The following is a 57,671-nucleotide window of genomic DNA, read 5'->3' on the forward strand; positions in this document are numbered from 1 at the left end:
AAGCCATAAGCATTCATCGTTTTTTGTTTAAAATTCAAATAATCAGGATGTGTTGCAAAATCGTTGGCCTGAGCGAAATGACTTGTACTGATTAAGCCAGTACACAAAGCGAGCATTTTTAAAGTTTTATTTAAGTGTTGAGACAACATATCGTTTTAAAATTCCAGATTATCGATGTGTATGAATGGACATGACTAAACCAAAGGTGGCCATTAAAGTAATAATAGCTGTTCCGCCATAACTCATAAAAGGTAAAGGAACACCTACTACAGGTAAAATACCACTGACCATTCCCGCATTTACAAATACATAAACAAAAAAAGACAAACCAAAGGCGCCAGCAACTAAACGTCCATAGTTATGGAAGCTTTGTAAACCGATCTGGAATGTTCTAAAAATAATGGCAAAATAAAGGATTACTAAAATAAGTACACCGATGAGTCCAAATTCTTCGGAATATGCAGCAATAATAAAGTCAGTATGTCCTTCGGGTAAAAAGTGTAAGTGAGATTGGGTTCCTTCAAGGAAACCTTTACCTGAAAAACCACCAGAACCAATTGCAGTTTTAGATTGAATAATATTCCAACCCGTACCGAGTGCGTCTGCCTCGGGGTCAAGTAGAGTTAAAACCCTTTGGCGTTGATAGTCGTGTAAAAGAAATTCCCACGCAATTGGAATTACGATTGCTGCACATGCGGCAGCTGCACCAATCATCCGCCATGATAGTCCACTTAAAAATAAGACAAATATACCGCTTGCTAATACTAAAAGTGATGTCCCTAAATCAGGTTGTTCTGCAATCAGTAAAAAGGGAATACCAATTAACATTAAAGATAAAATAACTTGTGAAAAACTAGGGGGAAGAGGTTTTCTTGCTAAAAACCATGCAATCATCATCGGCATGCCGATTTTCATGAACTCACTGGGTTGGACACTTCCGAAACCGGGAATATCAATCCAGCGCTGAGCACCCATTCGGACTTCACCGAATACCATAACTGCCACAAGCGAAAATAGGCCAAACAAATAAAAGTAGGGGGAAAACGCTTGATAGACCTTAGGCGGAATTTGGGCTAGACCAAACATCACTAAAAAGCCAATACCAAAACTCATGGCTTGTTTACTGACCAGACCTACATCCTGCGCCGAAGCACTATATAGTACAGTTAAACCTAATAGCGCATTTAATAGCAAAAATAGACATAACCATGGGTCAATGTGGAGTTGTTGCCACCTTGATGGTTGCATAGCGGTGCTAAGACCATCTCGAGGAGCTTGGCGTAAAAACTTATATTGTGGGCTAGGAGACATGCGGCGTTAACTAGGTCAATCAGTGCTTGGCGCATGCTAACATAAACCTGATTAATGGCAATGTATATCAATATTTTGCAATAAAAAAACCTAGCTCTCGCTAGGTTTCCGATAGGCTATTTTTTATTAGTTAAAGAATAGACTTTCGTGATATTCAGCCATCGCTTTTAGTTCAGTGCGATTTAAGCTAGGGATGAGTTTGTCGATCGCAATATGAACTGCTTTTGTTACAGCTGCCGCACCAATATCAGCTGCTTTACGCTTGATCATGCCAAGGTCTAATGTCTTATTAAAATCAGACATAAAATGTTTAACCATAGCATCTCCAAACTGTTTATACAGTTCAGCCAATGCAGCTTTATTGATATCGTTACCCGCTTTAAGCTCAGTGAAGTTATGCTGAAGATTAGTCACTAAACTAGGATCTAGAGTTAAACCTACTTTATATTGACCTTGTGGATCTTTAAATAAGCTTTGTTCAGAGAACTCTACCGACTGTTTAACAACATCGTTTGGCGCTTTGCTTAACAATTGTTTTAAAAGAACAGCGACTGTTGATTTGACATAGCCTGCTAGTTTTTCGGCAGTATCGCGCTTTTCACTTGCAGGGAAGTGCTGAACTAACTGAATTAAGACATTATCAATAATCTCTTCATTAAGTTGTAAAGCAATCTTATCGCGAAGTGGATATAAAGGCTCACTAGAATTTTTGTTCGCAATTCCAGTTTGTATATCGTTCAATAAGCCTTCAGAAGGGGTAAAACCAAAAAACGGCATGGTGTATCCTCAAATTATTCGTTTTATTGTCGTGCCAATCGAATCGGTTTTGGCATCCATGAAAGATCCGATACTCGGCAAGGGTTAATATCAAGTCCGCCGCGACGAGTATAAGTTGCATAAACCATCAGCTTTTCAGGCTGCAAATTTTGCCAAATATCAGCAAAAATCTGCTCGACACACTGTTCGTGAAAGCCGTTATGCTGACGGTACGAGATAATATAAGCTAAAACACTACGATAACAAGGTTTTTTGCCCTTAAAACGGATAAAAACTGTACCCCAATCAGGTTGTCCCGTGACTGGGCAGTTACTTCTTAAAAGATGAGAATACAGTTCAATTTCGACTTCTTCATCAGACGCATCTCGTTTTAAAAGAGTCGCATCTGGATGTTGCTCTAAACGCTCTGGATCTAAGTCATCAATACAAATGCCTTGAGGTTTAGAAATGTCTAAATCATCTACTTGAAATAACGTTAACTCAACTTTTGCACCTGCCGCAGCAGATAGATCTTTTTCAACCGTTTCAATAAATGACTGTTTAGAGTCAAACTGAGTGAAGTTAAGGCTATTGAAGTAAAGTTTTAATGACTTTGATTCAATCAAATTTGGTGAAGAAGCTGGCAGTGTAATTCTGCCAATAGCAACTTGCGGGATGGCATGAGCGTTTAACCATGAAATTTCAAAAACATGCCACCAATCTTTACCTTGCGTAATACCTTCAATATGCGAGTAGGCTTCACGAGACTGAGCACGAGCAATTGGAAATAAAACATCAGGTTGATAGTTAGTTGGATATTGAGTTTCTTTACCCAATAAAGACTGTTCGACACTCATTCACGCATTCCTGAACCACGAGCAAGTAAATAGTAAGCAATTCCGTAAAGTACAGCACAGCATAATGTCACAATGATTAAAGAGAACGTAACGTTCACGTCACTATGACCTAAAATGCCGAAACGGAAAGCGTTAACCATATACACAATAGGATTAATTAAAGAAAGTTTTTGCCAAAAAGGGCCAAGTGCACTAATGGCATAGAACACACCACCTAAATAGGTTAAAGGTGTAAGGACAAAGGTTGGAATAATAGAAATATCATCAAATGATTTTGCATAGACTGCATTAATGAAGCCGCCTAAGGAAAATAAAACAGATGTAATTAAGACTGTATATATAGTTACGAACCAGTTATGTATAAAAAGGTCTGTAAAGAACATACTCATTGTCGTCACAATTGCTCCGACCAATACACCACGGCAAATACCACCAATGACATAGCCCCACAAAATAATATGTAGTGGTACGGGACTCATAATCAGTTCTTCAATGCTCTTTTGGAATTTCACACTAAAGAAACTTGAAGATACGTTAGCATAACTGTTGGTAATAACTGCCATCATGATGAGGCCGGGCACAATAAACTGCATATAGCTCACGCCGCCCATTTGTCCAATGCGCGAACCAACCAAATTACCAAAAATAACAAAGTACAAACTCATCGTGATCGCAGGTGGTAATAAGGTTTGTGGCCAAATACGTAGAAATCGGCGTACTTCTTTACGAACTAGAGTCCAGAGGGCAATTTGCAGTTGGCTAAAATTCATTTTGCCTCTCCTTCAAGATTTTTCTCGACCATTTTGACGAATAGCTCTTCTAGACGGTTCGATTTGTTTCGCATACTACGAACACGAATACCTTGTGATTCTAAAAGTTGGAATAAGTCATTTAATGTATGTGCCTTATCCATCGTCACTTCTAAAGTGCTGCTATCAATTAAGTTGAACTTCACACCAATAATATTTAACTGGAGTGGGGCAATAGGTTCTGCCAAATCGAAAATAAAAGACTCTTCACTCAGCTGGTTTAAGAAACTTTTCATGCTGGTGTCTTCTTTAATGACACCGCGGTCAATGATAGCAATTTGACGACACAACATTTCTGCTTCTTCGAGATAATGTGTAGTCAAAATAATAGAAGTACCGCTTTCGTTCATTTCGGTTAGAAAATCCCACATAGAGCGGCGTAATTCAATATCAACACCCGCAGTGGGCTCATCTAAAATAAGAAGTTTAGGTTCATGCATCATGGCACGTGCAATCATGAGTCGGCGCTTCATACCACCTGATAGCATACGTGCTTGTATATTGCGTTTTTCCCAGAGGCCTAGCTTTTCTAAATAATATTCGGCACGTTTTTCTGCAATCTTTTTATGAATGCCGTAATAGCCAGCTTGGGTGACTAAAATATCGAACGCTTTTTCAAACTGTCCAAAGTTAAATTCTTGAGGGACAACGCCAAGTTGTTGTTTTGCCAAGGATGGATGAGTGTCGAGATTATGTCCAAAAATCTCAACTGTTCCTTCGGTTTTTTTCGTGAGGGAACTGATAATACCAATGGTTGTTGATTTGCCGGCACCATTTGGGCCTAACAACGCATAAAATTCACCTTCAGGCACAGTGAGGTTAATACCTTTTAACGCCTGAAAACCATTACGATATGTTTTGGACAAATCTCTTAAAACCAAAGCATCAGTCATGAAATTCTCACATTATGAAAGAGGGGTATATTTTGAGCGATAATGATTAATAAACCAAGTAAAATAGTCGGAATTTTATAAAATTGAGATAAATTTATGAAGTTATTATATATAAACTGGTGCGCCCGGCGGGGATCGAACCCACGACCCCAGGCTTCGGAAACCTGTACTCTATCCAACTGAGCTACGAGCGCACATGTGTGGGCCACATCATAGGAAAAAAACACCCATAGGTAAAGCACGAAATAGGTAACAAGTGAGTTTAATGCTTAATTAAACAGCAGCTTGTTGTTTTTTTAGATGCGTTGTTGAATAAGTTGAATTGAATAATTAATAGAATGAAGCGTATGTGCTAGTTCATTAGGGGGAATACGCGACTCCTGTAAGCTGGTAATCCATTGCATTTGGCACATTTTAAGCTCTTGAAGCGTTTTTATTTGCTCTATTTTCTGAATAAGTGGTTTTGCCATAAGCCCACAATATTGACTCAAGGTTTGCTTCATCAACTGTTGTATCTCTTCAAAAGAGAGCTGTTGAACTTGAATTGGTGGCTGAGTAATTTCAGTAGGTGAAAGTTGAAAAGATGATGATTGAGTAACCTGAATTTCACTAACTATATCGTTACTTTTACTATCATCTATATTATTTTTTTGATGAGCTTCTATTGTAGTTACGGATGATTGTGGGAAAGATATTTGTTCATTTAATTCTGAATAATTTTCGCCAGAAGGAGCAATGAGTTTTAAGTCGATAAGCTGTTGAATAAGCTCTGGAGATGCAATACGTTTTTTAAATTCGCTATTTAAATTTTGAAAATCCTCGTGATCTATTAATAGTAGTAAACGTCTTTGTTTTGCATTTAAAGTAATGTTGCGTTGTTGAAGCGCGACTCTTCCTAAATTGGTTCGATAAAAACCAGCCATCATTTTTCCCCAAATAAAAAATAAATCAGACTGTCCAATTTTCTCGGTTGAACAGTACTGTTTTTAATAAAATATAAATGGGGTTAACGATAAAACTCAAAAATGACAATATGATGAAGAATTGATGAATATCATCTATTTAAGACTTTAAAATGCGCCTTCTAATGCTTTACGTAAATAGACATCCAGTTCATCTTGGCGTAATAACCATTGAATATAGTCTTTAGGAAGTTCAGCAATTGCTGTGCCTTTATGCTTACCAAAATTAATAGTCGTAGGGATACGTGCTTCTTCAGAAACTCGGTAAAGCTCTTCAATGTCTTGAATATTTAAATGATAGACAATATGCATCAAAATATTAGCAGTCAAAATAATATCCGCATCGGCTCGGTGCGCGCCTTTGAGCAATTCTCGCGCTTTAACGCTGCCTTGAGAAATCATATAGATGAGTGCAGAAATATTATGCGCTTCTGCTTCAGGCCAAGTTTTACGCGCTAAAGCTAGAGTACAAATCGGTTTGATATGAGAGACATCCACGCCACAACGAGCAATCGCGGCAATATCGTAATCAATATTGTGACCAATAATATAAGTGGTAGTCTCTGGCAATTTAAAAGTTTTATAGTGGGGCTGGTTTTCTAAATCTGACTCTAATATATGGTGTACTGCCATAGCTGCGTAAGAGATAGGTGCACTAACCTGATAAAGTTGATCAAACAATTTGCTCTTATCTAAAGTCAATTTGCCTTCATTAATTTCAATCGGGGCATACGCAATTTCAATAGGCAAACCATTTAGTGTATGTGTTTCTGTATCTAAAATAATGGTTTGCATAACTGGCCCTTTAATCAATCACGAGTAATCAAGAATGTTAACAGTTGGCTACCCACTTTAAAACATGAAGTGAGGCCTGAGATTAGCGAGAACGTTAATTTATATTAAAAATAGAGTTTTCTGAGATTCATTTCATCCAATAGAACTTGCGGAAAATAAAGATTAGGCGTAAATATTTTAAGACATTAGGAAATGTTGATTAAAAAACTAAAGCAAAACAAAAATGGAATTTAAGGGAAGATATACCAATGAAAATGAACCTATTAATGACGAGCGTTCTTAGCACGAGTTTATTTTTAGTCGCTTGTGGAGGAGGGAGTAGTGATGATGGCCCAGCTCCTACTAATCCATCAGGGACACCAACCAATAATATTCAAAATCCAGTCGTTAAGGTCGAGGCTTACACAAGCACCAACTTAGGATCAGTTGCCGCAGAAAGTAGTATTTTGACTTATAAAATGTTGGGTCAAAGTGGTCAAGAAGTGCAAGCAACCAGTTTGGTATTTACACCAAACACTCCACCACCAGTAGGCGGTTGGCCAATTGTAGTCTGGGCGCATGGTACTACGGGTGTGGCAGATGCTTGCGCACCAAGTAAAGCAGCTTTAACAGAAAGTACAAAAGATTTAATTAGTAAATTACTAGCCGCAGGTTATGTTGTGGTCGCACCTGACTATGAGGGTTTAGGTACTCCAGGCATACATCCATTTTTAAATGTTAAAAGTGAGGCCTTTTCAATTACAGATGCAGTGGTTGCAACACGTAACTATTTATCACAACGTAATTTATTAACTTCGAAAAAATGGTTAACAGTAGGACATTCTCAGGGTGGGCATGCTGCATTAGGTGCTGCACAATATGCGAGCCGTGCACAACTAGACTATAAAGGTACAGTAGCGGTAGCACCAGCTTCTAATTTAGGCTTTATTCTAGTGGCGGGAGAGCAATCTGTTGCTAATGCAACTCTAGATAAAAAAATATCAATGTATGCTCAACTTGATACTTATACAGCTTTAGTTAGTGCGGGTATCCGCAACACACAACCCACTTTTGATTATCCACAAGTCTTTACTTCGCAAATCTCTGGTATTGCAGCGCAAGCAGAAACAATTTGTTCCGGACCATTGGGCCAAGCTTTTGGCGCAGGTATGACTAAGTATGCTACAGATCACAATGGAACATTGGATGGATATACACGTACACAACCTAACTTTATGGCTGTGCCGCTAGTTAAAACATTTTTAGATAAAGATTCGCAGCCGTTACAAGTGAAAGTCAAGACACCAATCATTATTTATCAGGGCTTAGCAGATTCAACAGTTCCTAAAGTAGCAACGGATATCTTGATATCTAATGCCACTGTTGTAGGCACTAAAATTAATAGTTATGTGACGGGTAACTGGGATCATGGCACGGCGATGAGTAGTAATGTAGACAACATTGTTGGAAATGTTCAGACTTTACTATCAGCTCAATAGAGTTATTGATATTTAAAACTTTTTTAATATTTTTCTAAGCTAAAATTAACGATGAAGACATTTAAAATATAAGCTTTAAACGAGCTTTTTATTTGATTTATAAACAATGGCTCATTTTTTATAAAACTTGAGCCATTTTTATTTAAAACTGAGCTAACTTCATTCTGTTTAATTATAAAGTTCATGCTACAATATGCCGCAATCTTAGCACGGCTTAAAAGCCCTAATTTATAGGACCCCCGCTAATGTTTGCCAATATTTCCATTTCTGAATTTGATCCAGAATTAGCTCAAGCAATTGCTTCTGAAGGTGAGCGTCAAGAAGCACATATCGAGTTAATTGCATCTGAAAACTATTGCTCTCCTGCTGTGATGGAAGCGCAAGGATCAAAACTTACGAACAAATATGCAGAAGGTTATCCAGGCAAACGCTATTATGGCGGTTGCGAGTATGTGGATATCATCGAGCAAATGGCGATTGATCGTGCTAAAGAACTTTTTGGTGCAGATTACGCAAACGTTCAACCACACGCAGGTTCACAAGCTAACTCTGCTGTTTATTTAGCGCTTTTGAACCCGGGCGATACAGTTTTAGGTATGAGCTTGGCTCACGGTGGTCACTTGACTCACGGTGCAAAAGTAAGTTTCTCTGGTAAAACTTATAATGCAGTTCAATACGGTCTAAACGCTGAAACTGGCGAGATCGATTATGAAGAAGTTGAACGTTTAGCGTTAGAGCACAAACCACGTATGATCGTTGCTGGTTTCTCTGCTTATAGCCGTGTTGTAGATTGGCAACGTTTCCGTGACATCGCGGACAAAGTTGGCGCTTACCTTTTTGTTGATATGGCTCACGTTGCAGGTCTTGTTGCTGCTGGCGTATATCCAAACCCAGTTCAAATTGCTGACGTAACTACAACTACAACTCACAAAACACTTCGTGGTCCACGTTCTGGTTTAATCCTTGCGAAAGCGAATGAAGAAATTGAGAAAAAACTTCAATCTGCTGTATTCCCTGGTAACCAAGGTGGTCCATTAATGCATGCGATTGCTGCTAAAGCAATCTGCTTCAAAGAAGCTATGTCTGATGACTTCAAAGCTTACCAACAACAAGTTGTGAAAAATGCTCAAGCTATGGCTGAAGTATTCATCGCTCGTGGTTATGATGTTGTTTCTGGCGGTACAGACAACCACTTGTTCTTGTTATCTTTAATCAAGCAAGATGTAACTGGTAAAGATGCAGATGCTTGGTTAGGTGCTGCTCACATTACTGTGAACAAAAACTCAGTTCCAAATGACCCACGTTCTCCATTTGTGACTTCTGGTATCCGTATCGGTACTCCAGCGGTAACAACTCGTGGTTTCGGTGAAGCTGAAGTTCGTGAACTTGCTGGTTGGATCGCTGACGTGATTGACAGCAAAGGTGACGAAAAAGTTATTGCTGACGTAAAAGCGAAAGTTGAAACTGTTTGTGCAAAATTCCCTGTATACGCACAATAAGTTGTAAATATAAAAAAAGCGCCGTATGGCGCTTTTTTTATATCAAGTTAATTAGGGAAGAATTAACTTTCAGATTTTACCGATGACTCGGCATTATGCCAGCCACCACCTAATGCACGGATTAAATTTACACTAGCCATCATTCTAGTGCCGTTAAGCTGTGCAGAAAGTTGTTCTTGTTGCAAAATAGTCCGATCTGAGTCAATCACATCAAGATAACTGATAGCACCTTCTCGATAACGTAAATGGGACAATTGATTTGCATGACGAGAAGAGGAGAGTGCTTGATTTTGGGCTTGAATTTGCTGATCAAGTATTCTTTGATCTGATAAACCATTTTCAACTTCGCGAAATGCATTCAATACAGTTTGGCGATAGTTTGCAACGCTTTCTTCATAGGCAGTTCGTGCTTGAGCAACTCCAGCCTTACGTTGTCCACCGTCAAATAATGGCAAAGATAAAATAGTACCTGCCACTGGACCAAGTAAGAATGTACGGCTCGACCATTTACCCAACTCACCTAAACTTGATGATTCATAACCGAGTGCACCTGTTAGGTCCAGTTTTGGGAAGAAAGCAGCACGTGCAATTCCAATACGCGCATTATCTGCTGCCATAGCACGCTCGGCAGCCGCAATGTCAGGTCGTCTTTCGAGTAAAGCCGAAGGTAAACCTACTGGAAGACGAATGCTGTTTGCAGTTAAAGGTTGAACTGCCAAGCTAAACTCAGCAGGTGTTTTGCCTAACAATACTGCAAGTGCATGTTCTGCATTGGCTCGGTTACGAGCAATGTTCAGTGCATTGGTCTGGGCGGTAGCCAGTTCAGTCTGTGCGCGAGAAACATCTAATTCACTGACTAAACCATTTCTAAAACGTGTTTGGACTAAGTCTCTTGTCTCACCAAGCAGTTTAATAGTGCGATTATAAATTGCTTGTTCAGCATCTAACTGACGGATCAGGAAATAACCTTGGGCAACATCTGCTTGTAAAGCTAAAAGCGCCGATTGATATAGAGCTTCTTGTTGCTGTACATCAGCTGTTGCTGCATTGACACTACTGGCAATCCGGCCAAATAAATCGAGCTCATATGAAACATTCGCTTGAGCACGCCATAAGGTTTGTGCAGATGTATGAGCGTTGTCATCTAAACCCAATGAAGCCGGAGAGGGTTTTTGACGAGTTGGGCCAAAGCCAGCACCAATATTTGGCAAACGTTCAGCTTGTGCTGCGGAACGTAACGCACGTGAAGCCTGAATATTAGCCGCTGCCGCTTTAAGGCTCTGGTTTCCAGAAATGGCTTGTTGTTCGAGCTCATTTAATTGAGCATCATTAAAAACACGCCACCATTCACCTCGAACCTGCTGATCGGCAGGTTGAGCAATTTTCCAGTTATTGTCTTCAAGTTTAGGGTCAGACTCTTTAAATTTGACGGGAACTATGACCTTTGCAGGTTGATATTCTGGTGCCAAAGAGCAGCCTGCAAGCAGCAGGCTTCCCATGAGTGAGGACAATAATAAGCTTTGTTTTGCTGTAGCCATTAAATGTCCTCCTTAATGATCATGTGGGGTAGATAAAGGTGCTTCATGAACTGCTGCCGAATGCAATTTATGTTTGCTGTTCAATGTGCGAATCAGGACATAAAAGGCAGGGGTCAGGAACAAACCAAACAGCGTTACACCGATCATGCCGAAGAACACTGCAATACCCATCGCATGACGCATTTCAGAACCTGCACCAGTTGAAGTAACCAGTGGTACGACACCCATAATGAATGCAATAGAAGTCATTAAAATTGGGCGTAAACGTAGACGACTTGCTTCAACTGCCGCTTTGAATGCAGTCGCACCTTGCATTTCGAGTTCCCGTGCAAATTCGACAATTAATATGGCATTTTTACAAGCCAGCCCGACAAGCACCATCAGACCAATTTGGGTAAAGATGTTGTTATCTCCGCCTGTTAGCCAAACACCTGTTAGAGCCGCCAAGATTCCCATCGGTACAATTAAAATGACTGCTAAAGGCAAAGTTAGACTTTCATATTGAGCAGCTAAAACCAAGAACACCAGTAATACGCTAATTGGGAATACCCAGAGTCCTGCATTACCAGCCAAGATTTTTTGGTAAGTTAAATCTGTCCATTCAAACTTGATACCACGCGGTAGAGTTTGAGCAGCAATACGTTCAACCGCAGCTTCAGCTTGGCTAGATGAATAACCTGGGGCAGGGCCACCGTTAATATCTGCTGAGGTATAGCCGTTATAACGTACCACCATTTCTGGACCATAAGTTTGAGTCACATTTACCAATGAAGATAACGGCACCATTTGTCCGGCACTGTTACGGGTTTTAAGCTGTAAAATATCTTCAGGATTTGCACGGAAAGGCGCATCGGCTTGTGCACGAACCTGATAAACACGTCCAAAGCGGTTAAAGTCGTTAACGTACTGAGAACCTAAATAAATTTGCATGGTGTTGAAAACATCTGTTACAGCAACACCTTGTTGCTTGGCTTTCACGCGGTCCAAATCTACATTGAGTTGAGGTACGTTAATTTGATAACTTGAGAACATTGGACCCAGTTCAGGAGCTGATTGTGCTGCTTTCATAAAGTTTTGTGCAGCATCATTTAAGGCTGAATAGCCTAAGGCAACTCGGTCTTCAAGTTGGAGCTTAAAGCCACCCATGGTGCCTAAGCCCATCACTGGTGGTGGTGGGAAAACCGCGATATAGGCATCTTGAATAGCTGAATATTTTTGGTTGAGAGCACCAGCAATTGCATTGGCAGATAAGTCTTTAGCCTTACGTTCATCGAATGGCTTTAAGGTCACAAAGACAATACCAGCACTCGAACTGTTGGTAAAACCGTTAATTGATAGACCAGGGAAGGCAACTGCACTTTCTACACCAGGCTGTTTAAGTGCAGTGTCACTCATTTTACGAATCACTGCTTCGGTACGATCTAAAGACGCGCCGTTCGGTAATTGAGCAAAGCTAATTAAATATTGTTTGTCTTGAGCTGGAACAAAGCCACCCGGAACAATATAAGAAATACCAACGGTTAAGCCTAGAAGTGCAGCATAGACACCCATTGCCGATGCTTTATGGGAGATAACACGACTTACCCCTTTACCATAGTTGTCTGACGCACGGGTAAACACACGGTTAAACAGCGCAAAGAAACGTCCGAATACACGGTTCATAAGGCGTGTTAATGCATCAGGTTTAGCATCATGTCCTTTTAGTAACATGGCAGCCAAAGCAGGAGATAGGGTAAGGGAGTTAAATGCCGAAATAACCGTTGAAATGGCAATGGTCATGGCAAATTGTTTATAAAACTGCCCTGTTAAGCCTGTCATAAATGCAAGTGGTACGAACACGGCAACGAGCGTTAAGGCAATGGCAATAATCGGTCCACTCACTTCTCGCATGGCACGATAAGTTGCATCTCTTGGACTTAAGCCTGCTTCAATATTCCTCTCGACATTTTCGACGACCACAATGGCGTCATCGACCACAATGCCGATGGCAAGTACCATCCCGAACAGTGATAGCGCATTGATTGAGTAACCAAAAGCGAGCATGAGCGCGAATGTACCAATAATTGAAACCGGTACAGCAAGCAATGGAATGATTGAGGCACGCCATGTTTGTAAGAATAAAATAACAACCACAACAACCAGTGCAATTGCTTCAAGTAGGGTATGAACGACCGCTTTAATACTTGCACGTACGAATTGAGTCGGGTCGTATACAATGTCGTATTTAATTGAAGATGGGAAATCTTTTGAAAGCTCCTTCATCGTGCTACGCACTTGATCGGAAACTTGTAAAGCGTTGGCACCCGGTGCTTGGAAAATTGGAATGGCAACCGCTTGTTTATTATCGAGTAACGAACGTAAGCCATATTGAGAGGCTGCAAGTTCAACACGAGCAACATCACCCAATCGGGTAACCGCGCCATCTGGTGCCGTTTTTAAAATGATATCTGCAAATTCTTGTTCAGTGGTTAAACGACCTTGAGCATTGACTGAAAGCTGTAAAGGTGAATTACTTGGTGATGCACCGATTGTACCCGCTGCAACCTGAATATTTTGTTCACGGATGGCGGTTACAATTTCGGTCGCGGTGAGGTTACGCTGTGCTACCTTTTGCGGGTCGAGCCACACGCGCATCGCATAGTCACCAGAACCAAATAATCCGACTTCACCGACACCTTGTAAACGTGCCAAACGGTCTTTTACGTTGAGTACCGCATAGTTACGTAAGTAGGTCATGTCATGGCGATTATCTGGTGAAGTCAGATGCACAACCATGGTTAAAGTAGGTGAGCTTTTTAAGGTAGTGACACCTAAACGCTGTACGTCTTCAGGTAAGCGAGGCATGGCCTGAGACACGCGGTTTTGAACCAGCTGTTGCGCTTTGTCTGGATCAATACCGAGCTTAAAGTTCACTGTAATGGTTAAATTACCGTCGCTGTTTGCTTGAGATTGCATGTACAGCATGTCTTCGACGCCGTTGATTGATTCTTCAAGCGGAGAAGCAACAGTTTCAGCAATCACTTTCGGGTTTGCACCCGGATATTGAGCACGTACTACCACAGATGGCGGAACAACTTCCGGATATTCAGAAATCGGTAACTGGAATACCGAAAGCAGACCGGCGAGTAAAATCAGTACTGATAACACACCAGCAAAGATCGGCCGATCAATAAAAAATTTAGAAATATTCATATGTGATTAACCTTTTGCCGGAGTTGATGTTTTATCTGGTGGCTGAGGTTGAGGAGGAGTAGCGTTAGCAGTGATTTGTGAATTTGGCATCGGAACGAGGTGTGGGGTCACAGGGTCACCCGGGCGAATTCGCTGTAACCCGTTCACTACAATACGATCACCCGCTTGTAGTCCGCTATTCACGATTTGCAAGCCATCTTGTTGTGCACCGAGTTTTACTTCGCGGTAAGCTGTTTGATTTTTCGCATCAACTACTACAACAAAACGTTTATCTTGGTCGACACCAACCGCGGTTGGACTAATCAGAATCGCTGGGCGAGGTTGGCCTCCACCTAAACGAATTCGTGCATATAGGCCCGGTAATAAAACACCGTTTGGATTGTCAAAAGTCGCGCGGACACGAATCGTACCTGAGGTTGCATCTAGGTTATTGTCAATTGAGTTGATCGTACCTTCACGAGTAAAGCCTGTTTCATTAGCAAGTCCCATATAGACAGGAACTTTTGCTGAGTTACGCTGATTACTGATGTATTTGAGGTAAGTTTGTTCATCAACATCAAAAGATGCGTATAGACGTGATACTGACACTAAACTTGTTAAAACCTGTGCGCCGTTACCCGCGGAGACGACATTGCCCACGGTCACTTCAGCTCGTGAAATTCGGCCGCTGACTGGTGCTGTAATACGCGTGTATTCCAGATTTAAACGTGCAGATTGAACGGCTGCTCTAGCGGCTTGCAGGTTAGCATTGGCTGAGCGTGCATCATTTTCAGCTAGATCTAACTCTTGGCGAGAAACAGCATTACTCTGAATTAAACGTTGAATACGAGAAAGGTTAGAAGCCGTATATGTTACTTGAGCCTCAGCCGAAGCGAGTTGAGCTTGGGCACGATTCAGTTCTGCTTCAAAAGGACGAGGGTCGATTGTGAAAAGTAAATCGCCTTTTTTTACGAGACTTCCATCTTTGAAGTGAACGGCAATGAGTTTGCCGGAAACTTGGGGTCGAATATCGACTTGATCAATTGCTTCTAAACGACCGGAGTATTCTTGCCAGTCGGTAATGGTTTTGCTGATGACATTAGAAATATCAACAGTTGCAGCTTGTTGGGCAGAGGTCGGTGCAGCTTTTGCATCGGCATTTTCATGTAAAAACATAAAACTGCCTCCTGTTGCTAAAAGGGCAACAAAGATGGCAGACAGTGCGAACTGTTTGCGGGAAAATGACATGAGGTGCTCCTAGTTATTTGGATACCTGTTTTCAGACTTTTAGTTTTGGTCCGTATGGGAGAAACAGGGTTTATGGGATGGACGGAGCATAAAAGTTTGTCAATCACGAATAAATATATTAAATTCGATAACACTATTCGTATTTTTATAACAATTGATGTGTTTGATTAAAAAATGTATTGATTGATAGGAGTGTGCGTGTGGATCTATTTCATGCGATGAAAGTATTTAACAAAGTTGTCGAAACAAATAGTTTCAGTTTAGCTGCTGACAGTTTAGGCCTACCGCGTGCTTCTGTGACGACAACCATTCAGGCTTTAGAGAAACATTTACAAGTTCGTCTGTTGAATCGTACGACACGAAAAATCAGTCTCACACCAGATGGTGCCGTATATTATGATCGGACAGCCCGCATTTTAGCGGATGTTTCCGATATTGAATCTTCCTTTCATGATGCAGAGCGGGGACCAAGAGGTCAGCTTCGTATTGATGTGCCTGTATCGATTGGGCGTTTAATCTTAATTCCAAGGCTGCGCGATTTCCATGCACGCTATCCGGATATTGATTTAGTAATTGGCCTTAACGACCGACCTGTAGATTTGGTGGGAGAGGCCGTCGATTGTGCAATTCGGGTCGGTGAATTAAAAGATTCAAGCTTAATTGCGCGTCGTATTGGAACTTTCCAGTGTGCAACAGCTGCTTCACCGATTTATTTAGAAAAATATGGCGAGCCCACTTCAATTGAAGATTTACAGAAAAATCATAAAGCGATTCACTTCTTTTCAAGCCGTACCGGACGCAACTTTGATTGGGACTTTGTGGTTGATGATTTAATTAAAAGTGTGTCAGTACGTGGACGTGTTTCTGTAAATGACGGTGATGCTTATATCGACTTAGCTTTGCAGGGTTTCGGTATAATTCAAGGCCCACGTTATATGCTCACCAACCATTTAGAATCGGGTTTGTTAAAAGAGGTATTGCCTCAGTGGACGCCGGCGCCAATGCCGATTTCAGCAGTTTATCTTCAAAATCGTCATTTATCGCTTAAAGTAAAAGTGTTTGTAGATTGGGTCGCCGAATTATTTGCAGGTTGTCCATTGCTGAGTGGTTGTTCAATGTCATTAGATCAAAAATGTGAATTTGCCTGTGATAAAGAAACTGGTCATGAATATACAATTCGTACTTTGGTCGAGCAGCATAATATTGCTGAAGCTTATACACTCAAAAACTAACTTAAAATTTGAGTGATTTTTCAACATTTAAACAGTTAATACAATCCATTATTCAGACACCTTCATAAATCCTTAATTTACTGGTATAGAAATTGCAATTCTTTCGGCAGAAGAGTAATTTAGAAATTGCTCAAATTTTTATCACCTTATTAGGATTTTAAGGAGAAGCTTCAAGATGGCAAGCTTTATGAAAAAAATGTTCGTTTCAACAACCTTAGTTTTGGCTGCTGTTGCAACGAATGTTCAAGCAAAGGATTGGAAGGTGATTCGTTTTGGTACTGAGTCGTCTTATGCGCCGTTTGAATATAAAACACCAGATGGCAAGTTAACTGGTTTTGATGTTGATTTGGGTAATGCGATTTGTGCAAAACTCAAAGCCAAATGTGTTTGGGTTGAAAACTCTTTTGATGGGATGATTCCAGCACTTAAAGCGAAAAAATTTGATGGCATTCTTTCATCAATGACAGTCACTGATGAGCGTGCAAAACAAATTGCATTTAGTAGCAAAATCTACAATACACCAACCCGTATGGTTGCAAAAAAAGGCTCGCCTTTATTACCTACCGCTGCCTCTTTGAAAGGTAAACGTGTCGGTGTACAACAGGGCACAATTCAAGAAACTTATGCCAAAACCTATTGGGCACCAAAAGGTGTAACGGTTGTACCTTATCCAGTCCAAGATTTGATTTATCAAGACATGATGTCAGGTCGTCTGGATGCGACTTTACAAGATGCAATTATGGTTGATGGCGCTTTCTTAAAACAAGCAAAAGGCAAAAACTTCAGTTTTGCTGGTGGCAATGTGGTTGATGCAAAAACACTAGGTGTAGGCGCAGCGATTGGATTACGCAAAGAAGATGCAGATTTAAAAGCCAATATTAATAAAGCACTCGCTGCAATCATTGCAGATGGCACATACAAAAAACTCGAGAAAAAATATTTCTCCTTTAGCATTTACTAATGATGTGAAAAATGTCGGCTTTGCGCCGACATTTTTAAATCTATTCTCATCTCATCAATATTAGATATTGTTTTTAAGGAGAAGATGAGTCATGTTTTTTTCTGGCTTTGGGCCACTCCTGCTCAGCGGGACATGGATGACCATACAGCTTGCGTTGTTGTCACTTTTACTTTCTGTGATTATTGGCTTAATTGGTGCGAGCTCAAAACTCTCTAGTATTAAAATTTTACGTTATATAGCAACCGCTTACACTACGCTCATTCGAAGTGTACCTGACTTGGTCATTATGCTGCTGTTATTTTATAGCTTGCAGTTGGGGCTTAACCAAATTACTGAAGCACTGCAAATGGACCAAATTGATATCAACCCATTTGTGGCGGGTGTGATTACTTTAGCGTTCATTTATGGTGCATATTTTACCGAGACCTTTCGTGGTGCATTTCAATCGGTTCCAAAAGGCCAAATTGAAGCAGCAATGGCTTATGGTATGTCGTCTTGGCAGGTTTTTCACCGTGTATTATTCCCTCAAATGATGCGTTTCGCTTTGCCTGGTATTGGTAATAACTGGCAAGTTTTGATTAAGGCGACCGCACTAGTTTCTATTATTGGCCTGACTGATATTGTAAAAATTACGCAAGATGCGGGTAGAAGTACCATGCAACTGTTCTTTTTTAGCATCGTGGCTGCTGCGATCTATTTGGCAATTACCACCGTGTCGAATCTGATTTTAATGTGGCTTGAACGTCGTTATTCTGCTGGTGTAAGGAAGGGACAATTATGATTGAAATCCTTCAACAATATTGGCAGGCATACCTTTGGACCGATGGTTTACAAATGACCGGAGTGGCGATGACTGCTTGGTTATTGGTGCTTTCTATTGGCATTGGTTTTGTTCTCGCTGTGCCCTTATCACTTGCACGAGTATCGGAAAACCTTTGGTTGCGTGGCCCAGTTTGGTTATATACCTATGTTTTCCGTGGCACACCACTTTACATCCAACTGCTGATTATTTATTCAGGTATTTACAGCTTTGATTACATCCATGAACACCAGACTCTTGATGCTTTTTTTCGAGAGGGCATAAATTGCACCATTTTGGCATTCGCGCTCAATACTGGTGCATATACCACTGAAATCTTCGCTGGGGCGATTCGTTCTATTCCACATGGCGAGATTGAGGCTGCACAAGCTTTCGGTATGTCAAAATGGAAACGATACACTCGTATTATCATTCCGTCGATGTTACGCCGTGCTTTACCATTTTACGGCAATGAAGTCATTTTAATGTTGCATGCTACAACCATTGCATTTACAGCAACAGTTCCTGACATTTTAAAAATTGCGCGTGATGTGAATGCGGCAACCTATGACACCTTCAATGCTTTTGGAATTGCCGCGGTGTTGTATGCATTGCTGGCATTTATTTTGATTTGGATATTTCGTAAGTTGGAAAAACGTTGGTTGGCATTTTTAAAGCCATCGAATCATTAGGAGACATAAATGGAACAAGTTGCAAAACTAGTGATTCGCGATTTACATAAGAAATTCGGCGATCATGAAGTGCTTAAAGGAATATCACTTGATGCAAATGCCGGTGATGTAATTAGTATCATTGGTTCATCGGGTTCAGGTAAAAGTACCTTACTGCGTTGCATTAACTTTTTAGAACAACCGAGCAATGGCACGATTAAGCTTAATGGTGAAAAACTACGCACAGTCTTTGATAAGAAAGGCAATTTAAAAGTAGTTGAACCAAAGCAACTACAAAAAATGCGTACGCAGCTCATGATGGTATTTCAGCATTTTAATTTGTGGTCTCACATGACAGTGCTAGAAAATGTCATTGAAGGGCCGATTCACGTACTTGGGGTAAAACGTGCTGAAGCTGAAGAGCGTGCACGCAAATATCTACGCAAAGTTGGATTACCTGAAAGTGTTGAAAGTAAATATCCGGCATTTTTATCTGGTGGTCAGCAGCAACGTGTAGCGATTGCTCGTGCTTTGGCTATGGAACCAGAAGTTATGTTGTTCGATGAACCAACCAGTGCGCTTGATCCAGAGCTGGTGGGTGAAGTACTAAAAGTAATGCAGGGCTTGGCTGAAGAAGGACGTACTATGATTGTGGTGACACATGAAATGGGCTTCGCGCGTCATGTATCTAATCAAGTGATTTTCTTGCATCAAGGGAAAATTGAGGAACAGGGCCATCCTGATGAAGTACTCAATAACCCGAAAAGTGAGCGTCTAAAACAATTTTTGACGGGCAGTTTGAAATAAGCTGTTCATACCGAGTAAGGTGAAATTTTTTATAAAAAGAGTTTCATCGTACTCGGTTTCTTTTTATTTATATTTTATAAATGGGTATTTTTAGAAAACACATTAATAATCACAATACCTGCAATCATTAAAGTAAGACCAATACAGGCCGCCAAGTCTAAATGCTGTTTGTAAAATATCCAGCCAATTGCAGAAATTAAAATAATACCCGCACCCGACCAAATGGCATATGCAATCCCGATCGGAATTGTTTTTAGCGTCAGGGATAATAAATAAAAAGCAATTGCATAGCCCACAACAGTAACGATGGACGGAATGGGAACAGTAAAACCTTGAGATGCTTTTAAGGCTGAAGTTGCAACGACTTCACAAGCAATCGCAATTGCTAAATAAAGATAAGACATGGGGAGCTACGCCAGAAAGAGTTTTAATCAATCTATATGAAATGTTGAAATGGTTAGACCAGTTTTAACGATTGTGCAATTTTTGGGGTACAAAAATACCAGTAAAACAAACTGAACTGATCATTTGATTTTATCATTAGCAAAGTGGCTTAAGCTATTTATTCATTTATTTAATCATTGATCTGTATAGTCATTTAAGAGGATCAGCCACCTTAGCCTGATCCTCGATAGACTTTTTAAGAGATAGATTCGCCGAGTATATTTAAATCCTTAAATTTCTCTAGCAGTTGCTCTTTATTTTCAATATGGGCAGGGTCTGGTTTTATGCAATCGATAGGGCAAACCGCCTTACATGTGGGTGCATCATAAAAGCCTACACATTCTGTACAACGAAGTGGATCAATTTCATAAACTTTGTTGCCTTCAAAAATAGCTGTATTGGGGCATTCCGGTAAGCACATATCACAATTGATACAGTCATTCGTAATCAAAAGTGCCATGTTTAACTCGCTGAATAAGCTAATGTTGAGGCAGTAATGTTTTCCTTAGCATGCGGTAAATTTCGTATGAGTAGGGCATATCTAATATCAACAGCTTGTGAAAGTGGAATCTCAACAAAATCCCCCGAACCTTTAGCATCTGTAATTAGGTTACCTTTTAAATCGCGCATTTCGGTTAAGGTAAAGGTGATATTGCCTTGAGGCGTCATCAGCTCAAGTGAGTCGCCCACCACAAAACGGTTTTTAACTTCAATGCGAATATAATCGCCGTGACGTTCTAAAACCTCTCCACAAAATTGTTGGTAGTCGAAATGCGATGAACCATCAGCATAGTTTTGATATTCGCTATGCACATGACGTCTCAAAAAGCCTTCGGTATAACCACGATTTGCCAAACCTTCAAGCTGGCTCATTAAGCTTGGGTCAAATGGTTTGCCTGCTAAAGTATCATCAATAGCTTTTCGATAAATTTGAGCAGTACGGGCACAGTAAAAATAGGATTTAGTACGGCCTTCAATTTTCAGTGAGGCAATCCCCATTTTGGTTAAACGATCTACATGTTGTACCGCACGTAAATCTTTAGAATTCATAAAATAGGTGCCGTGTTCATCTTCTTCGGCAGCAAACATTTCTTCATCATTGCGTTGTACCAACAGCGTTTGAGTCGAGGTTGTTTCTAATTGTACTGATGAGCAGCAAGACTTTTCTGACTCATTGAGCTGAGTAACTGGAATCACATCACCGTTTGGATCTTCTTGGGCTTCATGCAACTTATAGTCCCAACGGCAAGCATTGGTACAAGCACCTTGGTTGGCATCACGCTTGTTCATATATCCGGAAAGTAAGCAGCGGCCTGAGTAGGCCATGCATAGAGCACCATGTACAAAAACTTCAAGTTCAATATCGGGTACGTATTGCTGGATTTCTTCTATTTCTTCTAAAGATAACTCACGCGATAAAATCACACGGCTTAGACCGTAGTCTTTCCAAAACTTAACAGTGGCCCAATTAATAGCGTTGGCTTGAACCGATAGATGAATTTGCATTTCTGGAAAATGCTCACGCACCATCATGATTAAGCCCGGATCAGACATAATGAGTGCATCTGGTTGCATCGCTACAATTGGTTCAAGATCACGAATAAAGTTTTTTAATTTGCTGTTATGCGGTTGAATGTTCACCACAACATAAAACTTTTTGCCCAAAGCGTGGGCTTCATCAATTCCGATTTTTAGGTTGTCATGATCAAAAGCATTATTACGCACACGTAAACTGTAACGTGGTTGGCCTGCATATACGGCATCTGCACCATAGGCAAAAGCATAGCGCATGTTTTTAAGTGAACCTGCGGGAGAGAGAAGCTCAGTTTTCATAAAATAAAAGGCATAAAAAGTATATGGTTTTATTTTATTAACTCCGCATTTGGGATTCAACCTACTGAATTAGTAGGGATTTGACCACTATCCTTTTGTACGGGCAGCATATTTTTTGCTAGTTCTCCTAAGCGCATCAAAGCATTTAACATTTTGGGGTTTAACTCAAAACAAGCTGCAATACGTAAACAATGACTAAATCGTTTATCAGCCGAACACAAAATTCCCGGCATACATAAGATTTTTTCATCCATGGCCTGATGAAACAGTTCTAGGGTGTCAATTGATTCGGGGAGCTCTAACCATAAAATAAATCCCGCTTGCGGACGACTGACTCGGGTACCGAGTGGGAAATAGCGGCAAATATAAGATTTGATGGTGTCAATTTGTTGTTGATAGCGTTTTTTGAGTTGACGTAAATGCAGGTCATAACCACCATTTTCTAAGAAAAGGCCTAACGTTTCTGTGAGTAAAGCTGGCTCGGCAACAGTGGTTGTAAATTTAAGCTGCTGCACAATATTACGAAAGCGCCCAGCTTCTAACCAACCAATCCGATAATCAGGTGCTACAGTCTTGGTATAGCTACCACACACCAAAACCCATCCGTTCTGGTCAAACGTTTTGATGTTGGGTAAGAGAGGTTCGGTGAGTTGCAATTCAGCATACATCGCATCTTCAATAACAGGAACTTGAAACTGATTAGCTAACTCTGCCAAGCGACGGCGGCTGCTCTCAGGCATGCTAAAACCGAGAGGATTGTGTCCTGTCGGAATGGTTAAAATGGCTTGTACACTTTGAGATTTTAAGAGTTCTTCAAGTGCATCCAGACACATACCTGTATGTGGCGAGGTCGGTACTTCTACAATTTTTCGACCTAAATTATGAAGGAGTGGGTACAGGTTGTGAAATGTAGGAATCTCAAGAGCTATGCTGTCGCCCGCTTGAGTTGTTGCCATAATCGCGAGACTTAAAGCCTCCATCGTGCCATGAGTCAGCACAATATCATCTGCTGAAAGAAACATACCTAACTGTAAGCTTCGTCTAGCAATTTGAGTACGTAAACGTATAGAACCGGGCGGCAAGGTATAGCTTTTAAAAATATCTGATTGAGAGCGCAACACCTGAGCAGTTAAGCGTTTTAAGCGTTCAATTGGATAAAAATTTTCCCCAGAAGGGCAAGCTAGGGCCAAATTGACATAGTCGGGGTCCATTTGTTTTTTAACAATTTGTGCGAGAAAACAGCTAATTCCTGAAAGAGATACTTTTTCTTCACTGACATAACGCTCTTCGAGTTCTAATAAGTTTGAAGGAGCATGACAAACATAGTAGCCAGACTGTGGACGAACTGAAATTAAACCTTGATCTTCAAGCTGGCGATAAGCTTCTTTTACAGTGTTAATACTGACCTGATAATGCTGGGCACAATCTCGAATTGATGGCATCCGAGAACCCACAGGTTGCCTACCATTTTGAATTTGCAGGGTGAGGTCATCACTCACTTTTTTATATTTGTACATGTCAATTCATTAAAAAGCCAAAGCAATGGATACACTCTATAGTGATCTCTTAATTATCTCAAATATTGTTAGTTTTATAGATTTATCCATTTAATCTGAATCTATTTTTAACAACTGTGTCTATTATTTTTAATATTAACTGATACTGTGACCATTAAAAATAAATCAGTAAGATCAAGAAATGGTAAGGACTTAATAGCCATAATTTTTTAATTACAAAATCAGTAGGAGTGGGTCTATGTCTGTTGTTGCATTTAAACAAGTTGATGTTTTTACTTCACAAGCATTTAAAGGAAATCCTGTTGCGGTCATTATGGACGCCAGCACTTTAACGTCTGAGCAGATGCAAGCCATTGCGAACTGGACCAATCTTTCTGAAACCACATTTGTACTCCCTGCGACCGATTCTCAAGCTGATTATCAGGTTCGAATTTTTACTCCGCAAAGTGAGTTGCCATTTGCAGGCCATCCTACAATTGGTACTGCCTATGCTTTGCTTGAGGCGGGTCTAATTAAAGCGAAAGAAGGTAAGCTGGTACAGCAGTGCGGTGCTGGTTTAGTGACTCTGACCGTGAGTGAGTCAAGTCATATTTCATTTGAACTCCCTAAGCCTAAAATTACTCCACTAGATGCTATGCATACTGAGAAATTAGCAGAAATTTTAAAATGTGAAATTAATACTCAATGGAACGCTGCATTGATTGATGTAGGGGCGCGCTGGATTGTATTACAAGCTGTTAATGCTGAGGCTGTTCTAGATAGCCAACCAGACTTTGCCGCTTTAAAAGAACATGATTTAGAAATGAAAGTTACGGGTGCGACAGTTTTTGGTTTTCATGAAAATAATGATGAACAAAAACACATAGAAGTTCGTTCATTTGCCCCTTCATGTGGAATAAATGAAGATCCTGTTTGTGGTAGTGGTAATGGTAGCGTAGCTTCATTTATTCGTTATTATGGGATTCTTCCTGCACAAAATGATGTCGTAGTTTCTTCACAAGGTGGGGTGGTAGGTCGAGATGGACAACTTCAACTTGAATTGTATCAAGATAAAATTTTAGTGGGTGGAACCGCTGTCACCTGTATCGATGGCACAATTAAATTGTAAAACAGACATAAAAAAACCGAGGACTTTGCCTCGGTTTTTTTATGTCTAGAAAAAATTATTTTTCTACGAACGCACGTTCAATGACGTAGTCGCCCATTTCACCCATACGAGGTGATTCAACTAAACCGTGTTGGTCAAGTAATGCAGCCACATCTTTTAAGAATGCAGGGCTACCGCAAAGCATTGCACGGTCAGTTTCACGGTTGAAGCGTGGTAAACCGATTTTTTCGAATAAAGCGCCAGTTTCAATTGCAGTTGTTACACGGCCTTGAGTGTGGAAAGGTTCACGAGTAACAGTAGGGTAGTAAACAAGCTTGTCTTTAATACCTAACTCTTCAAAGAATTCGTGGTTTGGTAATTCGTTCAAGATAAGGTCTTGATAAGCTAATTCAGAAATATAGCGTGTACCATGAACAACGATTACTTTTTCAAAGCGTTCGTAAGTTTCTGGATCACGAATAATTGATAAGAATGGAGCAAGACCAGTACCAGAAGATAAAAGGTATAAGTTTTTACCTGGTAAAAGGTCATCATGAACCAAAGTACCTGTTGGTTTTTTAGAAACTAAGATTTCATCACCAACTTGTACTTTTTGCAAAATCGAAGTTAAAGGACCGTCTTGTACTTTAATTGAGAAGAATTCTAACTCTTCTTCGTAGTTTGCACTTGCAATCGAATACGCACGCATTAACGGTTTGCCATTCACTTCAAGTCCGATCATTACGAACTGACCATTTTTAAAACGTAAGCTGGTATCGCGTGTAGTTTTAAAACTGAAAAGAGTGTCATTCCAGTGGTGAACATGAGTAATGCGTTCAACGTTAAAAGCAGCCATTAAAGGTCTCGATCACGATTAAAAGAAAACAGATTGCTATTCTAATCTAATTTCATTCCCGATAAACTGAATATATTTAATTGTGTTTATAAGAAAAAGTGATGATCAATTCTGTCACCTTCCCCATCATTGGCCACATGTGCTCTCCCTATCGTGAAAAATTTGGTATTCCACGCCAGCCTAATTTGGTCAATATCGAGTCTTATATTGATATGGTAGAACCATATAACGACTTGTTAGCATTTGAGGGAATTGAGCAATTTAGTCATCTCTGGTTAGTTTGGCAGTTTCATGACAATAAAAATCAAGGCAGTGCAGATAAGTTCCGTCCACAGGTTCGTCCGCCACGTTTAGGTGGTAATGAAAAAATTGGAGTATTTGCTACACGAAGTATGTATAGACCTTCTCCAATCGGGCTTTCAGTCGTAAAACTTAATAAAGTCGAAAAAGTGGGGAAGTCTGTGCGTGTCTATGTCACTGGAAGTGATTTATTAAATGGCACCCCAATTTTAGATATCAAACCCTATATTCAATATTCTGATGCAATTGCGGAGGCTCAAAGTGGTTATGCACATGCAGAACCAGAACGGAAGGCAGTTATCTGGAATGAAACTGCGTTAACAGCGCAAAAATATTTTCTGCAAAATAAAGAAATAGATTCGCAATACATTAATGAACTTGAGCAAGTATTAGCTTTAGATCCTCGGCCTGCCTATCAACAAGACCCTGAAAGAATCTATAAAATGAAATTTTCAGACTTTGATATTCATTTTAAGGTCGATCAATTTGTAGTTACAGTCATTGATGTGGTGAAGACTTCTGCGCTTGCATAATAGATATTTTAAAACCAGTGGATGTTGAGCCAAAGTAAAGTAATAAAAATAGCCATATGAATGAGCTGGGCGGGAACGAAAGCAAGGGCATAGCGTAGTCCGCCCGAAATTGCAGAGTTCACACTTTTAGCAAGAGCGTGAACTGCAAAACCTCCTAAAAAGGCAATTAATAAAGGTGTCATATGTGCGCTATCAGGTTCACCTTGCACAATGACCGCCGCTATAGCTGCATGTATTTCAAATAAAGAAGCAAGTAAGGTCCCCGCGATTAATCCCGCATCGCCTAAAGATATACTTAAACCATAAACACCTGCCTGAATAAGGGTAAGTGTACCCGCAATAATAATGGCTTCTTTTAAGCTGAACATTCTTGAGTCAAGCTCGGGTGAAGCTGTACTAGGTTCGGATTTACGTAATAAAATAAAGGCCCATACTGCTAAAACTAGTAAGGCAATAAGTGTAGGAAATATAATCAGCTTGAACCAAGCAAAGCTAATACCGATCACAATAATTAAGGTTTGAATCAGTGTTGAAACGCAAGACATCAATGCAGCACCTGCATTTGTTGTTGCGTTGGCTTTGCCAGAGCGTACTTCTAAACCTAAACTGGCAATAGTTGCTGTACTAGAAACAAATCCGGAAGCTAAAGAAGAAAGCAATAAAGCATTTTTAGATGACAAAAGTCGCTTTGCTATATGGGCAAGGGCTTGTACAAATAAGATTAAAGTCAGTAATTTTAAAATCACATGTGGATTTAAAACTGGACCCCAAAAAGGTTTATTTGGAACTAAAGGCAAAGCAATTAACAGTAAGGCAAGTAGAAAAATACCATCACGTAATTCTGATTCAGTAATCCATTGACTGGCAATACCATGCATAGACTGCTTAGCTATTAAGATAGTTGTCATGATCACAGCTAGGCCGGCTGCGAGCGAAATATTCCAAATGCAAAGTGCCCCGATGAAGTAAGTCATAATAAAGGCGAGTTCGGTGGTTACGCCTGGGTCATTGGGTTGATTTTTGAGGGAAACAATACTAATGGCACCAATGAGTAAGGCACCCACAATTCCAATTTCAATGCCAAATAAAAAACAGACCGCTCCTAATAATGCACTAATGGCAAAAGATCGAAATCCCGCAAAGGTTTTGTATTCATGTTTAAGCTTACTTCGTTCTCGTTCTAAACCAATTAATAAGCCACAGCCAAGTGCCGCAGCAATCACTGTAATGAATTCTTCAAATGATACTGTTTGTAATGACATTGTCATTGGAAGTTCCATATTACTTCCTCTTCGCTTATTGTTATATGTGGATTTGAATCATTTTAAAATCATGTATTCATGTTCAGTTTATGCTTTTTATTATAGTGAGCATAGTGTCTTTTTTAGACAAAACTATGTAGAAAATATTTCTATAAATATGACCTGTGACACAAAAAAATATTAAGATGAGAATTGGTTTAATTAACTGATGTTAAAGGATATTTAAATATAAAACATCTCTGCTATATTATAAAAATATATTGGGGATAACGCATGAATGCACATGTAGAAATAGATACGTATTGGTGTCTAGAACAACTATTACAAGAAGGCCGTATAACAGAACGAGATAAATTACTGGTACAGACAAGTCACCGCCAAAAAGACCAGTTAAAGTGGCATCCATTACAGTGGATAGCACATTTTAATTTAAAAGATCAGCAACACACACATGCGCATTTGAGTTTAAATCGCTTATGTTTATGGTTTGCAGATCGGGTTCAGCTCCCTCTATTTGTGATCGATCCTTTAAAGGCAGATGTCAGCGCTTTAACGCAGGTCATGTCACAAGAGTTTGCCATTCGTAACCATATTTTAGCTGTTGAAATTCATGCTGACCGAATCGTGATTGGAACAGATCAACCATTTCAAACAGATTGGCTTAATAATCTCGAACGAAGTCTAGCGCCTAAAAAAATTGAACGGGTACTGCTTAATCCCGAACAGTTACAACGCTATTTGCGCGAATATTATCAGGTGAGTCGCGCGGTAAACTCTGCTCAAAAAGATGCAGCTCATGACCGTGACAGTAAAAATGTTGAAGCGCTTTTGCAGCTTGGCGATAGCCAAAACCCAGATGCTAATGATCAGCATATTGTGAAATTAGTCGACTGGATTTTACAGTTTGCATTTGAGCAGAGTGCCAGTGACATTCACATGGAATCGCGTAAAGATAATGGTAAAGTCAGGTTTAGGATTGATGGCGTTTTACACACCATTTATAACATGCCTTCAAATACGCTGACCGCCGTGATTTCTCGGATTAAAATTTTAGGACGTTTGAATGTAGCGGAAAAACGTAAACCACAAGATGGCCGGTTAAAAACACGTACACCTAAAGGGCAAGAAACCGAATTACGTTTATCAACCTTACCAACCGCATTTGGTGAAAAACTGGTTATGCGTATTTTCGATCCTGATGTGTTGGTACGTTCTTTTCAGCAACTGGGTTTTGAAGAGCGTTTATTACAACAGTGGCAACAATTAACAAAAAATAGCCACGGTATTATTTTAGTCACAGGTCCCACAGGATCTGGTAAAACCACAACGCTATATTCATCTTTAAAGCAGCTTGCAACCGAGCAGGTCAATGTATGCACCATTGAAGATCCGATTGAAATGCTAGAGCCTAGTTTTAACCAAATGCAGGTCAATAATGCAATTGAATTAGGCTTTGCAGACGGTGTGCGTGCACTTATGCGACAAGATCCCGACATTATTATGATTGGGGAAATTCGTGATCAAGATACAGCGAATATGGCCATTCAGGCAGCATTAACAGGTCATTTGGTTTTATCAACTTTACATACCAATGATGCACCGTCTAGTTTGACTCGGTTGCATGATTTGGGTGTACAGCCATTTCTGACAGCTGCAACAATTTTGGGTGTTCTCGCGCAGCGCTTAGTCCGCCAACTTTGTCCACACTGTAAGAAAAAAACTCACATTAATGAGGATGAGTGGGAACACTTAACCTTTGACTACATTATGGAAATGCCTGAAACGGTTTATCAAGCGGTAGGCTGCGAAGAATGTCGTCATACAGGCTATAAAGGGCGAGTCGGTATTTACGAATTTATGCCGGTCAGTCTTGAGCTTAAACATCTTATTAGTAGTCATGTGACATTAAATGATTTAAGAACTCAAACTAAAAAAGAAGGTATAGAACCTTTAAGAATTGCAGGAGCCCGTAAAGTGATTGAAGGACTTACGACATTAGAAGAGGTCTTGAGGGTTGTGCCATTAAATTAAGTTTTTCTTAAGATTCACCTCATTTATGGTTGATTTAATTGCTTTATCCCAAAAGGGAACCATAAACAGAGGGTAATAATATGAATATGCTTAAAGTAATGTTGATGACTGCTGGTATGACTGCTGCTGGCGTAGTTGTGGCGAATACACCAGTGAATCAAGCTGCAATTGCTCCGGCAACTGTCACCACAGTAAAACAGGCATTAACCTCAAAAGATAATACACCGATCAAATTACATGGTCAGGTTGTAAAATCTTTAGGCGATGAAAAATATCAATTCCGTGATAAGACAGGTAGCATTACAATTGATGTAGATGATGAACTTTGGCAAGGTCGCCCTATTTCAGCCAATACAAATGTGACTTTAATTGGTGAAGTAGACATTGACTATAAACCTTTAAAACGCGTAGAAATTGATGTGGATCAAGTTCAGTTCTAATGAATAAGGTCTGTAGATCTACTACTTTTAGCCGCATTTAAATCATGCGGCTTTGCTTTTTTTATAAAGGCTTGGCAAGATCAAATCAGGATATAACAGGAAAAATAGATGAGAATTTTGCTTGCAGAAGATGATCGCTCTCAAGCTGAAAGCATTCAATCATGGTTAGAGTTAGACGGTTATCAGGTAGATTGGGTCGAAAGAGGTGATTATGCACTTACGGCAATCGAACAGCATGATTATGACTGTATTTTACTTGATCGGGGGCTGCCTCAACTGGCTGGTGAAAAGGTTTTAACAACGATCCGCCATAAACAAAAAAATGTTCCTGTTATTTTTATCACTGCACGTGACAGCATTCATGATCGGGTAGAGGGGCTAGATTTAGGCGCAAATGATTATTTGGTTAAGCCTTTTAGTTTAGAAGAGTTATCGGCTCGCATCCGCGCTCAATTACGCAAACAAACTTTGAGTCAGCAATCGGTTTTAACATGGGGTGACCTACAACTTGATACACAAGCGAAAGTTGTATTAAGCGCAGGCAAGTCTATCGATTTAACTGCAAAAGAATTCCAAATACTGCGTAAGCTTATGGTGCATCCCGAGCATATTATTACCCGTGATCAATTAGAAGAAGCACTCTATGCATGGGGCGAGGAAATTGAAAGTAACGCAATCGAAGTATTTATTTATCAACTTCGAAAAAAAATCGGAAGCAGCAGTATTAAAACCATACGGGGGCTCGGCTACCGTATGGGAGATTTAAAATGAAATCGAATCGCTCATCTTTGCAGTCGCAACTGGTTAAAACCACGATGTGGAGTAGTATCGTGGTGGGATTACTGGCTTTAAGCTTACTCACCATATTTTCTATCTATCACAACATGTCAGTGCAAGATGAAATCATGGATGAAATTTCAGATACTTTGCTGGTTTCCGATCTTTCTGAACACTCCATGAAACAGTTTGATGAGCTGAGTGATGAATTTGATATTCAGTATGAGTTATTAAACACAGGCCAAGTACTTACCCATTCTCATACCTATCAGCATGAACTTTTTGAGCAAGGTAACTTATCAGAAGGTTTTTCGTATTTTTGGTTTGATGGTCAATTATGGCGTAGTCTGGCTGCACAACAAGAAGACTCTCAGCTACAAGTTGAAGTTTTTCAACCAATGAGTACGCGTGTTGAAGAAGTACTTAAAGCACTTGCTGGATATAGTGGTCTTATGGTGTTGTTTTGGTTACTGCAATGGGTCATTGTAAGTTGGCGTACCGAGCATCAATTGGCTGCACTCAATTTACTTTCTAGACGAATTGCTCAAAAAACTGCATCAAATTTAGAGCCAATTCAAGAACCAGATGTCATTACAGAAATTCAACCTGTTATAGATGCATTAAATCAATTGCTTGCAAGATTGCAAAGGGCTCTTGTTGCTGAACAGCGTTTTACCGCGGATGCTTCGCATGAGCTACGTTCTCCGTTATCTGCCATACAAATGCGTCTTCAAGTTTTACAGCGTAAATACCAACATCTTCCAGAACTTCATCAAGATTTTGAACGCATACAAGAAGACGTTTCTAGAAGTACAAAAATACTTGAGAATTTACTTCTTCTGGCCCGCTTAGAACCTAATGAAGCTGAACAGCCTGAACTTCCTAAGACAGTTATCGATTTAAATTACTTACTGGCTAGAGTGATTGAAACTGTAGATTTAGATGCGAAAGCTAAACAGATGTTGATAGAGGTAAATACCTTATCGGCAGAAACTAAAACATATGCGAATGAAGAATTACTGTTTATTGCTTTTAGAAATTTATTTGATAACGCCATTCGTTATAGCCCGACATTAGGCTCTATTCATGTTGAGATTAGTCAGCATGAACAGCAAATTAAGGTGTCTATTGAAGACACGGGAAATGGAGTAGATGATGAAGTGCTATTACGGTTAGGGCAGCGTTTTTTTCGGGTACTCGGTACTCAACAGCAAGGTTCTGGCTTAGGAATTTCAATTACTCGAAAAATTATTGAATTGCATAATGGCAAGTTACGTTTTATGCATGCTGAACAAGGTGGTCTGAGGGCAGAGATTATTCTTCCTTCATAAAAAATAGCATGGTTACCCATGCTATCCATTTTTTGTTTTCCCACGAATATTATTGAAACGCGAGTATGTTTTTTATTTAGTTAAAATTAGGCGATTGTTGCGAGTGAGGCGTAAACGATATTCCTCGCCAGCATGCATAATGCGAATTTCACGGCCTAATGCAAAGAGGTTATTAGAATGTAACATTGGTAAGGCGTGAGCTGTGTCATTGTTACGGGTAAATAAGCTAAAAGGTGCGTTCATTTGTTGTGCTCCGTGGTATGTTCTTGAACGATTTAAATGATAATCATTATCGAATAGATCTGTCAATGAGATTTTTAAGATTTTATAAAATGATAAAATTTGCTTACACTTGAGAAAAGTTTTAGAGAGTAAAAAGATGCCCAAACCAATAGTCGATGTCGCTATAGCAATCTTGATCCATCGTGGAAAAATATTAGTTGGATGGCGCGAAGAGCAGCAACATCAAGGTGGAAAGCATGAGTTCCCTGGTGGAAAGGTTGAGCAGGGTGAAACACCAGAAGAAGCCTGCCGCCGTGAAATCTATGAAGAAGTGGGTATTGGTTTAAAAGATTGGCACCAGTTTGATTATATTCACCATGAATATGATGACATTATTGTCAATTTACATTTATTCCATAGTTATGTACCTGACGAGTTATTAAATCTTATTCATCAACCATGGGCCTGGTATACACGTGAACAGTTGCTTCATCTAAACTTTCCAAAAGCGAATAAAGATATTATAAAAAGGCTCTACTGGCCTCATCTCATCAAAATTAGCAATACGCTTTCAATGGTAGAAAGCAGTGATGCTTTATTGTACTGGCGTATCGAAGAATTTGAGCCGCAGTATATAGAGCAATTAACTGCTTTAGATGAAGGGCAACGATCAAATTTAATTATTAATATCGATATGTGGCAGCAATTAAGTCCTGAATTACAAAAACAAATAAAGACCGTTCATTTAAAACAATCTCAGCTCATGAATTTGCATAAAGGCGATTTAACAGTGGGCGTACGATATATTGCTGCTTGTCATGATGCTGTTTCTTTAAAGCAAGCTCAGCAGATTGGTTGTGATGCTGTTTTTATTAGTCCTGTAAAATCAACAATGACTCATCCAGAAGCTGTAGCATTAGGTTGGGAACGTTTTAGTGATCTCGCTCAAAATAGCCAGATTCCGGTTTTTGCATTAGGAGGAGTGGATCCGGAAGATTTAGCCACTGCACAGCAGCATGGTGCATATGGCTTAGCAGGTATTCGTAATTTCTAATGAGAAAATAAAAAAGCATTAAAAGCTAGAGAGCTTTTAATGCTTGTTGTGCTTCTTGAACAGTTTTTTGATTATTGCGTTGTTGCCCAGCTTTTAAGATAACCAACCAAAGCTGCTTTTTCATTGGCTGACTTTGGGCAAAACTCAAACCACGTCTTGCTAAAGACTCAGCATTAGAATATTGCTGTTTATGATTTGCCGTAAGTGCAAGAAATAAATAAGTCTCAGCGGCCTGTGGTGCTAAACGCTGTGCTTGAAGTGCATAGCGCTCTGCCTCTGACCATTGCTGATTTTTATAAGCCTGCTGTGTTTTTTGCATTAAAACTTTAAATGCAGGTAACTGGCTACCATCATCACTAAAATGTTGTGGTTTTTTCTGTTGAGGAACAATCACCTGTAAATTCTTACGTTGAATTTCTGGGTGATCATAAGGCGTAATTTTTACACCTGATGGAGTTTCCGTCTTTTTGACTGGAGGAGTAGGTGTTTTCTCTTTGGAGTCAGAATGATCGGGCAGAGTTGTACAGCCGACCATAAGAACAGCACCAATATAAAAAACACCTTTCTTCAACATATCCTAATTTCCTGTTAACGCTTAGTTGTTATAACTACCACTTGAAATTACCCGTGAGTTGTTTGATAGATCTTGTTCCATCTGGTTTTCACTTTCACGAATATAACTGTCGGTATTATCATCCTGAGAGTCAGGAATTGTGTTATCACTTTGTGGCGTATATGTTGGATCAACTTGATAATAAGGTGCTCCACATGGCGTAGCACGGTGCGGAACCGTATGCGTTAGCATCGGAATATACATGGCACCATCACAAGCTTGAGCAGATAAATCACCCGTTGCACGGTCAATCCACTGCCACTGTACAGTGTCTGGTTGGCGTAGGTTTACAGGCGTTTGACGTAATTGTTTCATCACATTAATCCATACTGGCAATGCACCAGATGAACCTGTTAATCCAGTCACTTTGTTGTCATCTAAACCTAACCACACTACAGCAACGTGGTTACCTGAGTAACCCGCAAACCATGAGTCACGTGTATCGTTAGTCGTGCCTGATTTACCCGCCAATTTTAAAGCTGGAGACAAGCTATTATAAGCTGCGCGACCAGTACCCGAAGACATGACCTGTTGTAAACCATAGTTCATGATATAACCAACAGATGGATCAATGGTTTGTTGAACATTCAGGCCATAACGGTCAAGCAGGCGACCATTGGCATCTACGACAGATCGAATCGCACGAGTCGGATATTTAAAGCCACCTGTAGCAAAGTTCTCATAAATTCCCAGAACCTCCATTGGTGACATATTGACTGCCCCAAGGAAAATAGAAGGGTAGGCAGGAATGGTCGACTCAACACCAAACTTTCTTAAGTTGTTTGTAAATGTTGATAGACCAAACTCTTGACCCAAGCGCACAGCAGATAGGTTATATGAATTTGCCAAAGCTTCACTCAGGCTGACTACACCATGTCCGCCACCACTGTAGTTTTTAGGTGTCCAACTTTTGCCTCCATCTACAGGGACACTAATCGGTGCATCTTCAATTTGGGTTGCCCAGTTGTAACGCCCAGATTCAATAGCACTTAAATAAATCACAGGTTTTAATAAAGAACCAACTTGGCGTTTTGCATCCACAGCACGGTTAAAACCAGTAAAGTCTTGTGTAGAACCAACAGCAGCAACGAGCTCGCCGTTTTCTGGATGTGCAATGAGCACCGCACCCTGTAAGTTTTTCAAACGGGCTGGGTTGCTGTTTGCTAAGCGGTCTACTGAAGCTTTAAACGCATTTTGAACTTGAGTTTGAGTAATTGGGTCTAAAGTCGTAAAAATACGTAAGCCCTGATTAGTTAAATCACTTTCTTGATATTCTGTGCGTAATTGACGACGCACGATATCTAAAAAGTCAGGGAATTTTGCAGGACCTAAACTTGGTTTGCTTAGCACATTTAAAGGACGTGCAATTTCATCTTCGTATTCTGCTTGAGTTAAATAACCCATTACACGCATGTTATTTAACACGGTATCGCGGCGTTTTTTTGCACCTTCAGGATTTTTCCAAGGATTATATAAAGAAGGGCCTTGCACTAAACCAACTAAATAAGCTTGTTGTGCAACGCTAAGCTCACGTAAAGGTAAACCAAAATAAAATTGAGAAGCCAAACCATAGCCATTAATTGAGTAGCTACCATTTTGGCCTAGATTTACTTCATTTAAGTAGGCTTCTAAAATTTCATCTTTGCTGTAATGCAGCTCAATGAGTAAAGCCATTAATGCTTCATTAACTTTACGTTTGAGTGTGCGTTCAGGGGTGAGATAGAAGTTTTTAACTAATTGCTGAGTCAAGGTTGAACCACCTTGACGTTTACCACCTGTGATATTACTCACTAATGCACGGGCAGTACCACGAATTGAAATACCGTGATGATGATAGAAATTACGGTCTTCTGTTGAAATTAAAGCTTCAATAAGTGGTTTAGGAACATTATTCAGTTTAATGAGAACACGGTCTTCATTATGTTGAGGGTAGATCCCTCCAATCAGAAGTGGCTCTAGTCGCGCAACACCCGTTGAAGAAGGTTTTGTACTTCTAACTTCAGCAACTTGGTCATTTGCAAAACTTAACTCTAGTACTTGTTCGGGTTCAACACTGTCGCCGTAATCAAAACCACGCGTGTGGATATACATATTGCTACCCTGAGCAACATAGGTTCCAGACTTGTCATAATTACTTGAAGTTTTGTAACCCAAGAGTTTTAATTCTTGAGTGAAATTTGCTTGGGTAATAGGTGCGTTATTATAAATTTCCAAAGGACGTGCAAACACTTTGGCGGGAATATCCCACCGTTGTCCTTCAAATTTTTCACGGATAATATTATCTAAACGAATCAGATAGATACTAAGAGCAATAAAAGCACCAATGACCAAAATGGAAAAAATTAGTGCAAAGAAACCGATACCACGTTCAAACTTCATAAAAATGAGATAAAACCCTAACAATGCCTGTAATGATGCGATAGCTTGTCATCAATTTGCAATGATAAAACTGTGAATAATTGGAAAACTTAGATTGAATTTTACAGCATCTTGTTGTTATGTTTTTTTAAATTAATCAGGTTAATGTTATTATAGCCAAGTATCGCAGCGGAGCTTACTCATTCGTGCAAATTTCACATAAGTCCTTCAGAAACGTCGGGTTAATCGGTCGACCAGATAAATCATCAGTAGTAGAAACACTATGTTTAATTCATGATCATTTGTTGAACCTAGGCTTAAACCCCATTTTTGATCAGGAAACTGCTGAATTAGTGCCTTATGATCATGCACAAATTGTAAGTCGTCATTTATTGGGTGAAGTTGCTGATTTAGTCATAGTTGTTGGAGGCGACGGTTCTTTACTCCACGCTGCTAGAGCTTTAGTTCGCTACAATACCCCTGTTATTGGTATCAACCGCGGGCGGTTAGGTTTTTTAACTGATATCAAACCTTCAGAAGCCATTTTCAAACTTGACCAAGTACTTCAAGGGCATTTCCAGCTTGACCGTCGTTTCTTGCTTGAAATGGAAGTACGGACAAATGGTGAAGTCATTTATGACGCGATTGCCTTAAATGATGTGGTTTTGCACTCGGGTAAATCGGTACACATGATTGACTTCGAACTTAATATTGATGGTCAATATGTTTATCGCCAACATAGTGATGGTTTAATTGTTTCGACGCCAACCGGATCAACGGCTTATGCATTGTCAGGTGGTGGCCCAATTTTACATCCAAGTATGGATGCTATTGCATTAGTTCCAATGCATCCCCATACATTGTCATCACGTCCCATCGTAGTCGGTGGTCAAAGCGAAATTAAAATCGTTATTCGCGAAAATCGGGTGTTACCAATGGTGAGTGCAGATGGACAACATAGTGTCTCGCTCAATGTTGGAGACAGTTTACACATCCGTAAACACCCATTTAAACTAAGTTTATTGCATCCACCAGGTTATGATTTCTATATGGCCTGCCGTACCAAACTTGGTTGGAACCAAGATTTTGAATCTTTTCAAAGAGATGAATCATGAATATTGAACAAATGCTATCTGTTTTAAACCCTGAAATTGTAGAGCGTTTAAAAACAGCCGTAGAAATTGGTAAATGGCCAAATGGCGTTGTTTTAACGAAAGAGCAGCGTGAAACTTGTATGCAAGCTGTAATCGCTTGGGAGTTGAAGAACTTACCAGAAGATCAGCGTAGCGGTTATATTGACCGTGGTACAAAAGAAGAAGGCGAAGAATGTGATGATGATCATCACAAGCATGAGCCAGAGTTTAAACCTATTCGTTTTGTTTAAAACTTAATAAGACAGAAAATTATTTTTGGTTATTCCATACAGCCTTATATAGCATGTTTTTCATAAGTTGTAGCATATAGGCTTTTATTACTTTTGAAGGATCAAAAGTAACCAAAAATCCTTTGTATCACTGACGATACTTCCTGTATCGCAGTGATACGGTCGATATCCATGTCGACCTTCACGATAGTATTTGTTAACTACGAATTAAGATTGCTTAAATTTCGTGTATTCCATAACACTTTTGCTTTTTGCATCGCTTCTTCAAAACTAGCAACAACGCCCATCGTATATAGCGCGATTCCGATGGTTTCTGTTACGGCTATTTCTCCATATTCATGGTGCTGTTGACCAAGCCATACTGCTTTAAACGTTGCTAAATCTAATTCTTCTTCAATTGGGCTTCGTTCAGGTGTGAGCTTTGGCAACTCATGTTCATAGAGCTCACCATTTTTAATACCGCAAATGAGCGTTTTAGCATCTGGGTTTCGTTCAAATTCACCACCTTCACCTTTAATGACGGCACTATTTTGATAGCCTAAGCGTAATGCACTATGTTGGTGGGAAGTTCTGTAAGCAGGGTGGAATATTGCTTGTAAGGTAGCTTTAGCTTTAAAAGGATTAATTAAACGGGCCAAAGTATGAATAGGCGAACGCAATCCCATGACATTTCTTAGAGATATCAATTCGCTTAAAACTGGTGAAATCACGTCTAGCGGTAAGTAAGCAAAATTTTGTTCTGCTAATTGCGTACGAACTTCTTGTTCAGAATGGCAAATTTGATAACCAAGATATTCTAAAACTTGCTCTGTATAAACACGGTTAAGCGTATGACCTGATGCACCATGCATAACAATTTTATGGCCATGCTGAGCAAGTGTAAGAGCGGCTAACAAAAACCATGGATAGTGTTTTCGCTTACCTGCATAAGATGACCAATCTAAATCGACTTCTAAAGGCTCAAAATGAAGCTGGTCTTTGGTTGCTTGAACGAAACCCGCGAGTTCTTCAATAGATTCTTCTTTAACCCGAAGCAGCATTAAAAATGCGCCTAGCTGTACATCTAACACTTCACTCTTTAAAATCATGGTAAATGCTTGATAAGCTTCTTCATAGCTTAAAGAGCGAGATCCAGTTTTCCCCTTACCTAAAATACGGACATATTGAGCAAAGGGATGTTCAGCATCTTTATAGATATTGCGTTTAGTATTCATCGTAGTTCAAAACAATAAAAATGATGGGATGTAGGCAGCTCAAAATGAAATGTCCACAAGTATTTAATCAATATGACATAAAAAACTGCTGAAAAAATATCAAAAGTGTTTCTTATACTAAAGTCTTAGGATTGCCTGAGTGTTTTTTATGCGTATCAGCTAAAAATTTAACCGAATCGTTATTTAATTCGAGTACACTTTCCCGTGCTTTTTTGAGCACTCATATCATAATTTTATGTGATTCTCCTATATCTTCAGCTTTTTATTGAAAAAGTAAGAGGTTATTTCTAGCTACTCAAAGTGGTTAGAAACTTCAGGTATTCTCCTGTTTTAGAAAACATTGATTTTGTTTTCATTGAGGTAGTAGGAAGGTTTTTTGTTCACAAAAAACCATTTCCCTTTTGCGGTGTTAATGTGAAAGGTTAGGGCTGTGTATTCGTAAAGAATAGACGTTTCATTTTGGTATTTCCAACGGACTTGGAAATATAGATTGAAGTAAAGTTATGGCTAAAAAACCGATTTATAAATCACTTTATTTTCAGGTGATTATTGCAATTATTGCGGGTATCTTGGTGGGGCATTTTTCTCCAAGCTCCACGCAAATTGTCAATGGTGTCGAACAGCATATTCCGGGGTTAGGTGAAAAACTCAAGCCATTAGGTGATGCCTTTATTCGTTTGATCAAGATGATCATTGCTCCAGTTATTTTCTGTACCGTGGTAAGCGGTATTGCTGGCATGGAAAGCATGAAGTCAGTCGGAAAAACTGGCGGCGTTGCGTTGTTATACTTTGAAATCGTTTCAACAATTGCACTTCTAATTGGCCTTGTTGTAATTAACATTGCTAAACCGGGTGTAGGGATGAATGTTGACCCTACCACTCTCGATACTTCGGGCATTCAAAAATATGTCAGTTCTGGTGAGTCACAATCTACCATTGATTTCTTAATGCACATCATCCCAGATACGGTAGTTGGCGCATTTGCAAATGGTGAAATCTTACAAGTCCTTCTTTTTGCAATTCTCTTTGGTTTTGCTTTACATAAGTTAGGTGATGCAGGACGTCCAGTTTTAAAATTTATTGATCAAGTTGCACACGTGTTCTTTAACATTGTGAATATGGTCATGAAATTAGCTCCGATTGGTGCATTCGGTGCAATGGCATTCACTATCGGCAAATATGGTGTTGGTTCACTCGTACAATTAGGGCAGCTCATTATCTGCTTCTATATTACGTGCTTACTCTTTATCTTCTTAATTTTGGGTACAATCAGCCGTATTAGCGGATTCAGTATCCTTAAGATGATTCGCCTGATTCGTGAAGAGTTATTAATTGTACTTGGTACATCTTCTTCTGAATCTGTTTTGCCTCGCATGTTACGTAAACTTGAAATTGCAGGTTGTGAAAAATCTGTAGTTGGTTTAGTTATCCCAACAGGTTATTCATTTAACCTTGATGGTACGTCAATTTATTTGACTATGGCCGCAATCTTTATTGCTCAGGCAACAAATACACAGCTTGATATTCAACATCAGATTACTTTGTTATTGGTACTCTTAATTTCATCTAAGGGTGCTGCGGGTGTAACAGGCTCTGGCTTTATTGTTATGGCTGCAACTTTATCTGCTGTAGGACATATTCCAGTGGCAGGTCTGGCATTGATTTTAGGTATTGACCGTTTCATGTCAGAAGCCCGTGCATTAACTAACCTTGTTGGTAACTCATTAGCAACGATTGTTGTTGCAAAATGGGTCGGTGCTTTAGATAAAGATAAGCTAAATGATGCTTTAAACAATCCAGATGAAGTCGACAGAAAAATGATGGAGCAAAAAACTCCTCAAGTCGCTGAAGGTTTAGATTAATTCAAATAAATCTATATAAAAGAGGAAGCTTTGGCTTCCTTTTTTATTGGCTGACTGAAAAGTACAGTTTTAATGAGCAGCTATGTCATGACAGTAGCTTAAAAAATGATTAGCATGCACAACAATCAGATTAGATAAAACAATAAAGCCGAAGGAAAATATTATGTTGGCATACGATGCAGATTTAGAATTATTCCGTGATAATTTTAAACGTTTTATGAATGAGCATATTGCTCCACATTATGACCAATGGGAACGCGAAGGAATCATGCCACGTTCTGTCTGGAATCAACTGGGCGAAAATGGCTTTTTATGTGTGGATGTTCCAGAAGAATACGGTGGTTATGGTGTGCCAACCTATTATTCATTAATGTTGGTTGAAGAATCGGCACGCGCTGGTTTTTGTGCATTATCAACAGCGATTTCTTGCCACTCTGAAATTGCTGCACCATATATTTTACACATTGGCACAGAAGAGCAAAAACAATATTGGTTGCCGAAAATGGTAACAGGTGAAGTAGTTGGTGCAATTGGTATGACTGAACCTGGAGCGGGTTCGGATTTACAATCAATGCGTACTAGCGCCATTTTGCAAGATGACCATTATTTATTAAATGGCTCAAAAACCTTTATTTCAAATGGACAACATGCTGATCTTGTGGTGCTTGCAGTAAAAACTGATCCTCAAGCGCGTGCAAAAGGCGTGTCATTATTATTGGCAGATACGCATCTAGAAGGCTTCAAAAAAGGTACAAATTTAGACAAAATCGGTCTGCATTCTCAAGACACATCTGAGCTGTTTTTTGACAATGTTAAGGTTCCTAAAAACCAGTTACTCGGTCAAGCTGGACAAGGCTTTGCTTATTTAATGCAAGAGTTACCGCGAGAACGTACAGCTATTGCATCTACCGCAATTGGCGCTATTCGTGGTGCAATTGATTTGGCAACTGCTTATGTAAAAGAACGTCATGCATTTGGTCAACCTATTTCACAGTTCCAAAATACTCGTTTTGTTTTAGCACAAGCAAAAATTGATGAGCTTGCTACGGCTGCTTTTTATGAGAGAAATGTTGCTCTATATCAAGAAGGTAAACTTGATGTTGAAACAGCAGCAGCGCTTAAAAGTTTCAGCACTGACATGCAAATGAAAGTTGCAGACAACTTGCTGCAACTTTTTGGTGGCTATGGTTATATGACTGAATATCCAATTTCACGTTTCTTTGTAGATGCACGTATTCAACGTATTTACGGTGGTACAAATGAAATTATGAAAGAAATTGTAGCGCGTGGATTAATTGGCAAAGCTTAATTAAGCAGAGAAAAACAGCCTGTCCTAGAATGGGCTGTTTTGTTTTTAACTATTTGGTCTTCTGTTGAATGACAGGATAGTCTTGTTGTTTCGGTAATTGCTGTAATGCATGATTCATCTTTCTTAAAAACTTATCTGCTTCATCTTGATGGAATGAATCTTCGGTGTATTTACTACGTTCTTGAAAGACGACACCACAACCCGTTATTTTCATATTTTCAGGATTAAATGACCAATCATTTGGATTCTTTAAGTTAATGTTTAAATCACTTTCACAGCTTTTCCATAAACGTAAAAATTCATTTGATAATTCTGCTTTAAATCCTCGTGCTGGATAGACCGAGAAGCCTTTCATTTCGGGATTAGAAAACTGTATAAACATATCTACTGGCATACCGCCCCAAATGATTGCTGTATCTGGTGGTAAATAGATGCCTGATAAATTTTTCTCTTTTAAAGCATGTGTTTGCTCATATTTCTGCCTAAAATGTTGTGACTGATATGTCAGCTTGGTTTGAGGTGGAATTGGAATGCCACGAACTTGGTTACTGACATTCGTCATATAGTACGGAGAATTATCCCTACCATTGCAACCTGCAATTATTGGACAACCGCCACAAGCCGTTAAACTAAAAGTTGTAAAACCCAATAGGCTTAAAACAATAATTTTATTCATTCTATTTTACTGTTGTTATGACATATTGGGTCAGTATAACCAATCTATATATTAAGAGGACTATCTTTAAGAACAACGAAATAATCATCTTTAAATGTAATTATGTTTTTACTTGGCTGGCTGCTGCAATGGCCCATCAAATAAAGATTTACAGCTTTCTAAATTTTGACAAGAAGCAAACATAAGCGCTTTAGGCAAGCTCGCATACAAATTTGTAATGTGTTGTTCAGCTGGATTATAAAAATGCCAATAACTAAATTGGTTTGAACGTTTATTTTCTAAGGCTTGAAAGAAATCTGCTTCATTAAATTTATTGTTAAGTTGAGTGTGAGGACCACCTTGCTCATGTGTACCGACTGTGGTCATGAGTAAAGGGGAATGATTTGGTTTCTGACTTTGCCAATGATTTAACTGCTGAAATAACATGCCTTGATCAAACCAAAGAGAAGGGCTTGCAGCAAAGTAACGCTGAAATGCATCTGGCTTTTGAAAAAAATGATAAAGAACCAATAAGCCACCAAAAGAATGCCCATATAGACTCTGTTGTTGGTTATTAATCGGAAATTGTTTTGCAATTGTAGGCTTGAGTTCGCTATTTAAAAAAGCAATAAACTGATCAGCACCCCCATATTTATATTTACCTTGTGCTTGAAATTCAGCAGAAGGTTTTGGAGTGTAATCATAAGCACGCTTTTGCACATCAAAGGTTTTTTGCTGAGGGTAGCCAACCGCTACGATCATGAGTGGATCTAGTCCTAATTTGGTAGAACCAGCGCCAATCGACTGAGCAATATTGGCAGCACTTGGAAATGTAGCATTTCCATCTAATATATAAAGTACTGGATACCCATGTTGGGGCGGGGCGACAGGTGGTTTATAAATTTGAATAAGATAATCATGGCCTGTATTTTTAGATTTAATTTGAAATTGTGCCTGATTATTTTGAAAAACGATTTTTGGTTGATTTTGTATAGGCGTTTGGGCGAAGGTAGAACAGCTTATTAAAGTACTCAATAAAAAACTAGTAGATAAAAGGAAAAATGATTTTTGCATAATGGGCGATAATAAAATTTATTATACAAATGATAAATGAAAATCATTATCAAATAAAGTAATCAAGAAATGGAAGCAAAAAGGTTAATGAAAAAAGCTCTTACAGCTATATTGCCTAACAAATCAAAGCAGACTATTGTTATACTCTCGTTTAAAAGATGATTTTACTGAGGCTGCATTCTAATGATCAACGATGATCAAAACAAAACGACTTCTCTTAGTTTAGAACAAATTCGTGAAGATATTGATAGTGTAGATCAACAGATTCAAGAATTATTAAATCGCCGCGCAAGCCTTGCTGAAGCTGTTGCTAAAGCTAAATTTGCTTCCGAAGAGAATCCTTTGTTTTATCGTCCTGAACGTGAAGCACAAGTTTTACGCAAAGTCATGGAGCGCAACCAAGGTCCTTTGTCTGATGTCACCATGGCGCGTTTGTTCCGTGAAATTATGTCTGCTTGCCTTGCTTTAGAAGCTCCGCAAAGTATTGCATTTTTAGGACCGGAAGGGACTTTTACTCAATCTGCCGTGCTTAAACACTTTGGTAAAGATGCAGTTGTTCGTCCATTACCAACAATTGATGAAGTGTTCCGTGAAGTAGAAGCAGGTAGTGCACATTACGGCGTAGTGCCAGTTGAAAACTCATCTGAAGGTATTGTGAACCATACTTTAGATTGTTTTAAAACATCGAATTTAAATGTGATTGGTGAAGTTGAATTACGTATTCATCATCAATTCCTTGTCTCTGAAAATACACGTAAAGACAGTATTAAACAAATTTATGCCCACCAGCAAACTTTGGCTCAATGTCGTCAGTGGTTAGATGCGCATTATCCGGGTGTTGAACGTGTTGCTTTAAACTCAAATGCAGAAGCTGCACGTCGTATTCGCAACGAATGGCACTCAGCAGCGATTGCATCAGATATTGCAGCAGGTATGTATAATCTTGAAATTTTACATAGTAATATTGAAGATAATCCGGAAAATACCACTCGTTTCTTAGTCATTGGCCGTGAAAAAATTCCACAAAGTGGCAATGACAAAACTTCATTATTAATTTCAGCACATGACCGTGCTGGTGCTTTATTAGAAATTTTAGCGCCGTTTGCAAAACATAATATTAGCTTAACAAGTATTGAGACCCGTCCAGCATTACCTGAAAAGTGGGCATATGTATTCTTTATCGATTTAGAAGGCCATATCGATCAAGAGAATGTTGCTGCGGCAATCAATGATATTCGCCCAATGGTAAAAGAGCTTCGTATTTTAGGTTCTTATCCTGCTGCCGTTCTCTAATTACTCATGTTGGAATAATGACATGCATCAAGATGGTCATGTCATTATGCTTAAAAACAAATTGCTCAAAGGTTTAAATCACTTTGAGCAAAAGCAAAGTTGAAGTTATGTCACACCCCCTATTTAAAAAAGTTGCATTTATTGGTTTAGGACTCATCGGGTCGAGTTTGGCACGGGTTATTGTTGCCGAAAAGTTGGCGACAACTATTGTGGCATCTACACGCTCACAGAAAACTTTAGAAGATGCAAAATCACTTGGCTTAATACAAGAAGGATTTTCTGATCCTGTAGAGGCTGTGAAAGGGGCTGATTTAGTGGTTTTAGCTTTGCCAGTACGTGCGACACAAAAAGTGCTTGAGCTAATTAAACCTCATTTGACAGAAACCACGATTGTAACTGATGTGGGAAGTACAAAAGGTAATGTCGTCGATGCAGCAAAAGCTGTATTTGGTGAAGATTTACCAGCAGGTTTTGTACCAGGACATCCTATTGCTGGTAGTGAGCACACGGGCGTTCATGCAGGTAAGGCCGATTTATTTGCAAATCACAAAGTTATTTTAACGCCGTTACCCACAAGTGCAGAATGGGCTGTTGATAAACTAATTCAACTTTGGTCTGCTGCTAAAGCTGAAGTCATTTGTATGGACGTTGCCAAGCATGATGAAGTTTTAGCACATACAAGTCATTTACCGCACTTGATGGCATTTAATTTGGTTGAGCAACTTGCAAACCGAGAAGATAATCTTGATATTTTCCGCTATGCAGCAGGTGGCTTTCGTGACTTTTCACGGATTGCAGCTAGTGATCCACAAATGTGGCATGACATTTTCTTTGCCAATAAAACAGCCATATTAAATGCTGTAGATGGCTTCGAAAAGCAACTAACCGTACTTAGAAAATTGATTGAAAACGAAGACTCTCATGCATTAATGGGTTTACTCGGCCATGCTCAGGCAGCACGTCAGCATTTCAATCATATGTTAGCCAAAAAACCTTTAATGGAGAAAAATAAGGTGACACAGCAATTCAGTATCTTACCGGGAAATAAGGCATTTAAAGGTAAATTTACCGTACCGGGTGACAAATCTGTGTCACATCGCTCCATTATGTTTGGTGCTATTGCAGAAGGCACTACGCATGTAACTGGCTTCCTTGAAGGTGAAGATGCTTTAGCAACTTTACAAGCTTTCCGTGATATGGGTGTAAGTATTGAAGGCCCTAAGAATGGGGAAGTGACCATTCATGGCGTGGGTATGCATGGTTTAAAAGCACCAGCGAGTGCCTTGTATATGGGTAACTCTGGAACCAGCATGCGTTTGCTTTCAGGCATGTTATCAGCACAAAAATTTGATTCTGTCATGACAGGTGATGCATCACTTTCTAAACGTCCAATGGAGCGTATTGCTAAGCCATTGCGTTTAATGGGTGCGCAAATCCAGACAACAGGTGAGAAAGGTACACCACCTGTAAGTATTACTGGTGCTCAGCAATTAAAAGGCATTCAATACGACTTGCCAATGGCATCTGCTCAGGTGAAGTCGGGTATTTTACTTGCGGGCCTATGGGCTGAAGGTGAAACTTCAGTCACTGAGCCAGAACCAACTCGTGACCACACAGAGCGTATGCTTCGTGCATTTGGTTATGATGTTAAAACCGAAGGCAACAAGATTTCACTCGTTGGTGGTGGAAAATTAGTAGGTACTGATATTCAGGTTCCATCTGATATTTCATCTGCTGCTTTCTTTATGGTGGGTGCTGCAATTACTGAAGGTTCCGATGTTGTTCTGGAAGCGGTAGGTATTAATCCAACACGTACTGGTGTAATTGAAATTTTAAAACAGATGGGTGCAGACCTGACTGTTGAAAATGAACGTATTGCCGGTGGCGAACCTATTGCTGATATTCATATTAAAGGTTCACGCACACTTAAAGGCATCCATATGCCTGAAGACCAAGTACCTTTGGCAATTGATGAATTCCCAGCTTTATTTATCGCAGCAGCTTGTGCTGAAGGTCAAACTGTATTAACTGGTGCAGCAGAGCTTCGAGTGAAAGAGTCTGACCGCATTCAGGTCATGGCTGATGGCTTAAAAATCATGGGTATTGATTGTACGCCAACTGATGATGGCATCATTATCGAAGGCAAAGGTAAATCTGGCGATTGGTCACCAATCTTTGCTGGCGGTGAAATCGAGTCACATCATGACCACCGTATTGCCATGAGTTTTAGTATGGCAGGTCTTCGTAATTCTGGTCCGATTACAATTCATGGTACTGAAACTGTGGCGACAAGCTTTCCGACTTTCACGGAGTTGGCGAATCGTGCAGGCTTAACAATCGAAGTTAGCCAATAACTTTTGACCTAAAACATTTTATAATTGCTAACACAATAGCAACGGCAGCAGCGAGCTAAAGGCTTGGCTGCTGTTTGTTTATTGCTTATGCTAAGTGCAGATAATGATAAAAGTGTTAGGACAAAGGATGAAAAAATTACAATTTATTGCCAGTTGCCCACAACATGGGGTGCTTGATCATCCACCAAATGAATGCCATATCACTCAAGAATATGTAGCGGCTTTACTGTTTAAACAATTGGGGCATTATGGCTTTGATGCACAGCATATTGTGCATGAACATGAAAAAGTAGAAGTGAGTATTGATAATCATCTTTTACCCTTGTCTATTACTTGCCAGAAAACAGACCATGAAGGGCATTTGATGTGTGAAATCTCTGCCAATCCAGATGAGGAACAAGACTGGTTTGAGAAAATCGAAACACAAAGCATTATTCGTCAGCTTGCACAGGCAGTTGAAAATAGTTTGAAGGCTGATCATAGCTTTTCAGCATTTGAATGGAAAAACTAAGCGCACGGCTGTTAAGAGTTATTCATGAAGTACGGCTTTTTAGAAAGGTCGTACAATCTCTTTAGATTAAATATAAAAATACAAAATCTTTCCCGAAATCCCTACCTATCTTTAATGCATTGTGTATATTGAAATTATTAAGATATTTACATAATTAGAGTGTGGTTTTCATGACACAAGTTGATATTGCAGCACTATCTCCTCAAGTGGTTTGGCAGCATTTTCAAACACTTTGCATTATTCCTCGTCCTTCAAAGCATGAACAGCAGCTTCGTGAATTTTTACAAAACTGGGCCGAAAGTCGAAATTTAGAAACTTACGTAGATGAAGTGGGGAATTTGATTATTCGTAAGAATGCGACTCTGGGTAAAGAACATGTGTCTGGCGTTATTCTGCAAGGCCATTTAGATATGGTCACTCAATCCAATACTGGCACAGTACACGACTTCTTTAAAGACCCGATCCAGCCAGTCCTCGAAGATGGCTGGTTAATTGCTAAAGATACTACTTTAGGTGCTGATAATGGCATTGGGGTAGCATTAGCTTTGGCAGTTTTAGACTCAAATGATATTGCTCATGGGCCAATTGAAGTTCTTCTAACAGTTGATGAAGAAGCAGGGATGAGTGGTGCGCGACTTTTACAGGCAGGTGTACTAAAAGGGAAGTGGCTATTTAATATTGATACAGAAGAGTGGGGCGAGTTGTATCTCGGATGTGCTGGTAGTATTGATGTTGAGGTAGAGCAGCCGCTTAATTATGAGCCAATCCCTGAAAATTTGAATATTGTTAATATTCAGGTGGCTGGTCTTAAAGGTGGCCACTCTGGCGTAGATATCCATTTAGGACGTGGTAATGCCAACGTTATTCTGGCTCGTTTTTTAAATCAGCATTTAGCGAAGCTTGGTGGACGACTTGTTGAGTTTATAGGTGGTACAGCTCGTAATGCTTTACCTCGCGAAGCTGTAGCAACCATTGCCATTTCATCTAACCAATTGCCTGAATTAGAAAAATTACTCGCTGAATATCAAACGGCATGGAAAGAACAGCTAAAGGGTATTGATGACAACTTGCAATTAAGTATTCAATCCACTGGTGCTAAAGTGACCGAAGTGATTAATCAACAACAGCAAAATGAATGGTTACAAGCTTTAGCAACAGGTCCTTATGGCGTTGCAAGTATGAGTCAGGTTCTATCAGATGTAGTTGAGACTTCAAATAATATTGGAGTGGTGAGACTAAATCGAGAAAGTGGAAAAGCTGTTTTAATGGTTCGTTCAATGGTGAACCAAGAAGCTCAAGACTTTGCAGAAAAAATTCAAAAACATTTCAGTCAATTTAATATCGGCTCTACACTTACGCCGTTAGTGTCGGGTTGGACACCAAATCCAGATTCGGCTGCTCTAAAGTGTTTACAGCAGGCCTATCAAAATGCATTTAACATTGAGCCAAATCTAAAAGTAATTCATGCAGGCTTAGAGTGTGGGATTATTGCCGAGCATTATCCACATCTACAAATGGTTTCTTTTGGACCCGATATTCAGGGTGCGCATGCACCAGGTGAACGAGTCAAAGTTGATACTGTAGAGAAATGCTGGAAGCTGTTGGTAACAGCTTTAGCATCTGTAGAGTAGTTTTTACAAATAAGAAGCTCAATTGTGAGCTTCTTAAACTTTAACTTTTACATGAAAATGATGTGGATTTAACTCGATAAACTCGATTTCACAATCAATAAATTTTTCAATCATGGCTGCTTGAGTACGAGTGTGTTCGCTAATACATTGTGCGGTGAATTCACCACCTTGACCTAGAGCTAAAGGTAGAAGTAATTGATCTGCCAAATACTCATCTACAACAGCCTGCGAAGATAAATATAGATTTACATCTTTTGCTAAATGATCAGCTATTTGCTCTGCACTTTTGCGCATCTCACCTAAAGCTGTAAACAGTTGAGTGTGATATTGATGAGTAACTTTCACATAGACTGTATTGCCTTGGCTAATTCCATTTAAATGAAATTGCTGCTGAGAGCTTAAGTTTAGTTTTTTACTTAATGTGGTTAATTCACGTTGTGCTATCTGTGCTTCTTCTGAAAGATTTAATACTGCTGCAAAAGCTTCATTGCATTGCAAAGCACCACGATCTAATAAATTTAAGCTGATTCGATCTCGCCATGGCTGAACGGTAATCTGAATTTCACCTGCACCAATTGGAAAGAAGCCAGCTTTATTTAATCTAAAATCGACGTTAATTCCAATTTTCGCTAGAGCAGGTAAAAAGCAGTGTTCAATAAAATCTGCTGTTGGTGCAAGTGGGTTATGTGTACCCCCTGAAATGGTGAGTTCGGTAGCTTCATTTTTTAATAACAAAACAGGTAAAAGCGTTTGTAAAACCAGTGTGGTACTACCCGCAGAACCGATTTGAAATTGATATTTACCACTTTGAACATGCTGAGGTGCGAAATATAAACGTTGGCTATGTAATTCAGCACCCTCTACATAAGCTTGGCTAATTTGTTGAGATGCTTGTACACAAACTAAATGTTGACGCATTAACCCTGGTTTTTTACGCCCAGCACGTATATTAATTAATTCAAACTGCTGGCCTGTAATCATCGAGAGGGCAAGGGCAGTTCTTAAAATCTGTCCACCACCTTCACCTTGTGAGCCATCAATTTGAATGACTTTTGGTATATTTACCAAAACTGTATTCACTTCTATTTTCCTTATTTTCTAATTTAATGAACATACTGTCAGTACATGGTAATGCGAAGTAATGTGTGACTTTGTTTTCGACAAAGGTTTACTAGGTGCATAGTGCTGAGCCTGATAAGTGAATATCGATGCACGGCTCACATGCTGCCATAGCCGCCTGAATTATTTTCAATCCCTCAGATCGGAGTAATGCAGGATCTTGTACTCGCCCAGTATGTCCAAACTTTGATTGTGAAAAGGATTTCACAAAATCTATTGTTTAATCGATTAGATCAATTTGCCAATTAGTAGCCTGAATTTTAACGTTTAAGTCACGGAGTTTTGCACTGATATCATCCGCCTGTTTTTGTAAGCTAGAAGCCGGAATGACCTTCTTCCACTTAATTTCACGTGAGCTATAACGATCAGGTTCTCGATGCGTATTGGCAATCGCATCGATTAAAATCTTATGCTGTTCAGCATAACTATCGCGCAAGCTTAATAGAGACAATAATACTTTGCCATCTTCCAGTTTTGCTTGTGCATTGGTCAAATGGATACGATAAATCAATTGATTGCTTTCCTGAGTTAAAGCAAATACTTGTTTGATGAGTTCATTTGGATCTTCACTAGGTTCATCACCGTCTTGTACCAATACATTCGCATTGATTCGTTGTTTTAACGAAGCGAGCTTTTTTTGTTGATCGCTTCGAAGTAAAAGTGCTTCTGCGAGTTTCATTTTATTTACCCGTATCAGTTTTAAGTGTTGGCTTCAAAAGTAACGAGAATTTCTGCATCTTTACCTTGGAGGTAAAGATGCTGCCAATGTTGGAGATACTTTGGAAGGTATTTATTTGGTGGCCTTATATAGCCCTGTTGGGAATCTTTTAATTCTCCGATTAGACCTTCAATATATGATTTTAAATAAACTGCAATTACCGTGAATTGCTTATCACTTAACGTAGAAAATAGATTTTTACGAAAAAAGTAATCTATTGTTTCCGTGGGTGTTCCTATACTTTTCATTTGAAATTGCCAGTCTAAAAATTGTGGATCGTCACACATTTTCTTCATGCTTCTCCAAATGGAGTTAGAAGTAAAGAATTGCTTGAAGTTCTCATAAATTGGCATATTTTCATTGAAATTTAATAGTTCTATATAACAGTCAAATTGTGGTTGAAATGCTGGATCTAAAGCATTTGCTGTTATACATATCCCTTCTAAAATGTGATTGAATTTTTCTATATCTATATTTTGCATAGCATTAACCCTTAACACACACCACTTGTCTTAATGTATAAACCACTTCAACCAAGTCGCTTTGAGCTTTCATTACATCTTCAATTGGTTTATATGCCGATGGAATTTCATCAATAACTGCTGCATCTTTACGGCATTCTACACCTTCAGTTTGGGCAATTTGATCTTCTACGGTAAAGCGTCGTTTTGCTTCAGTACGGCTCATAACACGGCCAGCACCATGCGAACATGAACAGAAAGATTCCTGATTTCCAAGTCCACGGACAATAAACGATTTCGCACCCATTGAACCTGGAATAATTCCATATTCACCTAAGCGCGCACGGACAGCACCTTTACGGGTGACCATTACTTCTTCACCGTAGTGTTCTTCCTTTTCCACATAGTTATGGTGACAGTTCACCGCTTCCAAACGTGCCTGAAACGGCTTTGGTACAATAGTCGCCAAGGCTTTAATCGCAGATTGCATCATGATTTCTCGGTTCTTCATCGCAAAGCGTTGAGCCCAACCCACAGCAAACCAGTAATCATCAAAATGTTCAGTGCCTTCGACTAGGTACGCTAAATCTTTATTTGGCAAATTAATGAAATGCTTCTGCATGTCTTTACGTGCAAGTTCGATAAAATGATTACCGATAGCATTTCCTACACCACGAGAACCCGAGTGCAACATAATCCAAACATGATCATGCTCATCTAAACAGATCTCGACAAAGTGGTTTCCAGTACCTAAAGTTCCTAAATGCTTGCGGTTGTTGGTGTTTTTTAAACGTGGATGTTTGGCACAAATGTATTCAAAATCTGCAACCAGATCAGTCCAAGCTTGATCTACCATTTCTGGTGGAGTTTCCCATGACCCACGATCACGTCCGCGCTTAGTCATTCCATGGGGAATTAATCGCTCAAGTTCAGTACGTAGAGCATGTAAGTTATCTGGTAAATCTGAAGCAGTTAAGCTGGTACGGGTTGCCATCATTCCACAACCAATATCTACACCCACAGCAGCAGGAATAATTGCCCCTTTGGTTGGAATCACGCTACCAATAGTTGCTCCTAAACCGAAGTGTACATCTGGCATAACAGCCATCCATTTATAAATAAAAGGCATTTGAGCTGTTTGTAATAATTGTTGTTTTGAGTTGTCATCAACAAGCACGCCTTTAGTCCACATTTTGACTGGCATAGTTTTTTCATTTTGCAGAACTTCATAAGAACGTTGTTGCTGCTTTTGTTCAAACTGAGCTTGTTGGTTAATTTCTTCAATGACAGACATTTTCTTTTCCTTTCAAAGCCTGCCTGCCAAGCGTTTGCAGGCAGGTGTTATTCACAATATCCGAATGATGTTGTGTGCTTTGTACTATTGCACTGAGTGTGCCAAATTTTAAAAATATACTTAATTAAAAATATAAGTTATTGAAAATAATATATAAAAATAATTCTTCTTTCTGCGTAACTAATTTCTGTTGGAAATTTTAATATTTAAAAGATATCTAAAAATATATTTAAATATCTTTTTGGATATATGTATTTAATGGGCCTTCCCGTTTTTATCGACTTTTAAAAGCTGTCCAGCTTCATTTAAAGTAAATTCATCAAAATCATTGGCTAAATAAAAATGACCTTTATAAAACTGGCGAACTTCTTCAGTAATAGCTTGTTGCCCAGCTTTATCCTGATGTCGGGGGCTAAAGTGCGTCAGAATTAAATTGCTTAAAGATTGCTGTTCTGCAAATTCAGCCACCATTTTTGCTGAGCTATGCATTGGACCTTTGCCGACTTTATCTAAAACCGTTTGCAAGTATGTTGATTCGTGAATAAGGAGTTGAGCATCTTTGCAAGCGTCAGCTAATAGTTCTGGTTGATCATTATCACCACCTATAATTGCATGAACTTGTTGATTTTGAATTTTGATAAAGTCTTGAGCTTTTAAAGTTTGTCCCTCAAATTCAACATTGTAGCCTCGTTTCAAATGGCCCCACATATCGCCTTGAGGTATGCCAAGCTGAGTTAGAGCTTGGGTATCTAACTTCTTCTGAATAGATTTGATATAAATGCTAAAAGCAAAACTTGGAACACGATGGCTTAGAGGGTGTGCTTGAACAATGAATTCGTCAGTGATCTGTTGTGGCTGTGTTGCTTCATTTACATCAATAAATTGAAGGGAATAGGGCAAATGTAAGTCTGTAAGCTGGGCAGTGATTTCAAACCATTGCTGAATTTCTTTCGGTGCAATCACGATTAATGGTTTGCTGCGGGCATTCATGCCTGCACTTGCCAATAAACCAACTAAACCATAACAATGGTCGCCGTGAACGTGTGTAATACAAATGGCAACTAGATTTTGTAGTGAAAGTTTAGCTTGTTGAACGCGGTGCTGTGTCCCTTCGCCGGCATCAATTAAAATCCAGTCCTTATTTTTGGTGTTACGAACTGCTAATCCTGAAACATTACGTGTCAGGGTAGGTACACCCGAAGATGTGCCTAAAAAAGTAAAATGAAGCATATTCTTGGAATTTTTTGGCCAAATGCGTATTGTATATTATAGACAGTTATAAAATTTTATAGAAATTATGGCGGATGCAAAGAAAACAGTCGTTATTGGCTTTGTCGGTTCTACACTTGATCAGGGGAGAAAGCCAGATCGATGGCAACGTTGGCGTCCTACGATTAGCTTGTTAATGCATGAAGATTTGCTTGTAGATGAATTGGTACTGTTACATGATCGACAACATCATAATTTAGTTAAATCTATAGCAGCAGATGCTAAAGAGATCTCTCCCCAAACTGAGGTTTCTGGACATAAGGTGAGTATTAGAGACCCTTGGGATTTTGCTGAAGTTTATGGTGCACTTTATGATTTTGTAAAAACCTATCCGTTTGATGTTGAAAAAAATAACTATTTACTGCATATCACAACCGGAACGCATGTTGCTCAAATTTGTTGGTATTTATTGGTAGATGCACATTATTTACCAGCTCAACTTATCCAAAGTTCACCTAATCAGCAAAAGACCTCAGAAGGTGAATATAGAATTATTGATCTGGATTTGTCTCGATACGATGTTTTAAAACAGCGATTCGATGATGAACAAAAACAAAATTGGCAACAACTTAAAGCAAATATTTCTACTCATAATAAAGCGTTTAATCAGCTTATTGAGGAAGTTGAATTAGTTGCAACCCGCTCTAGTGCACCTATTTTGATTATGGGGGCAACAGGGGTTGGTAAGTCTCATTTAGCAAAACAAATTTTTCAGTTAAAGAAAGATAAATTTCAATTAAATGGTCGTTTTATTGATGTTAACTGTGCAACTTTGCGTGGTGATAGTGCCATGTCAACTTTATTTGGTCATATAAAAGGTGCATTTACAGGAGCAGCTGCATCTCGTGCTGGTTTATTAAAAAGTGCTGACCAAGGCATTTTGTTTTTAGATGAAATTGGTGAATTAGGACTTGATGAACAAGCTATGCTGCTAAAAGCGCTAGAAGACAAAAGCTTTTTTCCCGTTGGAAGTGATAAGGAAATTCAGGCCGATTTTCAGCTAATCGCAGGTACTAACCGCGATTTACGTAATGAAGTTCAAGCTGGCCGATTCCGTGAAGATCTATGGGCTCGTTTGAATACGTGGACATTCTTTTTACCCAATCTAAAAGATCGTGTAGAAGATATTGCGCCCAATATTGATTTTGAGCTACAGCGTTTTGCTGCAATTCATCAAAGACAATTACGTTTTCAACGCGATGCTTTAGAAATGTATTTGAAATTTGCTAAATCAGTAGATGCATCATGGCAAGGAAATTTTAGAGATTTAGCAGCGAGCGTAACTCGTTTGGCTACTTTATCGCAAGGTGAGTTAATTCGCCGTGAAGCTGTAGAAAAAGAAATTCAACGTCTAAAGCAGCTTTGGCTTATTCAAGATGAATCTTACAATGATAAAAATACAGATATTTTGTTGAACTATTTAAGTCCTGAGCAGCTAGAACAAATAGATGAATTTGATCAGATTCAATTACGAGGTGTACTCAAAGTCTGTGAAAATTCAAAATCAATGGCAGAGGCAGGAAGACAACTCTTTTCAGTATCACGCCAACAACGTAATACAACAAATGATAGCGACCGAGTAAAAAAATATTTGGCCCGTTTTGGATTAAGTTGGAATAATTTTTAGTAGTTACAGTGCTTATCAAATGATGGACATAGATACAATCTATGCCCATCAAATACACTTTATTTCATAATAATGAAGCGTGTAATGATTTGACGAAGCTGTTTTAAATAGCCTGTAAAGAAGTGATTAGCGCCCGGTAAAATCGTAATTGGGTGCTTTTGCGGTTTTGCCCATGCAATTGCATCTGAAAGTAAAGTAATATCATCTTGCTCACCATGAATGAGTAGAATATCACCTTGAATTTCAGGAGTTTTATAGTGACGTAAACCTACTACAGTAGCTGTTGGTAAACCACATAAAATTAACTGTACAGGTCGTAATTCAGGTGCAAGCTGTGCAAAGCATTTTGCTAAAACATGTGAGCCAAAGCTAAAACCGCCTGCATAAAATGGTAGGCCTTCATGAAGCTTACGAACGTGCTCAATTACAGCTAAGATATCTTCAGTTTCACCATGGCCTTCATCATGAATGCCTTCACTGCCCCCTAAACCACGGAAACTAGGACGGTAAACAATACAACCATATTCATTAAAAATTTGGGTTAAAAGGGCAGGGACTTTATGTTGAGGGGTTCCACCTTGCAATGGGTGCGGATGACAAACAACCGCAAAGCCTTTGATTTCACCTTCAGGGCGGTCAACGAAAAGTTCAATTTTACCTACTGGACCCTGGATGAAAGTTTGCTCAGACATATAAGAACCGCTAAATAACAATACGTGATGCTATTTTACCGATAGTCGTCATTGAAAACACGAGTTAGCATTAAAAAATATCTACTGTTATAGTTGGTATTAAGAATAATTTTTTCAGGTTGTCTATGCTTGCTTTAATTTCTCCTGCAAAAACTTTAGATTATGAAACAGCGTTACCTACAGATGAGTTTACTCAGCCTCGCTTGTTAAAAAACTCAGCACAATTAATTGATGTTTGTCGCAAACTTTCTGCTTCGGAAATTGCGAGTTTAATGAGTGTCAGTGAAAAAATTGCCACACTAAATGCAGATCGATTTAGAGATTGGAATCCCGAATTTAATTTCTCAAATGCTCGCCAAGCAATCTATGCATTTAAAGGGGATGTTTACACCGGTTTAGATGCTTATCATTTAAAAGACAAAGATATTGATTTTGCACAGCAGCATTTGCGTATGCTCTCTGGTCTATATGGTTTATTGCGTCCTTTAGATTTAATGATGCCTTATCGTTTAGAGATGGGTACTAAATTAAAAAATACTCGCGGTCATAATTTGTATGAATTCTGGGGTGATATCATCACTAACCAAATTAATGAAGACTTGGCAGCAATTAAATCTGAATTGCTGGTAAATCTAGCTTCAGATGAATATTACAAGTCTGTCAATGAAAAGAAAATTAAGGCTGAAATTGTGAAGCCTGTTTTTCTTGACCAGAAAAATGGCAAATATAAAGTCATTAGTTTCTATGCGAAAAAAGCAC

At 39.3% G+C, this 57,671-nt stretch carries 54 protein-coding genes and 1 tRNA gene (2 of these 55 cut by a window edge); 24 read left to right on the plus strand and 31 right to left on the minus strand.

All coding sequences use genetic code 11. The annotated features are described in order from the left end of the window. The 9 genes from mltB to B806_RS0109935 all read right to left on the minus strand — a co-directional run. Window positions 1–149 carry the 5' end (the start) of a lytic murein transglycosylase B gene (gene mltB, locus B806_RS0109895; protein ID WP_017386542.1) on the minus strand. The gene continues 853 nt to the left of window position 1, outside the view, so only the first 149 of its 1,002 coding nucleotides appear in the window; its start codon is at window positions 147–149; its stop codon lies off the left edge, out of view. Window positions 150–168: 19 nt separating this feature from the next. Further along, entirely contained in the window at window positions 169–1,311 is a 1,143-nt protein-coding gene (gene rodA, locus B806_RS0109900) for a rod shape-determining protein RodA (protein WP_017386541.1), read from the minus strand. Between the two features lie 126 nt (window positions 1,312–1,437). After that, the gene (locus tag B806_RS0109905; protein ID WP_017386540.1) at window positions 1,438–2,088 is read right to left on the minus strand and encodes a hypothetical protein; all 651 of its coding nucleotides are present in this window, start codon (window positions 2,086–2,088) and stop codon (window positions 1,438–1,440) included. A gap of 23 nt (window positions 2,089–2,111) precedes the next feature. Then, complete coding sequence (gene queF, locus B806_RS0109910; RefSeq protein ID WP_017386539.1) at window positions 2,112–2,924, minus strand: NADPH-dependent 7-cyano-7-deazaguanine reductase QueF; 813 nt, start codon at window positions 2,922–2,924, stop codon at window positions 2,112–2,114. Then, window positions 2,921–3,694 carry an ABC transporter permease gene (locus B806_RS0109915; RefSeq protein ID WP_002118099.1) on the minus strand — a complete coding sequence of 258 codons (774 nt, stop codon included), beginning with the start codon at window positions 3,692–3,694 and terminating at the stop codon, window positions 2,921–2,923. Before B806_RS0109915 ends, queF begins: the two co-directional genes overlap by 4 nt. Beyond that, complete coding sequence (locus B806_RS0109920) at window positions 3,691–4,626, minus strand: ATP-binding cassette domain-containing protein (RefSeq protein WP_017402968.1); 936 nt, start codon at window positions 4,624–4,626, stop codon at window positions 3,691–3,693. The genes B806_RS0109915 and B806_RS0109920 overlap by 4 nt, the downstream gene beginning before the upstream one ends. Window positions 4,627–4,743: 117 nt before the next feature. Continuing rightward, window positions 4,744–4,820, minus strand: a tRNA-Arg gene (locus B806_RS0109925). A gap of 102 nt (window positions 4,821–4,922) precedes the next feature. Then, a complete protein-coding gene (locus tag B806_RS0109930) occupies window positions 4,923–5,552 on the minus strand; it encodes a hypothetical protein (RefSeq protein WP_079380940.1) in 630 nt (209 codons plus the stop codon). A 144-nt stretch (window positions 5,553–5,696) separates the two neighbouring features. Continuing rightward, entirely contained in the window at window positions 5,697–6,383 is a 687-nt protein-coding gene (locus B806_RS0109935; protein WP_017402970.1) for a DUF3820 family protein, read from the minus strand. 248 nt (window positions 6,384–6,631) lie between these two features. Here B806_RS0109935 and B806_RS0109940 point away from each other — a divergent pair, with 248 nt between their 5' ends. Next, window positions 6,632–7,861, plus strand: a complete 1,230-nt coding sequence (locus B806_RS0109940; RefSeq protein WP_017402971.1) for an alpha/beta fold hydrolase — start codon at window positions 6,632–6,634, stop codon at window positions 7,859–7,861. A 23-nt stretch (window positions 7,862–7,884) separates the two neighbouring features. Here B806_RS0109940 and B806_RS19405 read toward each other — a convergent pair whose 3' ends face one another. Beyond that, window positions 7,885–8,046, minus strand: coding sequence for a hypothetical protein (locus B806_RS19405; RefSeq protein ID WP_079380939.1), 162 nt, complete (start codon window positions 8,044–8,046; stop codon window positions 7,885–7,887). A gap of 60 nt (window positions 8,047–8,106) precedes the next feature. On the opposite strand from B806_RS19405, the gene glyA reads away from it, so the two are divergent. Continuing rightward, entirely contained in the window at window positions 8,107–9,360 is a 1,254-nt protein-coding gene (gene glyA, locus B806_RS0109945; RefSeq protein ID WP_002118126.1) for a serine hydroxymethyltransferase, read from the plus strand. 62 nt (window positions 9,361–9,422) lie between these two features. On the opposite strand, the gene B806_RS0109950 is transcribed toward glyA, so the two are convergent. Genes B806_RS0109950 through adeF form a run of 3 tightly spaced genes read right to left on the minus strand, consistent with a single transcriptional unit; the run spans window position 9,423 to window position 15,317 of the window. Then, window positions 9,423–10,898 (minus strand): efflux transporter outer membrane subunit, encoded by a 1,476-nt coding sequence (locus B806_RS0109950; protein ID WP_017386534.1) that lies wholly within the window; start codon window positions 10,896–10,898, stop codon window positions 9,423–9,425. Window positions 10,899–10,910: 12 nt separating this feature from the next. Further along, window positions 10,911–14,090: a multidrug efflux RND transporter permease subunit AdeG gene (adeG, locus tag B806_RS0109955; RefSeq protein WP_017386533.1), complete on the minus strand. Its 3,180-nt coding sequence runs from the start codon at window positions 14,088–14,090 to the stop codon at window positions 10,911–10,913. A 6-nt stretch (window positions 14,091–14,096) separates the two neighbouring features. Then, complete coding sequence (gene adeF / locus B806_RS0109960) at window positions 14,097–15,317, minus strand: multidrug efflux RND transporter periplasmic adaptor subunit AdeF (protein WP_017386532.1); 1,221 nt, start codon at window positions 15,315–15,317, stop codon at window positions 14,097–14,099. A gap of 200 nt (window positions 15,318–15,517) precedes the next feature. On the opposite strand from adeF, the gene adeL reads away from it, so the two are divergent. From adeL to B806_RS0109985, 5 genes are all read left to right on the plus strand, one after another. Then, on the plus strand, window positions 15,518–16,549 hold the full coding sequence (gene adeL / locus B806_RS0109965) for a multidrug efflux transcriptional repressor AdeL (RefSeq protein WP_014207232.1): 1,032 nt from the start codon (window positions 15,518–15,520) through the stop codon (window positions 16,547–16,549). 175 nt (window positions 16,550–16,724) lie between these two features. Further along, window positions 16,725–17,510, plus strand: a complete 786-nt coding sequence (locus B806_RS0109970) for an ABC transporter substrate-binding protein (protein ID WP_005068246.1) — start codon at window positions 16,725–16,727, stop codon at window positions 17,508–17,510. Between the two features lie 91 nt (window positions 17,511–17,601). After that, window positions 17,602–18,291, plus strand: a complete 690-nt coding sequence (locus B806_RS0109975; RefSeq protein ID WP_017386531.1) for an ABC transporter permease — start codon at window positions 17,602–17,604, stop codon at window positions 18,289–18,291. After that, window positions 18,288–19,001 carry an ABC transporter permease gene (locus B806_RS0109980; protein WP_017386530.1) on the plus strand — a complete coding sequence of 238 codons (714 nt, stop codon included), beginning with the start codon at window positions 18,288–18,290 and terminating at the stop codon, window positions 18,999–19,001. Before B806_RS0109975 ends, B806_RS0109980 begins: the two co-directional genes overlap by 4 nt. Window positions 19,002–19,010: 9 nt before the next feature. Next, window positions 19,011–19,787 carry an ATP-binding cassette domain-containing protein gene (locus tag B806_RS0109985; protein WP_005068251.1) on the plus strand — a complete coding sequence of 259 codons (777 nt, stop codon included), beginning with the start codon at window positions 19,011–19,013 and terminating at the stop codon, window positions 19,785–19,787. 74 nt (window positions 19,788–19,861) lie between these two features. On the opposite strand, the gene abeS is transcribed toward B806_RS0109985, so the two are convergent. The 4 genes from abeS to B806_RS0110005 all read right to left on the minus strand — a co-directional run bounded on the left by abeS (window position 19,862) and on the right by B806_RS0110005 (window position 23,587). After that, window positions 19,862–20,191 (minus strand): multidrug efflux SMR transporter AbeS, encoded by a 330-nt coding sequence (abeS, locus tag B806_RS0109990; RefSeq protein WP_017402972.1) that lies wholly within the window; start codon window positions 20,189–20,191, stop codon window positions 19,862–19,864. 236 nt (window positions 20,192–20,427) lie between these two features. Beyond that, complete coding sequence (locus B806_RS0109995; RefSeq protein WP_002118193.1) at window positions 20,428–20,691, minus strand: YfhL family 4Fe-4S dicluster ferredoxin; 264 nt, start codon at window positions 20,689–20,691, stop codon at window positions 20,428–20,430. Between the two features lie 2 nt (window positions 20,692–20,693). Next, window positions 20,694–22,064, minus strand: coding sequence for a tRNA 5-hydroxyuridine modification protein YegQ (gene yegQ / locus B806_RS0110000; RefSeq protein ID WP_017402973.1), 1,371 nt, complete (start codon window positions 22,062–22,064; stop codon window positions 20,694–20,696). A gap of 56 nt (window positions 22,065–22,120) precedes the next feature. After that, complete coding sequence (locus B806_RS0110005) at window positions 22,121–23,587, minus strand: PLP-dependent aminotransferase family protein (RefSeq protein WP_079380938.1); 1,467 nt, start codon at window positions 23,585–23,587, stop codon at window positions 22,121–22,123. Between the two features lie 232 nt (window positions 23,588–23,819). Here B806_RS0110005 and B806_RS0110010 point away from each other — a divergent pair, with 232 nt between their 5' ends. Beyond that, complete coding sequence (locus tag B806_RS0110010; RefSeq protein ID WP_017386527.1) at window positions 23,820–24,689, plus strand: PhzF family phenazine biosynthesis protein; 870 nt, start codon at window positions 23,820–23,822, stop codon at window positions 24,687–24,689. Between the two features lie 55 nt (window positions 24,690–24,744). On the opposite strand, the gene B806_RS0110015 is transcribed toward B806_RS0110010, so the two are convergent. Continuing rightward, window positions 24,745–25,524 carry a ferredoxin--NADP reductase gene (locus B806_RS0110015; protein WP_002118187.1) on the minus strand — a complete coding sequence of 260 codons (780 nt, stop codon included), beginning with the start codon at window positions 25,522–25,524 and terminating at the stop codon, window positions 24,745–24,747. A gap of 101 nt (window positions 25,525–25,625) precedes the next feature. Between B806_RS0110015 and tsaA the strand changes: the two genes are divergently transcribed. Next, window positions 25,626–26,357, plus strand: a complete 732-nt coding sequence (gene tsaA, locus B806_RS0110020) for a tRNA (N6-threonylcarbamoyladenosine(37)-N6)-methyltransferase TrmO (RefSeq protein ID WP_017386526.1) — start codon at window positions 25,626–25,628, stop codon at window positions 26,355–26,357. A gap of 8 nt (window positions 26,358–26,365) precedes the next feature. Here tsaA and B806_RS0110025 read toward each other — a convergent pair whose 3' ends face one another. Then, window positions 26,366–27,637, minus strand: a complete 1,272-nt coding sequence (locus B806_RS0110025) for a DUF4010 domain-containing protein (RefSeq protein WP_017386525.1) — start codon at window positions 27,635–27,637, stop codon at window positions 26,366–26,368. A 255-nt stretch (window positions 27,638–27,892) separates the two neighbouring features. Here B806_RS0110025 and B806_RS0110030 point away from each other — a divergent pair, with 255 nt between their 5' ends. The 4 genes from B806_RS0110030 to B806_RS0110045 all read left to right on the plus strand — a co-directional run bounded on the left by B806_RS0110030 (window position 27,893) and on the right by B806_RS0110045 (window position 32,198). Further along, window positions 27,893–29,650 carry a GspE/PulE family protein gene (locus B806_RS0110030; RefSeq protein WP_017386524.1) on the plus strand — a complete coding sequence of 586 codons (1,758 nt, stop codon included), beginning with the start codon at window positions 27,893–27,895 and terminating at the stop codon, window positions 29,648–29,650. A gap of 80 nt (window positions 29,651–29,730) precedes the next feature. Further along, window positions 29,731–30,090 (plus strand): NirD/YgiW/YdeI family stress tolerance protein, encoded by a 360-nt coding sequence (locus B806_RS0110035; RefSeq protein WP_002118236.1) that lies wholly within the window; start codon window positions 29,731–29,733, stop codon window positions 30,088–30,090. A gap of 108 nt (window positions 30,091–30,198) precedes the next feature. After that, window positions 30,199–30,861 carry a response regulator transcription factor gene (locus tag B806_RS0110040; RefSeq protein ID WP_002118246.1) on the plus strand — a complete coding sequence of 221 codons (663 nt, stop codon included), beginning with the start codon at window positions 30,199–30,201 and terminating at the stop codon, window positions 30,859–30,861. Next, window positions 30,858–32,198, plus strand: coding sequence for an ATP-binding protein (locus B806_RS0110045; RefSeq protein ID WP_017402975.1), 1,341 nt, complete (start codon window positions 30,858–30,860; stop codon window positions 32,196–32,198). Before B806_RS0110040 ends, B806_RS0110045 begins: the two co-directional genes overlap by 4 nt. 72 nt (window positions 32,199–32,270) lie before the next feature. Here the strand turns inward: B806_RS0110045 and B806_RS0110050 are convergent, their stop codons facing one another. Further along, window positions 32,271–32,441 (minus strand): hemin uptake protein HemP, encoded by a 171-nt coding sequence (locus B806_RS0110050; RefSeq protein WP_002118129.1) that lies wholly within the window; start codon window positions 32,439–32,441, stop codon window positions 32,271–32,273. A 136-nt stretch (window positions 32,442–32,577) separates the two neighbouring features. Here B806_RS0110050 and B806_RS0110055 point away from each other — a divergent pair, with 136 nt between their 5' ends. Next, complete coding sequence (locus B806_RS0110055; RefSeq protein WP_017386522.1) at window positions 32,578–33,474, plus strand: thiamine phosphate synthase; 897 nt, start codon at window positions 32,578–32,580, stop codon at window positions 33,472–33,474. A gap of 25 nt (window positions 33,475–33,499) precedes the next feature. Here B806_RS0110055 and B806_RS0110060 read toward each other — a convergent pair whose 3' ends face one another. Together B806_RS0110060 and mrcB are read right to left on the minus strand one after the other, a co-directional pair. Then, window positions 33,500–34,048, minus strand: coding sequence for a tetratricopeptide repeat protein (locus B806_RS0110060; RefSeq protein ID WP_002118198.1), 549 nt, complete (start codon window positions 34,046–34,048; stop codon window positions 33,500–33,502). 21 nt (window positions 34,049–34,069) lie between these two features. Then, window positions 34,070–36,466 (minus strand): penicillin-binding protein 1B, encoded by a 2,397-nt coding sequence (mrcB, locus tag B806_RS0110065; RefSeq protein WP_017402976.1) that lies wholly within the window; start codon window positions 36,464–36,466, stop codon window positions 34,070–34,072. A 185-nt stretch (window positions 36,467–36,651) separates the two neighbouring features. Here mrcB and B806_RS0110070 point away from each other — a divergent pair, with 185 nt between their 5' ends. Both B806_RS0110070 and B806_RS0110075 read left to right on the plus strand, forming a co-directional pair. Then, window positions 36,652–37,560, plus strand: a complete 909-nt coding sequence (locus B806_RS0110070; protein WP_005073476.1) for an NAD(+) kinase — start codon at window positions 36,652–36,654, stop codon at window positions 37,558–37,560. Further along, window positions 37,557–37,829 (plus strand): YeaC family protein, encoded by a 273-nt coding sequence (locus B806_RS0110075; protein ID WP_002118245.1) that lies wholly within the window; start codon window positions 37,557–37,559, stop codon window positions 37,827–37,829. Before B806_RS0110070 ends, B806_RS0110075 begins: the two co-directional genes overlap by 4 nt. Before the next feature lie 200 nt (window positions 37,830–38,029). Here the strand turns inward: B806_RS0110075 and B806_RS0110080 are convergent, their stop codons facing one another. Further along, window positions 38,030–39,043 (minus strand): glycosyl transferase family protein, encoded by a 1,014-nt coding sequence (locus B806_RS0110080; RefSeq protein WP_017386520.1) that lies wholly within the window; start codon window positions 39,041–39,043, stop codon window positions 38,030–38,032. Between the two features lie 503 nt (window positions 39,044–39,546). Between B806_RS0110080 and B806_RS0110085 the strand changes: the two genes are divergently transcribed. Both B806_RS0110085 and B806_RS0110090 read left to right on the plus strand, forming a co-directional pair. Then, a complete protein-coding gene (locus tag B806_RS0110085) occupies window positions 39,547–40,905 on the plus strand; it encodes a dicarboxylate/amino acid:cation symporter (protein ID WP_002118145.1) in 1,359 nt (452 codons plus the stop codon). Between the two features lie 163 nt (window positions 40,906–41,068). Beyond that, complete coding sequence (locus tag B806_RS0110090; protein WP_017386519.1) at window positions 41,069–42,214, plus strand: acyl-CoA dehydrogenase family protein; 1,146 nt, start codon at window positions 41,069–41,071, stop codon at window positions 42,212–42,214. A 49-nt stretch (window positions 42,215–42,263) separates the two neighbouring features. On the opposite strand, the gene B806_RS0110095 is transcribed toward B806_RS0110090, so the two are convergent. Together B806_RS0110095 and B806_RS0110100 are read right to left on the minus strand one after the other, a co-directional pair. After that, window positions 42,264–42,890 (minus strand): hypothetical protein, encoded by a 627-nt coding sequence (locus tag B806_RS0110095; RefSeq protein WP_017386518.1) that lies wholly within the window; start codon window positions 42,888–42,890, stop codon window positions 42,264–42,266. A gap of 108 nt (window positions 42,891–42,998) precedes the next feature. Beyond that, window positions 42,999–43,943, minus strand: a complete 945-nt coding sequence (locus B806_RS0110100; protein ID WP_017386517.1) for an alpha/beta hydrolase-fold protein — start codon at window positions 43,941–43,943, stop codon at window positions 42,999–43,001. A 183-nt stretch (window positions 43,944–44,126) separates the two neighbouring features. Between B806_RS0110100 and pheA the strand changes: the two genes are divergently transcribed. From pheA to B806_RS0110125, 4 genes are all read left to right on the plus strand, one after another. Next, window positions 44,127–45,236, plus strand: a complete 1,110-nt coding sequence (gene pheA, locus B806_RS0110105) for a prephenate dehydratase (RefSeq protein WP_002049199.1) — start codon at window positions 44,127–44,129, stop codon at window positions 45,234–45,236. A gap of 107 nt (window positions 45,237–45,343) precedes the next feature. After that, window positions 45,344–47,590, plus strand: coding sequence for a bifunctional prephenate dehydrogenase/3-phosphoshikimate 1-carboxyvinyltransferase (locus B806_RS0110115; protein ID WP_017402977.1), 2,247 nt, complete (start codon window positions 45,344–45,346; stop codon window positions 47,588–47,590). Window positions 47,591–47,717: 127 nt separating this feature from the next. Next, the gene (locus tag B806_RS0110120; protein ID WP_005068294.1) at window positions 47,718–48,101 is read left to right on the plus strand and encodes a hypothetical protein; all 384 of its coding nucleotides are present in this window, start codon (window positions 47,718–47,720) and stop codon (window positions 48,099–48,101) included. A gap of 170 nt (window positions 48,102–48,271) precedes the next feature. Further along, a complete protein-coding gene (locus B806_RS0110125) occupies window positions 48,272–49,732 on the plus strand; it encodes an aminoacyl-histidine dipeptidase (RefSeq protein ID WP_017402978.1) in 1,461 nt (486 codons plus the stop codon). 33 nt (window positions 49,733–49,765) lie between these two features. Here B806_RS0110125 and rtcA read toward each other — a convergent pair whose 3' ends face one another. The 5 genes from rtcA to B806_RS0110150 form a co-directional block, all read right to left on the minus strand. Continuing rightward, entirely contained in the window at window positions 49,766–50,812 is a 1,047-nt protein-coding gene (rtcA, locus tag B806_RS0110130) for an RNA 3'-terminal phosphate cyclase (RefSeq protein WP_017402979.1), read from the minus strand. A gap of 259 nt (window positions 50,813–51,071) precedes the next feature. After that, entirely contained in the window at window positions 51,072–51,530 is a 459-nt protein-coding gene (locus B806_RS0110135; RefSeq protein ID WP_017386512.1) for a DIP1984 family protein, read from the minus strand. Between the two features lie 20 nt (window positions 51,531–51,550). Next, on the minus strand, window positions 51,551–52,051 hold the full coding sequence (locus B806_RS0110140) for a hypothetical protein (RefSeq protein WP_017402980.1): 501 nt from the start codon (window positions 52,049–52,051) through the stop codon (window positions 51,551–51,553). A 4-nt stretch (window positions 52,052–52,055) separates the two neighbouring features. Further along, window positions 52,056–53,324, minus strand: coding sequence for an RtcB family protein (locus B806_RS0110145; RefSeq protein WP_017402981.1), 1,269 nt, complete (start codon window positions 53,322–53,324; stop codon window positions 52,056–52,058). Between the two features lie 255 nt (window positions 53,325–53,579). Then, window positions 53,580–54,554 carry a ribonuclease Z gene (locus B806_RS0110150; protein ID WP_017402982.1) on the minus strand — a complete coding sequence of 325 codons (975 nt, stop codon included), beginning with the start codon at window positions 54,552–54,554 and terminating at the stop codon, window positions 53,580–53,582. A 67-nt stretch (window positions 54,555–54,621) separates the two neighbouring features. On the opposite strand from B806_RS0110150, the gene rtcR reads away from it, so the two are divergent. Beyond that, on the plus strand, window positions 54,622–56,220 hold the full coding sequence (rtcR, locus tag B806_RS0110155; protein ID WP_017402983.1) for an RNA repair transcriptional activator RtcR: 1,599 nt from the start codon (window positions 54,622–54,624) through the stop codon (window positions 56,218–56,220). A gap of 59 nt (window positions 56,221–56,279) precedes the next feature. Here rtcR and B806_RS0110160 read toward each other — a convergent pair whose 3' ends face one another. Continuing rightward, window positions 56,280–56,912, minus strand: a complete 633-nt coding sequence (locus B806_RS0110160) for a hydrolase (protein WP_017386507.1) — start codon at window positions 56,910–56,912, stop codon at window positions 56,280–56,282. Window positions 56,913–57,037: 125 nt separating this feature from the next. On the opposite strand from B806_RS0110160, the gene yaaA reads away from it, so the two are divergent. Then, window positions 57,038–57,671, plus strand: partial view of a peroxide stress protein YaaA gene (gene yaaA, locus B806_RS0110165; protein WP_017386506.1) — the 5' portion only. It continues 140 nt past the right edge of the window; only the first 634 of its 774 coding nucleotides appear in the window; it begins with the start codon at window positions 57,038–57,040; its stop codon lies off the right edge, out of view.

Origin of the sequence: Acinetobacter sp. TG2027 (assembly GCF_000302435.1) — a bacterium.
GTDB classification, from domain to species: Bacteria; Pseudomonadota; Gammaproteobacteria; order Pseudomonadales; family Moraxellaceae; genus Acinetobacter; species Acinetobacter pittii.

Excerpts from the sequence above, each read along its gene's own strand:
- rodA (WP_017386541.1), bottom strand. The coding sequence starts at position 1,311 with ATGTCTCCTAGCCCACAATATAAGTTTTTACGCCAAGCTCCTCGAGAT.
- B806_RS0109905 (WP_017386540.1), bottom strand. The coding sequence starts at position 2,088 with ATGCCGTTTTTTGGTTTTACCCCTTCTGAAGGCTTATTGAACGATATA.
- queF (WP_017386539.1), bottom strand. The coding sequence starts at position 2,924 with ATGAGTGTCGAACAGTCTTTATTGGGTAAAGAAACTCAATATCCAACT.
- B806_RS0109915 (WP_002118099.1), bottom strand. The coding sequence starts at position 3,694 with ATGAATTTTAGCCAACTGCAAATTGCCCTCTGGACTCTAGTTCGTAAA.
- B806_RS0109920 (WP_017402968.1), bottom strand. The coding sequence starts at position 4,626 with ATGACTGATGCTTTGGTTTTAAGAGATTTGTCCAAAACATATCGTAAT.
- B806_RS0109930 (WP_079380940.1), bottom strand. The coding sequence starts at position 5,552 with ATGATGGCTGGTTTTTATCGAACCAATTTAGGAAGAGTCGCGCTTCAA.
- B806_RS0109935 (WP_017402970.1), bottom strand. The coding sequence starts at position 6,383 with ATGCAAACCATTATTTTAGATACAGAAACACATACACTAAATGGTTTG.
- B806_RS0109940 (WP_017402971.1), top strand. The coding sequence starts at position 6,632 with ATGAAAATGAACCTATTAATGACGAGCGTTCTTAGCACGAGTTTATTT.
- B806_RS19405 (WP_079380939.1), bottom strand. The coding sequence starts at position 8,046 with ATGAACTTTATAATTAAACAGAATGAAGTTAGCTCAGTTTTAAATAAA.
- glyA (WP_002118126.1), top strand. The coding sequence starts at position 8,107 with ATGTTTGCCAATATTTCCATTTCTGAATTTGATCCAGAATTAGCTCAA.
- B806_RS0109950 (WP_017386534.1), bottom strand. The coding sequence starts at position 10,898 with ATGGCTACAGCAAAACAAAGCTTATTATTGTCCTCACTCATGGGAAGC.
- adeG (WP_017386533.1), bottom strand. The coding sequence starts at position 14,090 with ATGAATATTTCTAAATTTTTTATTGATCGGCCGATCTTTGCTGGTGTG.
- adeF (WP_017386532.1), bottom strand. The coding sequence starts at position 15,317 with ATGTCATTTTCCCGCAAACAGTTCGCACTGTCTGCCATCTTTGTTGCC.
- B806_RS0109970 (WP_005068246.1), top strand. The coding sequence starts at position 16,725 with ATGGCAAGCTTTATGAAAAAAATGTTCGTTTCAACAACCTTAGTTTTG.
- B806_RS0109975 (WP_017386531.1), top strand. The coding sequence starts at position 17,602 with ATGTTTTTTTCTGGCTTTGGGCCACTCCTGCTCAGCGGGACATGGATG.
- B806_RS0109980 (WP_017386530.1), top strand. The coding sequence starts at position 18,288 with ATGATTGAAATCCTTCAACAATATTGGCAGGCATACCTTTGGACCGAT.
- B806_RS0109985 (WP_005068251.1), top strand. The coding sequence starts at position 19,011 with ATGGAACAAGTTGCAAAACTAGTGATTCGCGATTTACATAAGAAATTC.
- abeS (WP_017402972.1), bottom strand. The coding sequence starts at position 20,191 with ATGTCTTATCTTTATTTAGCAATTGCGATTGCTTGTGAAGTCGTTGCA.
- B806_RS0109995 (WP_002118193.1), bottom strand. The coding sequence starts at position 20,691 with ATGGCACTTTTGATTACGAATGACTGTATCAATTGTGATATGTGCTTA.
- yegQ (WP_017402973.1), bottom strand. The coding sequence starts at position 22,064 with ATGAAAACTGAGCTTCTCTCTCCCGCAGGTTCACTTAAAAACATGCGC.
- B806_RS0110010 (WP_017386527.1), top strand. The coding sequence starts at position 23,820 with ATGTCTGTTGTTGCATTTAAACAAGTTGATGTTTTTACTTCACAAGCA.
- B806_RS0110015 (WP_002118187.1), bottom strand. The coding sequence starts at position 25,524 with ATGGCTGCTTTTAACGTTGAACGCATTACTCATGTTCACCACTGGAAT.
- tsaA (WP_017386526.1), top strand. The coding sequence starts at position 25,626 with ATGATCAATTCTGTCACCTTCCCCATCATTGGCCACATGTGCTCTCCC.
- B806_RS0110025 (WP_017386525.1), bottom strand. The coding sequence starts at position 27,637 with ATGGAACTTCCAATGACAATGTCATTACAAACAGTATCATTTGAAGAA.
- B806_RS0110030 (WP_017386524.1), top strand. The coding sequence starts at position 27,893 with ATGAATGCACATGTAGAAATAGATACGTATTGGTGTCTAGAACAACTA.
- B806_RS0110035 (WP_002118236.1), top strand. The coding sequence starts at position 29,731 with ATGAATATGCTTAAAGTAATGTTGATGACTGCTGGTATGACTGCTGCT.
- B806_RS0110040 (WP_002118246.1), top strand. The coding sequence starts at position 30,199 with ATGAGAATTTTGCTTGCAGAAGATGATCGCTCTCAAGCTGAAAGCATT.
- B806_RS0110045 (WP_017402975.1), top strand. The coding sequence starts at position 30,858 with ATGAAATCGAATCGCTCATCTTTGCAGTCGCAACTGGTTAAAACCACG.
- B806_RS0110050 (WP_002118129.1), bottom strand. The coding sequence starts at position 32,441 with ATGAACGCACCTTTTAGCTTATTTACCCGTAACAATGACACAGCTCAC.
- B806_RS0110055 (WP_017386522.1), top strand. The coding sequence starts at position 32,578 with ATGCCCAAACCAATAGTCGATGTCGCTATAGCAATCTTGATCCATCGT.
- B806_RS0110060 (WP_002118198.1), bottom strand. The coding sequence starts at position 34,048 with ATGTTGAAGAAAGGTGTTTTTTATATTGGTGCTGTTCTTATGGTCGGC.
- mrcB (WP_017402976.1), bottom strand. The coding sequence starts at position 36,466 with ATGAAGTTTGAACGTGGTATCGGTTTCTTTGCACTAATTTTTTCCATT.
- B806_RS0110075 (WP_002118245.1), top strand. The coding sequence starts at position 37,557 with ATGAATATTGAACAAATGCTATCTGTTTTAAACCCTGAAATTGTAGAG.
- B806_RS0110080 (WP_017386520.1), bottom strand. The coding sequence starts at position 39,043 with ATGAATACTAAACGCAATATCTATAAAGATGCTGAACATCCCTTTGCT.
- B806_RS0110085 (WP_002118145.1), top strand. The coding sequence starts at position 39,547 with ATGGCTAAAAAACCGATTTATAAATCACTTTATTTTCAGGTGATTATT.
- B806_RS0110090 (WP_017386519.1), top strand. The coding sequence starts at position 41,069 with ATGTTGGCATACGATGCAGATTTAGAATTATTCCGTGATAATTTTAAA.
- B806_RS0110095 (WP_017386518.1), bottom strand. The coding sequence starts at position 42,890 with ATGAATAAAATTATTGTTTTAAGCCTATTGGGTTTTACAACTTTTAGT.
- B806_RS0110100 (WP_017386517.1), bottom strand. The coding sequence starts at position 43,943 with ATGCAAAAATCATTTTTCCTTTTATCTACTAGTTTTTTATTGAGTACT.
- pheA (WP_002049199.1), top strand. The coding sequence starts at position 44,127 with ATGATCAACGATGATCAAAACAAAACGACTTCTCTTAGTTTAGAACAA.
- B806_RS0110115 (WP_017402977.1), top strand. The coding sequence starts at position 45,344 with ATGTCACACCCCCTATTTAAAAAAGTTGCATTTATTGGTTTAGGACTC.
- B806_RS0110120 (WP_005068294.1), top strand. The coding sequence starts at position 47,718 with ATGAAAAAATTACAATTTATTGCCAGTTGCCCACAACATGGGGTGCTT.
- B806_RS0110125 (WP_017402978.1), top strand. The coding sequence starts at position 48,272 with ATGACACAAGTTGATATTGCAGCACTATCTCCTCAAGTGGTTTGGCAG.
- B806_RS0110135 (WP_017386512.1), bottom strand. The coding sequence starts at position 51,530 with ATGAAACTCGCAGAAGCACTTTTACTTCGAAGCGATCAACAAAAAAAG.
- B806_RS0110140 (WP_017402980.1), bottom strand. The coding sequence starts at position 52,051 with ATGCAAAATATAGATATAGAAAAATTCAATCACATTTTAGAAGGGATA.
- B806_RS0110145 (WP_017402981.1), bottom strand. The coding sequence starts at position 53,324 with ATGTCTGTCATTGAAGAAATTAACCAACAAGCTCAGTTTGAACAAAAG.
- B806_RS0110150 (WP_017402982.1), bottom strand. The coding sequence starts at position 54,554 with ATGCTTCATTTTACTTTTTTAGGCACATCTTCGGGTGTACCTACCCTG.
- rtcR (WP_017402983.1), top strand. The coding sequence starts at position 54,622 with ATGGCGGATGCAAAGAAAACAGTCGTTATTGGCTTTGTCGGTTCTACA.
- B806_RS0110160 (WP_017386507.1), bottom strand. The coding sequence starts at position 56,912 with ATGTCTGAGCAAACTTTCATCCAGGGTCCAGTAGGTAAAATTGAACTT.